Here is a 57671-nt window from a genome sequence, read left to right as displayed (position 1 = left end):
CCGCGACCGATCAGGGACTCGGTGTAGAGCTTGCGCACCGAGCGCTTCTTGTCGATCAGGTCGTACATCAGCGGCTGGGTGAAGGCCGGGTTGTCCGACTCGTTGTGACCGCGGCGGCGGTAGCAGATGAGGTCGATCACCACGTCCTTGTTGAACGCCTGACGGAACTCGAAGGCGAGGCGCGCGACGCGCACCACGGCCTCCGGGTCGTCGCCGTTCACGTGGAAGATCGGGGCCTCGATCATCCGGGCCACGTCCGTCGCGTACATGGAGGAGCGCGAGGACTCGGGGGCCGCGGTGAAGCCGACCTGGTTGTTGATGACGATGTGGACCGTGCCGCCGGTGCGGTAGCCGCGCAGCTGCGACATGTTCAGGGTCTCGGCCACCACGCCCTGGCCCGCGAAGGCCGCGTCGCCGTGGATCGCCACCGGCAGCACCGTGAAGTCCGTGCCGCCCTTGTTGATGACGTCCTGCTTGGCGCGGGCGATGCCCTCGATGATCGGGTCGACCGTCTCCAGGTGGGACGGGTTGGCGGCCAGCGAGACCTTGATCTGCTCGCCGTCCAGGCCGGTGAAGGTGCCGTTGGCGCCCAGGTGGTACTTCACGTCGCCGGAGCCGTGCATCGACTTCGGGTCGAGGTTGCCCTCGAACTCGCGGAAGATCTGCGCGTACGACTTGCCGACGATGTTGGCGAGCACGTTCAGCCGGCCGCGGTGGGCCATGCCGATGATGATCTCGTCCAGGCGGGACTCGGCGGCCGAGTCCAGCACCGCGTCGAGCAGCGGGATGACGGACTCGCCGCCCTCCAGGGAGAAGCGCTTCTGGCCGACGTACTTCGTCTGCAGGAAGGTCTCGAAGGCCTCCGCGGCGTTCAGGCGGCGCAGGATCCGCAGCTGCTCCTCGCGCTCCATCTTGGAGTGCGGGCGCTCCACGCGGTCCTGGATCCACTTGCGCTGCTTGGGGTCCTGGATGTGCATGAACTCGATGCCGGTGGTGCGGCAGTACGAGTCACGCAGCACGCCGAGGATGTCGCGCAGCTTCATCATCGACTTGCCGGCGAAGCCGCCGACGGCGAAGTCGCGCTCCAGGTCCCACAGGGTGAGGCCGTGCTCGACGATGTCCAGGTCGGGGTGCTTGCGCTGCTTGTACTCCAGCGGGTCGGTGTCGGCCATGACGTGGCCGCGGACCCGGTAGGAGTGGATCAGCTCGAAGACCCGGGCGGCCTTGGTGACGTCGTCGTCGTGCGAGGCGTCGATGTCCTTGAGCCAGCGGACCGGCTCGTAGGGGATGCGCAGCGCCTCGAAGATGTCGTCGTAGAAGCCGTTCTCGCCGAGGAGGTAGTTGGCGACGACGCGCAGGAACTCGCCGGAGGCGGCGCCCTGGATGACCCGGTGGTCGTAGGTCGACGTGAGCGTCATGACCTTCGAGATGCCGAGCTTGTTCAGGGTGTCCTGGGAGGTGCCCTGGAACTCCGCCGGGTAGTCCATGGAGCCGACGCCCATGATGACCGACTGGCCGGGCATCAGACGCGGTACCGAGTGGACCGTGCCGAGGCCGCCGGGGTTGGTCAGGGAGACCGTGACACCGGAGAAGTCGTCCATCGTCAGCTTGCCGTCGCGGGCGCGGCGGACGATGTCCTCGTAGGCCTGCCAGAACTCGAAGAAGTTCAGCGTCTCGGCCTTCTTGATGCCGGCCACGACGAGCTGGCGGTCGCCGTTGGGCTTCACCAGGTCGATGGCCAGGCCGAAGTTGACGTGCGCGGGCTTGACGAGGGTGGGCTTCCCGTCCTTCTCCGCGTAGTGCCAGTTCATCGACGGCATGGCCTTGATGGCCTGCACCATCGCGAAGCCGATCAAGTGCGTGAAGGAGATCTTCCCGCCCCGGGCGCGCTTCAGGTGGTTGTTGATGACGATCCGGTTGTCGAAGAGCAGCTTCACCGGGACCGCGCGGACCGAGGTGGCCGTCGGCAGCTCCAGCGAGGCGTTCATGTTCTTCGCGACGGCCGCGGCGGGACCACGCAGGGTGACCAGCTCGGGACCATCGGGCGCCCCGGCGGCGGGCGCTGCCTTCGCGGCGGCGTCCGGCTTCGCGGCGGCCGGGGCCGGAGCGGCGGCGGGCTTCGCGGGCGCCGGAGCGGGCGCTGCGGCCTGGGGAGCGGCCGGGGCGGCCGGGGCAGGCGCCACGGGCGCCTGAACGGCGGGCGCGGGCGTGGTGGGCGCCGGTGCGGCCGGGGCCGCGGCCTGCTGCGCCTGCGGTTGCGCGGGCGTCGTGGTGCCCGCGGCCCCCGCGGCCGCGGTACCTGCCGGAGCCGAGGCGGCGGGCGCTCCCGGCTTGTAGTCGGCGAAGAAGTCCCACCAGGCACGGTCTACCGAATTCGGGTCCTGGAGGTACTGCTGATAGATCTCGTCGACGAGCCACTCGTTCGGTCCGAACGCGGCTGCGGGATTCTTGCCCGCTTGGTCTGCGTCGGTCGAGATGCTCGAGTTACTGGGGGACTGTGGCGACACGGCGGCAACCGCCCTCTTCCGCTTCACAAGGTGATGGACAGCGGGAATTAAGGCTACGCCTCCAAGAGCGTGAAGGTCAGCTCGGGCCGGTTCATCGTCGTGTAAGTCACATCGGAAACCGTGTTTCGGGGCTTGAAATGGCGGGAAACAAGCGTAGTTCCGCTGTGCGAGGACTGAATCGGGCATGGCTCCGCCACGCCGGTGATCACCTCGCTCCAGGCCCCGCCGCGACGTGCGCGGAGGCCGCACCTGATCACACGTGTCCGGCTGCGCGGTCGTCCGCGGGACCACCGGTGGATCTTGAGGCTCCGGACCGAACTTTACGTCAACTTGGCACGGATCAAAGCCCCGGGAGGGTGACGATAATCCTGCAGCCCCGGTCGGATTCGGCCACGCCGATCCGGCCGCCGTGCAGATCAACCGCCCACCGGGCGATCGCCAGCCCCAGCCCCGTACCGCCGTCGCTGCCGGGCCCGTGCGGCCGTCGTACGGCTCCCCGGTTGAAGCGCTCGAAGACGCGGTGCCACTCCGAGCGCGGAATGCCGGGGCCCTCGTCGAGGACCTCCAGCTCCAGCGACTCCGGCTGCAGGCCGCGCCGGGCCTTCAGGGTCACCCGGCCGTGCGGCGGGCTGTGCTTGACCGCGTTGTCGATGAGGTTCGCCACCACCTGGTGGATGCGCTCCGGGTCGGCGTGCGCGGTCAGCTCCGGCGGGGAGACGTCCAGGTGCAGATGGACGTCCGTACGGGTGTGACTGCCGGAGTTCGAGGCCAGACCGCGCGCCCCGGCGACCATGTTGGCCTCCTTGAGCACGCCCGAGAGGTACGGCCACACCTCGAAGCGGCGCTGCCGCAGCGGTACGACGCCGTTGTCCAGGCGGGAGAGGTCCAGCAGGGTCTCCACCAGCCGTCCGAGGCGCTCGGTCTGCTTCAGGGCCGTGCGCATGGTCTCGGTGTCCGGCTCGGCGATCCCGTCGACGACGTTCTCCAGGACGGCCCGCAGGCCCGCGATGGGCGTGCGCAGCTCGTGCGAGACGTTCGCCACCAGTTCCTTGCGCTGGCGGTCCTGGGCCTCCAGCTCGTCGGCCATGACGTTGATCGTCTCGGCCAGGTCGCCCAGCTCGTCCCGGCGGTTCTCCCGCACCCGGCGTGTGTAGTCACCCTGCGAGATGGACCGGGCCACCGCGTTCATGTCGTCCAGCGGCGCGGTGAGCGAATGGGCCACGAACTGCGTTATCAGCAGTGTGGCGATCATCGAGAAGACCGTGATGAAGCGGAGCTCCGTCTTGGTGTGCACCGCGATCATCGACAGACCCGTGGTGATCAGGACCGAGACGACGACGAGCGCGCCGAGCTTGGTCTTGATCGAGAACGGGCGCACGGTGCCCCAGGGCTCGTCCCCGGGGCCTCTCGGTCCGGCCGGCCCGGCGGTCATGGCGTCGGTGTCTCCAGCGCGTAGCCCACACCGTGCACGGTGCGGATCCGCTCGGCGCCGATCTTCCGGCGCAGTGCCTTGATGTGGCTGTCGACCGTGCGGGTGCCGGAGGCGTCCGCCCAGTCCCACACCTCGGCGAGCAGCTGCTCACGGGAGAGCACCGCGCGCGGGGTGTTGGCCAGGCACACCAGCAGGTCGAACTCGGTCGGCGTGAGGTGTACGTCCTCGCTGCGCACCCGCACCCGGCGCTGCGCGTGGTCGATCTCCAGCTCGCCCAGGCGCAGGATGCCGGACCGGGGGGTGGAGGCCGCGACGGCCGCCCGCTCCACCCGGCGCAGCAGGACGTGCACCCGGGCCGCCAGCTCCCGCATGGAGAACGGCTTGGTCATGTAGTCGTCGGCGCCGACCCCGAGGCCGACCAGCATGTCGGTCTCGTCGTCGCGCGCGGTGAGCATCAGCACCGGCACCGGCCGCTGGGCCTGCACGCGACGGCAGACCTCCAGACCGTCGAAGCCGGGCAGCATGATGTCGAGGATCAGCAGGTCGGGCTGCCAGGCCTCGGCGGTGTCGACGGCCGCCGGCCCGTCGCCCGCGGTTTGCACGAGAAATCCCTCGGCGCGCAGGCGGGCCGCGATGGCGTCCACGATCGTGGGGTCGTCCTCGACGACCAGAACCCGGCGCTGGGCGCCCGGAGTAGCCGTCGCCGCGCTGTTGTGGGAGGTGTGTGTCTGCTCCATCGCCCGCCCCTGTGTGCTTTCCGGAACCAGTGGGGTGATCCCATGACTGCGATTGACGCTTGAATGATCCGCGTCAGGGATGCACATTACGGGGACAGGCGGCGCACTCGCTATCCAGGGCGGACGGCAAGGTGAACGACGTCCGGAACGCCCCGGGCAACCGGGATCTCTTCGGTACGCACCTGTTTGAACCCGGCATTCCACAAGGTTTCCTCGAATTCGGCAGAGGGCTGCGCGGACCACACGGCGAGTACCCCGCCCAGTCTCAACACCCTTGCGCAGCTTGCGAGTCCGGCCGGTGAGTAGAGGCCCTCGTTGTCCTCGTCGACGGTCCAGCCGGGCCCGTTGTCGATGTCCAGGCACAGCGCGTCGAATGTGTCGGAAGTCTCATTGACGTACGTGACGAGATCGTCTTCCACGATCACCGTGCGCGGATCGGCGAACGCGCCTGAGGACAGCGGCGACAGCGGGCCGTCCCGGTGCCAGTCCACGACCGCCGGCTCCCGCTCCACGACCGTGATCCGCCCCCAGCGGGGGTCCCGCGCGGCGTGCGCGAGCGAGAACCCGACGCCCAGCCCGCCGATCAGCACGGCCGGCTCCGCCCGTCCGTCCAGGGCATCCCGGGCGGCGTCCACGAGCAGCCGCTCCGAGCGGCCGTCGGAGGTGTCCATCAGGAAGCAGCCGTTGGCGATGATCTGCAGCAGCCCGCCGTGTCTGCGCAGGACCACCTCGCCGTACGGCCCCTCGCGCCGGTCCAGGACCACGGGAGGACCGTCGTCCACGGACGTCGTGCCCATGATGTTCGCCATGTCGGCCATCCTGCCCCAACAGGGCTTTGCGGCCACGCGAATTACGGGTGTCGGACGGTCCCCCGGGCGTCACTCGTTCGAGGGGCCGCCCGGCGCTTCGCGCCCGCGGGTGGCCGCAGGTGACTCATATGGTTCCTCCCGACCCCTCACGGTTCTTCAGAAAATCCTGTGAATCGCTCCCCGCGTGGCCTCGGTCATAGACAGCGACTCGTGGGACGACGAAGGCTGGTGAGGTGAAACGGAAGGAGCGCCTCACCGTGGAACGGACCGTTGGGGCCGCAACGACGCCCACGCCGGAGCTTGTTCCGGCGGCTTCGCCGGGGGCTCTGGCGGCGGGGCCGTTCCCCGCGGCGGAGGTGGCCGTCCTGCTGGACGGTGTGCCCCGCCAGCGCGGCTCGGGTGCGCTCCCCGCCCCGACGGCTCCCCGTCCCGCCCTCCGGGTGCGGCCCTGGCGTCTGCTCCCCACCCCCACCGGCGCCCCGGTCACCTTCACCTACGCGGCGGTCCTGGCCCTGACCTCGCTCTTTGCCGTCTGCGCCGGCCCCGGCCTGCTGCACGCCGTCTACCAGGACTCCAGTACCGACGTCGCCCACCTCCTGCGCACACCGGTCTTCGTCCTGCTGGCCAGTGCGCTGTGGGTCGCCGGCGGTCTCCTCTCCCCGTACGCCCTCGCCTTCGTGCTGGTCCTGACCGCGCTGGAGCGGCGGATAGGGGGCGCCCGGACGATCCTCGTCTTCCTGGCGGGCCATGTCCTGGCCACCCTCGCCACCGAGGTCCCGGTCGGCCTCGCGGTCCTGGTCGGGCACCTCCCCGACACCTCCCTGCACCGCCTCGACTACGGCATCAGCTTCGGCGTGGCCGCCAGCATCGGCGCCCTCTCCGGCCTGCTCGCCCCCTGGCTGCGCTGGCCCCTGCTCGCCCTGGTCGGCTACAGCCTCGTCACCGACCTCATCGCCTTCGAGGACCCGATGACCAACTGGGGCCATCTGATCTCACTGGGCATCGGGACCGCACTCTGGCCGGTGGTCCGGCGCTGGTACCGGGAACAGGTCCGGGCGGGCGCGAGCGGTACGACCACGACCGCTCCGTGACCCAGGGGCTCAGTCCCGGCGCGGCGCCGCGGGCCCCTTGGCCGACTCCGGGATTCCCGGAGCCGCTGCCCGCCGCCGTGTCGCACCGTGCAGGCGCTCGGGTCGTCGACCGCTGATTCGGCGGTCGGCGCAGGGGGCCGGGGTGCCGCTCGACGAGAAGTACCGGACGAGCCCGCTCCAGCGGCAGGCCGAGACCGCCGTCACCCGGCACGGCGGTGCGTCGGTGGCGATCGGACGGTGTGGGCCGGGGCACGGGATCCGGCGTCGGCCGGCTTCCGTGGGGACGGTGCGGCAGTACTCCGTGGACCGCGTCAGTGAGCCGGGGTCCAGACGTACGGGGTTGTCGTCGTCACCGCCCTGAAGCCCAGCCGCTTCAGGATCGGGGCGCTGTCGGCCGAGGCCTCCACGAGGAGGTAGGGCGCGTTCCGGGCGGCCGCCCGGGCCGCCCGCAGGGCCACCAGCGCGCGGTAGATGCCCTTGCCCCGCCACTCGGCGAGCGTGGAGCCGCCCAGCAGCATGGCGAAGTCCGTGCCGGGCCGGAAGGCCACCCAGGCCGCCGACACGACCTCCCCGGCCGCCTCGGCCACGTACACCTCGTTGTCGTCGGGTGCGACCGTGAGCCGGCCCCTCAGGTACCCGGCGATCCACGCCATGTCCTCGCCCCACACCGCCGTCTCCAGCGCGGCGATGCGGTCCAGGTCCGCGTCGGCGGTGACCCGGCGCAGGGCCACCTCCGGGGGAAGCACCGGGGACCGTACGGCCAGGTCCTCGACCAGGGCGATCACGACCGTCTCCCGCGGCTCGGGCACGAAGGCCGCCGCGCGCAGCCGGCCGGGGAGGTCCGCCGGGTCGTCGTGCCCGCGCGTCTTCCACTCCACCGCCTCGCCGCGCGCCGCGAAGAAGTCCCGCTGCCGGGCGATCAGCGCGTCCAGCTCGGGGCCGCGCACCCCGCCCCAGTCGCGCGGCCCGGTCACGAAGCCGCGGTGCTGGCCCACGACCCGGAGGGCGGGGCCGTCGTGCTCGTAGGTGATTCCGGGCGCGGGGACGGGCTGGACGGCGCGCATCTGGGCGTCGTAGGCGGCCAGCAGGGTCGCCGTGAGGTCGGTGTCGGTCACCGGCCGACCGTAGGGGGAATGCACCCGCGCCGGTCCACTGTTTTTCCTTCACAGGTGCCATACCGCCAGGTCACCACCCGATCGCTCAGAGCGAACGCAGCCCGGGGAACATTCCCAGGCTCATGTGCATTGAGTCGGCATAGCTCAAGTTCAATGCCGAAGGGGAGATCATGGCTTCGACGTCCGCATCACTCACCCTCCCTGTGCTGCCGCTCGACGGCGAGGTCGTGCTGCCCGGGATGGTGGTCCCGCTGGACCTCAAGGACCCCGATGTACGTGCCGCCGTGGAGGCCGCCCAGGCCGCCGCCCGTACCGAGCCCGGCAAGCCCAAGGTGCTGCTGGTGCCGCGTATCGACGGGACCTACCCGAGCACCGGCGTGCTCGGCACCGTGGAGCAGGTCGGCCGGCTGGCCGACGGTGACCCCGGCGCGCTGATCCGCGGCCGTTACCGTGTCCGCATCGGCGCCGGTACCACCGGCCCGGGTGCCGCCCTGTGGGTGGAGGGCACCCGTATCGAGGAGAACGTCCCGGAACCGGTGCCCGGTCATGTCACCGAACTGGTCAAGGAGTACAAGGCCCTCGCCACCGCCTGGCTGCGCAAGCGCGGCGCCTGGCAGGTCGTGGACCGGGTGCAGGCCATCGACGAGGTGTCCCAGCTCGCCGACAACTCCGGTTACTCGCCCTTCCTGACCGTCGAGCAGAAGGTCGAGCTCCTGGAGACCGTCGACCCGGTCGCCCGTCTCAAGCTCGCCACCCAGCAGCTCCGCGACCACCTCGCCGAGCAGGACGTCGCCGAGACGATCGCCAAGGACGTCCAGGAGGGCGTCGACAAGCAGCAGCGCGAGTTCCTGCTCCGCCGCCAGCTCGAAGCCGTCCGCAAGGAGCTGCGCGAGCTGAACGGCGACTCCGCGAAGGACGGCGAGGAGTCCGACGACTACCGCGCCCGCGTGGAGGCCGCCGACCTGCCGGAGAAGGTCCGCGAGGCCGCCCTCAAGGAGGTCGACAAGCTGGAGCGGTCCAGCGACCAGTCCCCCGAGGGCTCGTGGATCCGCACCTGGCTGGACACGGTGCTGGAACTGCCGTGGAACGAGCGCACCGAGGACGAGTACGACATCCAGGGCGCCAAGGCGGTCCTGGACGCCGAGCACGCCGGCCTGGAGGACGTGAAGGAGCGGATCACCGAGTACCTGGCGGTGCGCAAGCGCCGCAGCGACCGGGGGCTCGGGGTCATCGGCGGGCGCCGTGGCGGTGCCGTGCTGGCGCTGGTCGGTCCGCCCGGTGTCGGCAAGACCTCGCTCGGTGAGTCCGTGGCCCATGCCATGGGACGGAAGTTCGTCCGGGTCGCCCTCGGCGGCGTCCGGGACGAGGCCGAGATCCGTGGTCACCGGCGTACGTACGTCGGTGCGCTGCCCGGCCGGATCGTGCGCGCGATCAAGGAGGCCGGCTCGATGAACCCGGTCGTCCTGCTCGACGAGATCGACAAGGTGGGGTCCGACTTCCGGGGCGACCCGGCGGCCGCCCTGCTCGAGGTCCTCGACCCGGCGCAGAACCACACCTTCCGCGACCACTACCTGGAAGTCGAACTCGACCTGTCCGACGTCGTCTTCCTGGCCACCGCCAACGTCCTGGAGGCCATCCCGGAGGCCCTGCTCGACCGCATGGAGCTGGTCCGCCTGGACGGCTACACCGAGGACGAGAAGGTCGTCATCGCCCGTGACCACCTGCTCCCGCGCCAGCTGGAGCGGGCGGGCATCGACAAGGACGAGGTCGTCCTGGAGGAGAGCGCGCTGCGCAAGCTCGCCGGCGAGTACACCCGGGAGGCGGGCGTCCGCACCCTGGAGCGGTCGATCGCCCGGCTGCTGCGCAAGGTCGCGGCCCAGCACGAACTGGGGCAGCGGGAGCTGCCGTTCACGGTCAGGGACGAGGACCTGCGCGACCTGATCGGCCGGCCGCACCACGTGCCCGAGTCCGCCCAGGACCCGGCCGAGCGCCGTACCGCGGTCCCGGGTGTGGCGACCGGGCTCGCGGTCACCGGAGCGGGCGGCGACGTCCTCTTCGTGGAGGCGTCCCTGGCCGACCCGGAGACGGGCGCGGCGGGTCTGACCCTGACCGGTCAGCTGGGTGACGTGATGAAGGAGAGCGCGCAGATCGCCCTGTCCTTCCTCCGCTCGCACGGCGCCGAACTGGAACTCCCGGTCGGCGACCTGAAGGAGCGGGGCGTGCACATCCACTTCCCGGCGGGCGCGGTCCCGAAGGACGGCCCGAGCGCCGGCGTCACCATGACGACGGCCCTCGCGTCCCTCCTGTCCGGGCGGCTGGTCCGCACGGACGTGGCGATGACCGGTGAGGTCTCGCTGACCGGGCGGGTGCTGCCCATCGGTGGCGTGAAGCAGAAGCTGCTCGCCGCCCAGCGCGCCGGGGTGAGCACCGTCATCATCCCCAAGCGCAACGAGGCCGACCTGGACGACGTCCCGGCGGAGGTGCTGGACAAGCTCGACGTCCACGCCGTCACCGACGTCCGCCAGGTCCTGGAGCTGGCGCTCGCGCCCGCCACGAACGGCGCGACGCCGGAGGTTCCGGTAGCGGCGTGACGGACGCTGCCGGATGAAGAAGGCCCGGGTCCCCGCGAGGAGGCCCGGGCCTTCGCGCTGTGCGGTGTCAGCCGTTGGCGAGTGCGATCACCCGGTCAATGGCCCCGTTGAACTTGTCGTGGTCTCCGACGGTCGGACCGGACGACGTGTACTGCCACGCCGTGTAGTACGACCAGCCGGCCGGCAGCGTCCCCACGTCCGAGGCGTACCGGGCGACCCACAGCGGGTTGGCGGCGGCGAAGCCGCTGTAGTTGCCGGTGCAGTCGGTCCACCAGCTGGTCGCCGTGTAGATCACGGCGTCCCGGCCGGTGCGTGCCTTGTAGGTGGTGAGGAAGTCGGCGATCCAGCTGACCATCGCGCTCGCGGACTTGCCGTAGCACGCGGCGCCGTACGGGTTCCACTCGATGTCGAGAACGCCGGGGAGGGTCCGGCCGTCCTTGGACCAGCCGCCGCCGTGGTCGACGAAGTAGTTGGCCTGGGTGGCGCCGCTCGTGGTGTCCGGGGTCGCGAAGTGGTACGCGCCGCGGATCATGCCCACGTCGTAGGAGCCGTTGTACTGCTGGGTGAAGTAGGGGTTCGTGTAGTAGGTGCCTTCGGTCGCCTTGGTGTACGCCCATTTGACCCCGCTGCCCAGCAGGGTCGACCAGGCGACGTTGCCCTGGTAGCCGGCGACGTCGACGCCCTCGGTCTGGGTGGCGTCGCCGCTCTTGGGCGTACCGCTCTGGCCGTCGTGGGCCAGCACGCCCATGCCCATGTACGCCGAACCGCGGGCGGGGGCGCCCGTGTCGGCGTGGGCCGGGGTCAGGGAGACCGTCGCGAGCAGCAGCGCGAGCAGTCCGGTGAGGAGGGTGGGGGCGGGTCTGTGCACGGGCATGACGTGCCTCCGTGGGGTGAGGTGGGGTCCCAGATATGCCAGAGACGGTCGGCGCGAGAGGCGCGACACGACGCGGGGTCACACGGCGCGACGCGTACCGCTGGCGTGGGCATGCCATCGATTGCCTGGCAGAGACGCTACGCACGTAGAAGACGCCGGGGAAGGGGATCCGGGCGCTGCCGTTGGTCTACGCCTGCGGAATACTTGGCGAGCTGCGGCGATGACGGGGTTTGACGGAAACTTTCAGGACTGCGAAACCGATCAGGGGTGCTGACGTGCACGAGGACGAAAAGGGCGACGAACAGCCCGCCGCCACCGGGCTGACGCCCGGTGGTGCCGACCAGGAATTCCTCACCCTGGAACGCGAGTTGACGGTGCTGCTGCGGCGCGCCCGGGCCAGCCAGGGGGAGATGGCCCGCGAGGTCCACCCCGATCTGGAGTCCGCCGCCTACGGCCTGCTGGTCCGGCTCGACGAGTGCGGTGGGCAGCGCGCCACCGAACTGGCCGCCTACATCGGCGTCGGCAAGGCCACCATGTCCCGCCAGCTGCGGGCCCTGGAGGAGCTCGGGCTGATCGCCCGCGAGCCCGACCCGGCCGACGGACGGGCCTGGCTGGTCGCCCTCACCGACGAGGGCCGGCGCCGGGTCGGCACGGTCCGCGAGGCCCGCCGCGGCCGTTACGTCAGCCAGCTCGCCCACTGGCCGCGCCAGGAAGTCGCCGAACTGGCCCGACTGCTGCACCAGCTGAACGGCGTGATGGAGAAGTAGCCGCCGGGGGCTTCAGGGCGCACAGGGGGCTTCGGCGCGCCGGGGGCTTCAGAACTCGACGTACACCACCGTCGCGTCGTCGTGCGTCTTGCTCCGCCGCAGGAACGTCCGCCTCTCCCGGTCGGCCGCCTCCAGCTCCCGTACCCGGCCGACCAGCGCCCGCGCGCCCTCTTTGCGTACGACGTCGAAGAGGGCCGCCCAGTCGCCCTCGTGGAACTTCTCCGTCCAGCGGGTCACCCCGTCGGTGAGGGCGGCGAGCGCGCCGACCCGGTCCCGGGGCACGCTCCCGGCCACCGCGCGGGCCGCGACGGAGGGGTCGGCGGCGGCCGTGAAGAAGCCGCCCTCCTTGTTGCGGACCGTGGCGTCGGCGATCGCGTCCGAGGCCAGCGAGGAGCGGGGGACGCGGTCGAGCCGGTCGTCCAGGACCGGGGTGACCGCGCCGTCGGGGGAGCGCAGGAGCAGCGCGGAGTCGGACAGGACGAGGTACTCCAGGGTCTCCTCGGACCAGCGGGCCACGACGACCGTCGCCTGGGGCGTGCGCGGGTGAGAAAGGTCACAGGTGTCACCATGTGCGTCGGCTGTGCGCCGGATCGCCTGTTCGAGGATCTCCCGCAGCGTCAGATCTCGTGCCGAAACGGTCAGTTCGGTCAGCGCGCCGCCGAGCCGCGCGGTGAACCAGGGGACGGAATGCAGACACCCGGTTCCGTCCTCGGGTGGAGTGACCCCGTCCAGGACGATCACACAACCCCCCTGCCCCGAGGCGGGAAGCCCGACACCGGCGAAGTCCTCGTTGGGGCGGTCGGGGGCACCGGGTTCCGAAACGAGTTCAGTACGCATCCGGCCAGTCTGCACGACCCCTTCACGATCTTCGCCAAAGGCTGGCAACCGCCCGGGAATTCACGCGGTCTCGCAGGTCAGCCGCCTGCTTTGGGGTGGAATGGCGCACTCCGGGAAGGCGTGGTGGCGCATCCTGTCAAAGCCTGTCGTCCGCGTCCAACCGGCCCGCCGGAAAGGGGCTCCGCGCACTCCGCCGGAACTTGCCCGCCAACTCCCCTCCGATGTTCACTCCTTCGGGTGGCGGGTCAGGCGATGCGAGACCATCGCCCACCGGCGCTGGGAGGGTCGGGGACCTACATAACGGGTGCACGTACCGGGTACACGCACCACTTGGCACCGAAATGCCGGGGATTATGACGGGGTGCCACCCGGCTCCTTGGGTACACGAGTTCAGGAATGCGAGCACCGGTGCAGAAGACGCGGCCTCGGCGCACAGGCAAGAAGACGGCCTCCGAAACGGGGGCCGCCGCTCCCGTCGGCACCGGCCGCCGCAAGCATGTCCGCACGCGGCTGATCGTGGCCGTGGCGGTGGTCGCCGCGGCGATCGCGGGGGCCGGCGCGCCCGCCCTGCTGACCGCCTCCGGTCAGCTGAGCGACTCCCAGGACCTGGTGACCCTCGCCGGGCACACCCAGGACGCGCTGGCGCTGGCCAACTCGCTCGCCGACGAGCGCGACGAGGTCACCTCCTACGTCGCCGCGGGCCGCCCCAAGTCCAAGGCGCCCTCGCAGGACCGCGGCGCCCGGGTCGACCGCCAGGTCGAGGACCTGCGCGCGGCCACCGACATCCCGGGCTGGCTGCGCACCGACCTCGACGGCATCGCGGCCGTCCGCCGGTCAGCGCTCACCAGCCGGAGCACGGCCCTGCAGGCGCACGAGGCGTACTCCCGGACCATCACCGAACTCCACCGGCTCGCCGAGGAACTGGCCGAGCAGACGCCCCCGAGGGCCGGCTCCGGCGCCTACGCGCTGGCCGAGCTGGACTCCGCCGTCCAGCAGTCCGCGGCCGCCCGGGGTCTCCTCCTCGCCGCCCTGGACATCCCCAGCACCACCCGGACCACGATCGACCCGCTCACCGGTCTGCCCACCACGAGCACCACCACCTCCGACGCCGACCGCAAGCAGCGCGACGCGCTCACCGCCGCCGCCCAGCAGGCCAGGCTGCGCGCCGACGCGGCCCTCGCCGCATTCCGCGACACCGCGCCCGAGGCGGCGGTCGAGTCGTACGACTCCACGGTCACCGGCAACGACGTCAACGACGCCGACAAGTACCTGGCCACCCTCACCGACCAGCCGACCCTCTCCGACGACGACCTCGCCACCGGCACCAAGAAGCTGGACACGGCGCTGTCCGCCCGGGTCGACCTGATGCGGGGCGCCGAGTCCGCCCTCTACGACCACCGCACCAAGGACCTCGCCGGGCTCCGCGACGACGACGTCACCGCGCTGGAGATCCGGGTCGCGGTGCTGGGCGCCCTGATGCTGGTGGCGGTCGGCATCGCCACGGCCATGGCCCGCACCCTCACCCGCCCCCTCTCGGTGCTCCGCCGGGGCTCGGCGCGGCTGGCCGAGGCCGAGGACCCGCGCACCGCGGAACCGATCACGTTCACGGGCCGCGACGACGAGTTCGCCCAGGTCGTCCGCTCGGTCAATGCCCTGCACACACACGCCACCGAGCTGTACGACCGCATCGCCACCCTGGAGACCGACCGCAAGCACCTGGTCGGCCAGCGCCAGAAGATGGCCGACGCCCGCGAGGAACTGCGCGCCGAACTGGCCGACGCCGGCAATCAGCTGGAGCGGCTGCGCACCAGCATCGGCGGCACCTTCGTCAACCTCGCGCTGCGCACCCTCGGCCTCGTCGAGCGGCAGCTCGCCGTCATCGAGGGCCTGGAGGAGCGCGAGCAGGACCCGGACCGCCTGGCCACCCTCTTCAAGCTCGACCACTTCGCCACGGTCATGCGCCGGCACAGCGAGAACCTCCTGGTCCTCGCCGGTACCGAGCACGTCCAGCAGCACGCGGGCGCGATCCCGCTGGTGGACGTCGTCCGGGCGGCGGTCAGCGAGATCGAGCGCTACGAGCGGGTCCGTATCTCGGCCCTGCCCCCGCACGCACACGTGGCGGGCTTCGCCGCCGACGACCTCAGTCACCTGCTCGCCGAACTCATGGAGAACGCCACCTCGTTCTCGCCGCCCGATGTGCCGGTGGAGATCTCCGGCTGGCTGCTGGAGAGCGGCGAGGTCATGCTCTCCGTGCAGGACGAGGGCATCGGCATGACCGCCGACCGCATGGTCCGCCTCAACGGCCGCCTCGCCGACTTCGACCCCGAGGCGCCGTACGACCAGGAGGGCGAGGGCGGTCTCGGCCTCGGTCTGTACGTCGTGGCCCGCCTGGCCCACCGGCACGGCGTGCGGGTGCAGCTGCGCGAGCAGAAGCAGGGCGGGGTGGCGGCGGTCGTGGTCCTGCCCCGGGCCCTGCTGGCCGCGGCCCCCGCGACGGCGGTCCCCTCCGCCACCACGGCTGCCGGCGGCACCCACGGCTTCTCCCTCCCCGGCGCGGACGCGGAGGTCAACTCCAACGTCCTCTACGGCCGGTCGAAGTCCGGCGACCTCCTGGTCACGCTGGCGGAGCAGGCCGTACGGAGGGCCGACGAACAGCCCGCCCACGAACAGGCGGCCCCGCCGAGGGCGACGGCCCCCGAAGCGACGGCCCGCCCGAAGGCCCCGGCGGAGACCTTCGCCGAGACGACGATGGAACTCCTGCTCCCGGACCTGACGGACCCACCGACCGCGACACCCGGACAGCCGCCCCGAGCCACCACCGAGGAGCCGGCGTACCCCGCTGCTGCTGCCGAGCAGGCGTACCCCGCTGCCGGCACCGGAGAGCGGACGCACCCCGCCGACGCGGAGGGGCATACGCGGCCGCGGTCCGCAGGTGCCGACGGTGAGCGGGCCCCGCTGGGGCCACCCGCAGTCGACTACGAAAGCCGCACCGGCGGTGCCGGTGGGAACGACGGCTTCGGCGAAGCCCGCACGGGCGGTGCCGTCGGGGACGACCGCGTCGACGACGAGGACCCGGTCACCAGCAAGGGCCTCCCCAAGCGCACCCCCAAGATCACCGCCCAAGCCCCGGCCCCCCGCCAGCGCGGCACCGGCGTCGACGCCGACGCCCTGCGCCGCAGGCTCGGCGGCTTCCGCAGCGGCGCCGACGCCGGCCGCCGTGACGTCGCGGCGGAGATCGCCGAGCAGACCGGCCAGAACCAGGTGCCGAGCACCACATCAGCGGTACCCGGATCAGCCGCATCCGGTGAAGCCACGGGGGGCACAGTCGAGGAGGCAAGCAGTTGACCGCGCCCAGTACCTTCGGACTGAGCAGTGAGGCCCGTAACCTGCACTGGCTGCTGAGCAACCTCGTGGAGGAGGTGTCCGGCATCCAGTCGGTCGCCGTGGTCTCCTCGGACGGCCTGCTCCTGCTCTCCTCGGACCCAGGCCGCAACGAGGAGGCCCGGGAGGCCCGCACGGCCACCCGGGCCGGCCCGCGCGGCTCATCCGCCGACCTCGCCACCATCGTCTCCGGCATCGGCAGCCTGACCGTCGGCGCCGCCCGGCTGATGGACTTCGGCGGGGTCAAGCACACGATGGTCGCGATGGACGAGGGCAGCCTCTTCGTGATGTCGATCAGCGACGGCTCGCTGCTCGGCGTACACGGCTCCGCGGAGTGCGACATGAGTGTCGTGGCGTACCACATGGCGCTGTTCGTCGGCCGCGCCGGTCACGTCCTGAACCCCGAGCTCCGCAGTGAGCTGAGGAAATCCCTGGAGGCAGACGCGACGAGGAGCGGCCAGTGAGCAACGCGCCGAAGAACCGCAGCCAGAACCTCCCGGTGCGCGGCGGCGACCGCAAACCCGCCCGCGTCCGCCCCTACTCGCTCACCGGCGGCCGTACCCGCTTCGGTCACGTCCTGCTGGTGGAGACCTTCGTGGCCGCCCTTGAGGCCCCGGAGGAGCGCAAGGAACTGACGAATGGTTCCCTCAACACCCGGGTGATGCCGGAGATGCGGGCCATCGTCGAACTCTGCCGCCGCATGCGTACGGTGGCCGAGATCGCCGCGCTGCTGAAGATGCCGCTCGGTGTGGTCCGGGTCCTGCTCAGTGACCTCGCGGACCAGGGAAAGATCCGTGTGTACGGAACGGGGACCGGTCACGGCGTGGGCCGCCCGGACCGCGCTCTGCTGGAAAGGGTGCTGAGTGGACTACGCCGTCTCTGACGCCTCCGGCGTCGCCCCGCTCCTCGACGGGGAGGAGCAAGTGCGGTCCTGGCAGACGGACCGCGGCCGGGCCCCCATCGCCACGAAGATAGTCGTGGCGGGCGGTTTCGGTGTCGGCAAGACCACGCTGGTCACCGCCGTCTCGGAGATCACGCCTCTGCAGACCGAGGCGCTGATGACCGAGGCGAGCGAGGAGACCGACGACCTCACCGCCACGCCCGGCAAGCTCACCACCACCGTGGCCATGGACTTCGGCCGCATCACCCTCGACGACGACCTGGTGCTCTATCTGTTCGGCACGCCGGGCCAGCAGCGGTTCTGGTTCATGTGGGACGACCTGGTGCGGGGCGCGATCGGGGCCGTCGTGCTCGCGGACACCCGGCGCCTGAAGGACTGCTTCCCGGCGCTGGACTACTTCGAGAGCTGCGGGCTGCCGTACATCGTCGCGGTCAACCACTTCGACGGCAGCGAGCGCTTCGAACCCGAGGACGTGCGGGAGGCATTGACGATCCCGCCGCGCATACCTGTAATGATCATGGACGCCCGCCGTCGTGTCCCGGTGATCGAGACGCTGTTGTCCCTGGTCGCCCACGCGCTGGACGAAACCCCCGAGTAGCTCTCGAGTACCCCCGAGTAGCCCTCGAGTACCCCCGAGTAGATCTTCGTTAGGAGCCACCACCCGCATGCGGAAGATACTCGTCGTGGGGGCCGGCCAGTCCGGTCTCCAGCTCGCCCTCGGCCTCCAGTCGCACGGCTACGAGGTCACCCTGATGTCGAACCGGACCGCGGACGAGATCCGCTCCGGCCGGGTCATGTCGACGCAGTGCATGTTCCACACGGCACTGCAGCACGAGCGCGATCTCCAGCTGAACTTCTGGGAGTCCCAGGCCCCGAAGATCGAAGGACTCGGCGTCTCGGTCGCCGCCCCCGGCTCCTGGGGCGAGGGCCCCGCGGCCCGCGCGATCGACTGGGTGGGCAGGCTCGACGGGTACGCGCAGTCGGTCGACCAGCGGGTGAAGATGGCCGGCTGGATGGAGACCTTCGCGCAGCGCGGTGGCCAGCTGGTCATCCACGGCGCGGCGGTCGGCGACCTCGACTACTTCGCCCGCGCCTACGACCTGGTGCTGGTCTCGGCGGGCAAGGGCGAGCTGGTCCAGATGTTCGGCCGGGACGCGGAGCGGTCCCCCTACACCGAGCCGCAGCGTGCCCTCGCCGTCGCCTACGTCCACGGCCTCGGCCCCCGCCCCGAGCACCCGGACTTCTACGCGGTCCGCTGCAACCTGGTCCCCGGCGTCGGCGAACTCTTCGTCATGCCGACCCTGACCACTTCGGGACCGGCCGACATCCTCTTCTGGGAGGGCATACCCGGCGGCCCGCTGGACGTCTTCAACGGCGTCAAGGACCCGGCGGAGCACCTCTCCCTGACCCTGGAACTCATGGAGCGGTACACGCCCTGGGAGTACGCGCGGGCCACCAAGGTCGAACTGACCGACGCGGGCGGCACACTGGCCGGCCGCTACGCACCCACCGTCCGCAACCCCATCGGCCGCCTCCCCGGCGGCGGCCTGGTCCTGGGCGTCGCGGACGTCGTCGTCGCCAACGACCCGATCACCGGGCAGGGCTCCAACTCGGCCGCCAAGTGCGCCGCCGCCTATCTCGCCTCGATCCTGGAACACGGCGAGAAGGAGTTCGACGAGACCTGGATGCTGCAGACCTTCGACCGCTACTGGGACACCGCCCAGCACGTCACCAAGTGGACGAACGCGATGCTCGCCCCGCCGCCGGAGCACGTCCTCAACCTGATCGGCGCGGCCGGCCAGCTCCAGCCGGCCGCCGACCGCTTCGCCAACGCCTTCAACGACCCCTCGGACTTCGAGAACTTCTTCTACGAGCCCGAGAAGACGGAGGCCTACCTGGCCTCGGTGGCCGGCGCCGCCTGATCCGGCCGGTTTCCGGCCGCGGGTGCGTGGTGGCTGGTCGCGCAGTTCCCCGCGCCCCTTAGGTAGGTGCACTGGTCCCACCTGAAGGGGCGCGAGGCTGTATTCGACATCCGGCTCTGCCGCGTGGGCGCGACCGGCCATGACGGCGCCGCACCCGATCGGCGGCCCGTCGCGGCGCGGCGGCCCGTCGCGGCACGGCGGCCCGTCGCGGCACGACGCCCATCGCGGCGCCCCCGGCGGAGCGCATACGCTGCACCCATGACCCCGCAGGCCGCCACCCCCGCCTACCGCAGGCTGTCCGTCGAGGAGCGGCGCAGCCAGCTCCTCGAAGCGGCCCTCTCCCTCTTCGCGCACCGCGTCCCCGAGGACGTCTCCCTCGATGACGTGGCGGAGGCGGCCGGGGTCTCCCGCCCCCTGGTGTACCGGTACTTCCCGGGCGGCAAGCAGCAGCTCTACGAGGCCGCCCTCAGGTCGGCCGCCGAGGAGCTGGAGCACTGCTTCGACGAACCCCGCGAGGGCCCCCTGCTGCCCCGCCTCTCCCGTGCCCTCGACCGCTATCTCGCCTTCGTCGACCAGCACGATGCCGGCTTCAGCGCCCTGCTCCAGGGCGGCAGCGTGGTCGAGACCTCACGGACGACGGCGACCGTGGACGGCGTACGACGGGCCGCCGCGCGGCACATTCTCAGCCACCTCGACATCGCCGACCCCGGGCCCCGGCTGCGGATGACCGTCCGCATGTGGATCACCGCCGTCGAGGCGGCTTCCCTCATCTGGCTCGACGAGGACAAACAGCCGCCCGTCGAGGAGCTGCGGGACTGGCTGGTGGACCAGTTCGTCGCCGTACTGAGCGTCACCGCGCGCCGCGACCCGCAGACGGCCGCCCTCGTCGACGCCCTCGCGGCGGATGGCTGAAACTGGTGCCGTGAAGAGTCAGGACACTCCCTTCGAGGGCGGCCCCATGGACGGGCGCGTGCTCCCGGTGCTGCTCGGTATGACCGGCCACCCCCCGAAGACGTACCGCATCCCGGTCCCGGACCCGGCCGGCGGCCCGCCCACCGTCCTGGTCTACCGGCGCGTCCCCCGCGGACAGAGCAAGCGCCTGGGCCTGACCCAGGGCTGGAAGTACGAGTACGACCCCACGGGCAAGGGCGGCGGCGGAGGTCCGAAGTGGCCGTGGTCGAAGCCGGATCCGGTCCCGGACCAGGCCCCCGCACCGGACACCACGTCGCTCCGCAAGCCGGATGACACGGACGGGTGAAAGGGCTGGGCCGATAAGCCCACAATCGTTGCGCGGATCAAACCTGCATGTCTGATTATCACGATGCGGAACGGAGAGGCCGTCCCGCATCGGAGGTGATGACGTGTCAGGAAGGTTCCTGCGCCTGGCCTGTACGGCCGCGGTGGCGGCCCAGGCCGTCCTCGCGCCCGTGCCCGCGGTCGCCGCGCCCCCCGCGCCCGGCCCCGAGCGGCCGGTGGCCGAGCTGCTGACCGACCTTCAGCAGCGGTATCGGCAGGCGGAACAGGCCACCGAGACCTACAACGCGACCGAGGAACGGCTCGAGCGGCAGCGCGCCGAGGTGGACCGGCTGGACGGCGAGCTGGCCAGGTCCCGGCTCTCCCTGCACTCCAGCAGGGCCGAGGCGGGCCGGCTGGCCCGGCAGCAGTACCAGAGCGTCACCGGGATCTCCCCGTACGTGCGGCTGCTCCTGGCCCGTGACCCGCAGCACGCGCTCGACGAGGGCCATGTCATCGGGCAGTTGGCGCGCGAGCGGGCCGAGACGGTGGGACGTCTCGCGGACGACGAGAAGCGGCAGACCGATCTGGCCCGCAAGGCCCGCAAGGCGCTGGACACCCGACTCGCCCTCGCCGACAGCCAGAAGAAGCTGCGCGACGAGGTCCAGGGCCGGCTGTCCGAGGTGGAGCGCGTGCTGGCCTCCCTCACCCCCGCCCAGCTGACCGCCCTGGCCGACCTGGAGCGGACCAGCACGGCCGACGCGCAGCGCGCACTCACCACGTCCGGTGCCCTCAGCGCCACCACACCGCCCCCGTCCCAGGAGGGCGACCGCGCGGTGCGCTACGCGGTACGGCAACTGGGGAAGCCGTACCAGTGGGGCGCGCAGGGCCCGACGTCGTACGACTGCTCGGGTCTGACCTCGCAGGCCTGGGGTCACGCCGGCACCCCCATCCCCCGCACCAGCCAGCAGCAGTGGGCCGACCTGCCCCATGTCCCGCTGAACCAGCTGCGCCCGGGTGACCTGGTCGTCTACTTCCCCGAGGCCACTCACGTGGCCCTCTACCTGGGCGACGGCAAGGTGGTCCAGGCACCCCGCCCCGGTGCGAAGATCAAGGTCTCCCCGATCGCGGCCAACCCCATCCTGGGCGCGGTACGCCCGGACCCGAGATCCCGGCCCCTGGGCCGCTACACACCCCCGACGATCCCGAAGACGGCGACAGAGGGCCCGGACGAGAGCTTCGGCACGCCACAACCGACGGCTCCTACTCCTACCTGAGAACGCGCGGGGGGCTCAGGCCAGCAGCCCCGAGCTCTTCCACAGCCGCCGCCCGGCGCCTCGGAGAACACCGATGTCGTCCAGGAAGTCCGTCAGTTTCTTCGCGCCGTTCTGCATGACCTCCCGCCGGTGGCCGCTCGCCCGTACCTGGGCCACCGCCTCCCGCCGGTCCAGGCCCACGTTCGTGTAGACCTCGGGGTTGACGAAGGCCACCGAGAACACCCGTGCGAACTCGCCGGAGGTGACCCGGGTGAACTCCTGGGACCAGCGAGGTGCCGTCATCATCTGGCGGCGCAGCTCCTCGCGGGCGTACCGGACGTGCCGGGCCTCCTCGACCACGTGGATGCGCGTGACCCCACGGACCAGTGTCTGCACCCGCTCGTCGGGGAACGTCAGCCGCTGCATCCAGTCCAGGACCTCCTCGCCGAGCAGCGTGGCCGTGAAGGAACCGGGCGTGGTCGAGATCGTCTTGAACAGGCGGCCCAGGTTGAGGTGGGCCCGGCTCACCGGGTACCAGGGCGCGTCACCGCGGGCTATCAGGCGGGCGAACATCTTCGAGTGCCGGCACTCGTCCTCGATCTCGGTCAGCGCGTAGCGCACATGCGCACTCGTCGCCGCCTTGTCGTAGATGTGCCGCACCAGCAGCTGCATCAGGATCAGCTCGAACCAGATGCCGAGCGAGGCGAGGGCCGCGGCCTCGTGCTGGGAGAGCAGGATCCGCTGTTCCTCGGACATCCGCTTCCACATCGGGGTGCCGTAGAGCGACACCAGCTCCGGCGGCCAGAACCACTTGCCGTCCTCGAAGGGCGCGTCCCAGTCCAGCTCCTTGTCCGGGTCGAAGGAGTGCTTCGCGGAGGAGACGAGCAGCCGTTCGGCCACCTGCTCGCGGTCCTTGAGCAGGCCGAGCGCGTCGCGCAGTCCGTCGACCGCGTCCGCTTCCGTCAGGGTCGTCATGGCTCCCTCACCTCGTTACCCGGGGGTATGTTGCCGTCGGATCTTATGAGACCGCTTGTCAGCAAGACGGTCAATCCCCCGCGCGCGACTTGTTGACTCCGCGTCTACCCCGACCCCGTCCAGCCGGCCCGGTTCGGCCGGCCCAGTTCAGTCGGTCCCGTCCACCCGCCCCCGGTTCAGAGCCCCAGCACCGCCCGCATCACCGCCCTGGCGATCGGCGCCGCGTCCCCGCCCCCGCTGATGTCGCCCCGGTGGGCCGCCGCGTCCTCCACCACCACGGCCACCGCGACCTTCGGCTCCAGGTCGTTGTCCGCCTGCGCCCAGGACACGAACCAGGCGTACGGCACGCCGGAGTTGCCGATGCCGTGCTGCGCGGTGCCGGTCTTGCCGCCGACCGTGGCGCCGCGGATCGCGGCGTTGGAGCCGGTGCCCTCCTGGACCACGTCCGTCATCAGCTCCTTCATCAGGACGGCCGTGGAGGGGCTCATCACCTGCCGGACCGGCCCGGCGCCGCCCGTGCCGACCGTCTCGCCGGTCCGCCGCACGGTCCGCTCCACCAGATACGGCGGCCGGGCCATCCCGCCGTTGGCCACCGCCGCCGCGACCATCGCCATCTGCAGCGGGGTGGCGCGGGTGTTGTACTGCCCGATCGACGACAGTGCCAGCTGCGCCTTGTCCACGCTCGTGTCGAAGGTGCTCGGCACGGCGGAGAAGGGGATGCGCAGGTGTCTGTCGTTGAAGCCGAACGCCTGGGCCGTCGCCGTCATGTTCGCGACCCCCACGTCCACGCCCAGCTTGGCGAAGACCGTGTTGCAGGACCACTCGAAGGCGGCCCGCAGCGAGGCGTTCGCGCAGCCGTCCCCCTCGTTGGTCAGCCGGGTCGTGGTGCCCGGCAGCCGGAAGGGGTCGGGGGAGTCGGTCGGCGCGTCCAGGTCGGTGACCACGCCCGCGTCAAGGGCGGCGGCCGCCGTCACGACCTTGAAGGTCGACCCCGGCGGATACGTCTGCCGTACCGCGCGGTTGAGCATCGGCTTCTCCGGGTCGCCGTTGAGACGGGCCCAGGCCGAGGACACCGGTTCGCCGTTGCCGGACAGCTCGGAGGGGTCGTACGACGGGGTGGAGACCAGGGCGAGGATCCGGCCGGTCGACGGCTCGATCGCAGCCACCGCGCCCTTGCGGGTGCCCAGTCCCCGGAAGGCGGCCTCCTGGGCGTACCGGTCCAGGGTGGTGACGACGTTCCCGCCCGGGTTCTGCGACCGGCTGGTGTCGTTCCACAGCGGGAACGGCGTCAGCATCGGGTCGGTGCCGGAGAGCAGCGCGTCCTCGGCGTGCTCCAGGAACGTGGTGCCGTACAGCTGGGAGGCGAAGCCGGTGACCGGGGCGTACAACGGGCCCTGCGGGTACGTGCGTTCGTAGCGGAGCTGCTCCCTGCTGTCCCGGGAGCCGGTGACCGGCTCGCCGCCGACCAGGATGTCGCCGCGCGGCAGGCCGTAACGGGCGATGCTGGCGCGGCGGTTGGCGGGGTTGTCGTCGTAGGCATGGGCCCGGACCACCTGGACGCGGGCCGCGTTGACGAGCAGGGCGAAGAGCAGCAGGGCGCAGAAGGCGCGGGCCCGTCGGATGTACCGGGCCAGGCCGGCGCCCTGGCGGTCGTGGCGGCTCATGGGGCCACCTGTCCGTCGTAGTGGCGGCGGGCCGAGTCGCTCACCCGGATCAGCAGGGCCACGATCGCCCAGTTGGTGACCACCGAGGAGCCGCCCTGGGCGAGGAACGGCATCGCCATGCCGGTCAGCGGGATCAGCCCGGTCACCCCGCCCGCGATGACGAACACCTGGAGCGCGACGATCGAGGCCAGCCCGACCGCGAGCAGCCGGCCGAAGGGCTCGCGCAGGGCGAGGCCGGCCCGGTAGCCGCGCTCGACGAGCAGGCCGTAGAGGATGAAGATCGCGGACAGTCCGGTCAGGCCGAGCTCCTCGCCCGCGGTGGCCAGGATGAAGTCCGACTTGGTGGCGAAGCCGATCAGGATCGAGTGGCCCAGGCCGAGTCCGGTGCCGAGGACCCCGCCGGCGGCGAACGCGAAGAGGGACTGGGCGAGTTGGTTCGGTCCCTGCCCGGCGTCGATCGAGGCGAAGGGGTCCAGCCAGTCCTCGATCCGGCCGTGGACATGCGGTTCCAGATGGCCGACGGCGACCGCGCCGAGCACCGCGAGCAGCAGGCCCACGGCGATCCAGCCGGTGCGCCCGGTGGCGACGTAGAGCATGACGACGAAGAGGCCGAAGAAGAGCAGCGACGTGCCCAGGTCGCGTTCGAGGATCAGGACTCCGACGCTCACCAGCCAGATGGTGACGATCGGCCCGAGCACCCGCCCGGTCGGGAACTGCATGAACCACAGCCGGCGGCCGGCGTAGGCGAGGGCGTTGCGGTTGGCGGCCAGGTACGCGGCGAAGAACACCGCGAGCAGCACCTTCGCGAACTCGCTGGGCTGGATGGAGAATCCGGCGATCCGGATCCAGATCCGGGCGCCGTTGACGGCCGGGAAGAAGATCGGGAGCAGCAGCAGGACGAGCGCGGCGGCGACACAGACGTAGGAGTAGCGCTGTAGGAGACGGTGGTCGCGCAGCATCAGCACGACCATGATGAACAGGCCGACGCCCAGGGTGGACCAGACGAGTTGGGCGGGGGCCGCCCGGTCGCCGGGGGTCTGCAGGTCCAGCCGGTAGATCAGGACCAGGCCGAGTCCGTTGAGGAGCACGCCGATCGGCAGCGGCAGCGGGTCGGCGTACGGCGCGCGGAAGCGTACGGCGAGATGGGCGACGAGCGCGAGGACGCCGAGGCCGGCGCCGTAACCGGCGGCACCGGGCGGGACGGTGCCGGTCCGGGCCAGGCCGACCGCGCAGTAGCCGTACACGGAGAGCAGGACGGCCAGCACGATCAGGGCGAGTTCGATGCCACGGCGCCGGGGGAGACGTTCGGGGGCGGCCGGGGCCGCGGACGCCGTGAGGGTGGTTCCGGCCTTGGTCATGTCCGGAACTTACCCACATAGTCCTAGTTGCGTGCTTTGTTGGCTTGCGCCAGCGTGGCGTGAGGCCCGGGGTCGCTTTGGGTGGGCCCCGCCGCGCCCCTGAGGCAGGTGTACTGGTCCCACCTGAAGGGGCGCGGGGAACTGCGCGACAAGCCACGACGCACCCGCAGTTGCGATCGCACCCTCGCCACCCCTAAGGGAGCGTCAGAACCGCCACGGCCCCGCCATCGATCGCGTTCCCGAACGACAGCCGCGCGCCCAGCACCTCCGCCTGCCCCGCCGCGATCGTCAGCCCCAGCCCGTGCCCCTTGGTCCCGCCCTCCGTCCGGAACCGCTGGGGCCCGTGGGCCACCAAGTACTCGGGAAACCCGTCCCCGTGATCCCGGACGGTGACCTCCTTGCCCTCCACCGTCAGCACCACCGGCGCCCGTCCGTGGCGGTGCGCGTTGGCGACCAGGTTCCCCAGCACCCGTTCCAGCCGCCGCCGGTCCGTCTCCACCCACACGTCCCGTACGACCTTCACCTCGGTCTCCGTCCCGGACGCCCGCACCACCCGCTCGGCCAGTGCGCCCAGCGCCTCCGCGTCGGTCTCGAGCCGCTCCCGGCCGGTGTCCAGGCGGGAGATCTCCAGCAGGTCCTCGGTGAGCGTGCGCAGCGCGGCGACCCGGTCCTGCACCAGTTCCGTCGGCCGTCCCGGAGGCAGCAGTTCCGCTGCCGCGTGCAGCCCGGTCAGCGGCGTCCGCAGCTCATGCGCCACGTCGGCGGTGAACCGCTGCTCGCTCAGCAGCTTGCTCTGCAGCGACGCGGCCATGCGGTCCAGCGCCGCGGCGACCGCGGCCACCTCGTCCTGCGGCCGGGTCGGATCCTTCGTCCGGGGGTCGTGCACCCGCGCGTCCAGGTCCCCGGCGCTGATCCGCCGGGCCACCTGCGCGGTGCCGTGCAGCCGCCGGGTCACCCGGGTCACCGCGAACGCGCCGACCAGCAGCGTCGCCCCGATGGCGAGGGCCGACGACCAGAGGATGGAGCGGTCGAGGCCGGCGATCGTACGGGCCTGCTGGGAGTAGTCGACGGCCACCGCGAGCGCCCGGCCGTGGTCGGCAGGCCCCGCCGCCCACATCGTGGGGCGACCGTCCGCCCTGGAGACCATCGTGCCGCGCTCCCCGGCCGCCGCCAGCACCCGCAGCCGCGGCGGCAGCCCCGCCGGATCGATCGCGGAGCCCGGCAGCAGCGCGTCGCCCGCCTCGTACGCGGTCGTCGCGTCCGCCAGCCGGGACAGTGCCTGGTCCCGGGCCTGTGCGACGGTCTGGTCGGTGACCGACACATGCACGAGCACGCCGAGCAGCGCGGCCAGCGCACAGCACATCACCGTGATGAACGCTGCCGACTTCGCCGCGAGCGTCCCGGCCCAGCGGGGAAGCCTCATCGCGCACTCGCAGAGGAGGAGGCCGAAACCGGGGGAGCGGCGGAGGCCGAAGCCGGGGGAGCGGTGGGGGCGGAGGGCGCCGGCGTGCGGCTGTGCCGAGCCTTGCCGGTACGCAGGAACTCGTCCCGGGAGAACACCATCGCCTTCTGTTCCGGGTCCCACGCCCAGGTCGTCCGGTACTCGTACCCGGTGATCCCGGCCGGCGACCGCACGATGACCGCCCGCCCGGCCAGCTCGACCCCGATGATCGCGTCGTCGTCCTCCAGGACCTGCACCAGCCGGTGGTTCTCGACGGTGTACACGCGCAGCGCGGTCTGGTTGGTCGGATACAGCCGGAAGCCGAGCGTCAGCTCGTCCCGCCCGTCCCCGGTCAGATCCCGGTAGTACGGCTTGAGCAGCGGACACCGCGCACCGCCGCCCCCGGCCGCGCACTCCTTCATCCGGTTCGTGGTCTCGTGGTACGCGCCCTTGGACCCGTAGTCCGCCGAGTCCGAGGCGATCTCCGCCCGTACGACGGCCACCGGATCGACCCTGCGGAGGTCGTCGCCGGGGACCGTGACGCCCTTGACGGTCTGCGCGCTGCCCTCGTCGTACGGCCAGGCCGGGCTGGACGCCGGCCGCAGGTCGGGCCAGAGCTTCACGGGGCTGACCGCGGTCGGGGTGGCTCCGGCCTCCTGGAGCCCGCCGGAGTCGCCACAGCCGGCCACCGCCGTCGCCAGCAGGGCGACGGCGGTGGCGGCGAGGGCGGTACGGAGGGGACGACGGGTCGGCACGCTGCTCCTGGGCGGTTCGGGGAGGTGTGGGTCTCGGGGCCCCGTACACCTTATTCGCAGATTTGTAGGGAAGTCCTTTTTGTGCCCGGGGGTGGCCGGTGCAGGGGGGAGAGCACGGGAGAGGCTACTCGGCGAGTTCCTCGAGCAGCCGGGCGGTGGTCAGACCGGCCCGCAGATAGGCGACGAACAGCTCGTTGTGCAGCGCCCAGGGCGAGCGCCGGGCCCGCACCAGCCGTATCGCCTCCTCGGCCGTACCCCCTCGGTGCACCAGCGCCTGGGCGACCACCAGCCCCGACCGGTTGTACCCGCTGTAGCAGCGCACCAGCACCGACCGCCCGGCGTCCAGGGCCTCACTGGCCGCACGGGCGAGCCGGATCACCCCCGCCAGCTGGGTACCGTCCAGTGGTCCGTCGGGAATCGGCCACACCTGATGCTCGACCCCGGTGTCCGGGCCGTGCCCGGGCAGCCGCAGCAGACTCTGCACCAGATCGAACTCGTCCCGTACGACAACGGACTCCAGCTGCCCCGCACGCCCCCGGAACTCGTGGCCGCCCATCCACAGCCCGGGCAGCACCTCGCTCCACGGGCTGTCCGGAGCCGGAACGTCGTACTGCTCTCCACGGATCCGCACCGGCGCCTCCCCGCTGCGCGCGCCAACCCCTGTCCGTCCAACCCTGTCCGTCAACCCCTGTCAAAGGTAGCGGGGTTCTTGCCCGCGGAGCACCCCGCCTGTTCCCATGGTCGAGGGGTGATGTCGCAATGAGCGGACTGCGCGTCGTGCCGACCTGGCGCCACGGCCAGGAACGGCTGTACGTCTGCCTCACGGACGGACGGAACATCGCCTGGTACGACCGTGAGGCGGGCCGGGTCAATCTCCTCAGCGAGGAACGCCGGGACGACGTGCTCGAAACCCTGCGGCCGTTCCTGACCGGTTCGGTCACGGTCGGCCCGCCACCGGTACCCACGCCCGCCGAACTCGCCCGGCTGACCCTGCACCCCGACGACGACCTCGCGCCCAACCGCCCCGGCGAGGCGCTGCTGATCGCTCTCGACCGGGACCCCGGTCCGGCCCACCGCCTGCGCCCCGACCCGCGCCGCCGCGCCCTGACCGCCGAGCAGACCGTCGGCGACGCCCTGGACCGGCTGGACGGCGCGGGCTGGCACGCCCTGCACTCCGTCCCGCTGCCCGGCGGCGACCGCCTCCACCATCTGGTGATCGGGCCCGGCGGCCTCTTCTGCGTGCACGCGCTCTATGCCCGCAAGCAGAAGGTCCTGGTCGCCGACCCGATGGTCTCCCTGGGCCGCCGCGAGTCCCGGCCGCTGCTGCGCCGCCTGCGCGCGGACGCCGACCGGGCCTCCTACGCCCTGACGGCCGAGGTGCACCCGGTCCTGGCGCTGACCGACCCGGCGGACGTCACGCTGACGGCCCCGCCCCGTGAGGTGCGCGTCCTCCGCGACCGGGAGCTGGAGGGCCTGTCCCGCCTGGGCGGAGTCCTCAAGCCGGCGGACGTCGAGGCACTGCACGCGATGGCGCGGGACCGCAACACGTGGGGAAGGGTCTGACCGCTCGGCCCCCCGCCCCCGGCCCCCGGTCCCCGCACGGCAGCGGCGCCGCGTCGGCCCCCGGTCCCGCTCACGGCAGCGTCGCCGCCCGCTCCGGTTCCAGCAGCGGCGCCAGCAGGTCCCCGTACTCCTGGACCCGCCCCGCGACATCCCCGGCCCGGAACTCCAGCTCCTCCGCCCGCCGGCACTCGGTGATCTCCTCCCAGGTCACCGGTGCGGACACCATCGGCTCCCGCCGCGCCCGCGCCGTGTACGGGGTCGCCGTGGTCTTCCGCCCCGCGTTCTGACTCCAGTCCACGAACACCTTCCCCGGCCGCAGACTCCGCGTCATCCGGTGTACCACCAGCCGCGGCATCGCCCGCTCCGCCGCCACGGCCAGCCCCTTCGCGTACTCGCTCACCCGCTCGCTGGACGCCCCCCGCACCCCCGCCAGCAGATGCAGCCCCTTCGACCCGGCCGTCTTGGCGTACGCCTCGATCCCGTCCGCGGCCAGCCGCTCCCGCAGCCACAGCGCGACCTCGCAGCACTCCACCACCGTCGCCGGAGCCCCGGGGTCCAGGTCGAAGACGATCCGGTCGGCCTCCTCCGGCGTCCGCACCAGCCACTGGTGCGTATGGAACTCGGTGACCAGGTTCGCCGCCCACATCAGGCTCGCCAGGTCCTGCACCAGCACCATCCGGGCCAAGCCCTCCGACCGGCGCACCTCGGCGGTGGTGACCCACTCGGGCGTACCCGGCGGCACGTTCTTGGTGAAGAACACCTGGCCGTCCGGCCCGTCCGGATAGCGCAGGAAGGACACCGGCCGGTCGCGCAGATGCGGCAGCAGGACCTCGGCGGTCGTCGCGTAGTAGTGCAGCAGCTCGCCCTTGGTGAACCCGGTCGCGGGATACAGCACCTTCTCCAGATTGCTGAGCGCGACCTTCCGTCCGTCCACCTCTGTGATCGGCGTCATACGATGACAATCTCATACAAAATTCTCATGCAGGCGATGGATGTCCGGACGGAAGGAAGCCCCAGGTGCGATCCATATGGAACGGCGCGATCTCCTTCGGGCTCGTCAGCATCCCGATCAAGCTGGTGAACGCCACGGAGAGCCACTCGATCTCCTTCCGTCAGGTCCACACCGAGGACAACGGCCGGATCCGCTACCGCAAGTTCTGCGAGCTGGAGGACCGCGAGGTCACCCAGTCGGAGATCGGCAAGGGGTACGAGGACGCCGACGGCTCGATCATCCCGATCACCGACGACGACCTGTCCCACCTGCCCATCCCCACCGCCCGCACCATCGAGATCGTGGCCTTCGTCCCGGCCGACCGGATCGACCCGCTCCAGATGGACGCGGCGTACTACCTGGCGGCGAGCGGCGCCCCGGCGGCGAAGCCGTACACCCTCCTGCGTGAGGCCCTGAAACGCAGCCACAAGGTGGCCATCGCGAAATACGCGCTGCGCGGCCGGGAACGCCTCGGCATGCTCCGCGTGGTCGGCGACGCCATCGCCATGCACGGTCTGCTCTGGCCGGACGAGGTCCGCGCCCCGGAGGGCGTCGCCCCCGACGTCGACGTCAGCGTCCGCGACAAGGAACTCGACCTCGCCGACGCCCTGATGGACACCCTCGGCGAGGTCGACCTGGAGGATCTGCACGACGAGTACCGGACGGCCCTGGAGGAGGTCATCGCCGCGAAGGCGGCCGGCGAGGCCCCACCGGAGACCCCCGAACCGGCCAAGGGCGGCAAGGTCCTGGACCTGATGGCGGCCCTGGAGAAGAGCGTCCGCGCGGCGAAGGAGTCGAGGGGCGAGGAGGCGCGGGGTGAGGAGGCGGAGGTCACGCCGATGCCGAGCAAGAGGCCGAGGGCGGCGGCGAAGAAGACGGCGGCGAAGAAGCCGACGGCCGCGAAGACGTCGGCCCGGAAGACGGCGGCCGAGAAGTCGACGGCGAAGAAGACGACGGCGAAGAAGACGACGGCGAAGAAGTCGGCGGCCGAGAAGTCGACGGCCAAGAAGACGGTCTCACCGCGCAAGCGCTCCGCGTGAAACCACCCCCGTCAGATGTCGCGGCGCCGCGTCGGACGCGCGCCTCGGCTTCTCTGGCGACCCGTCACCGCGCGCTTCTCCGACGCCGCCCCGACCCCGTCGCGCACCGCGCCCAAGAGTCGCCGAGTCAGGCCATGCCCGTTATCAACGAGCGAAATAATGCATATTTCAACATATTGGTGGATGTGCTGAGGTAATGGCGCAATGCTGGGTGAAGGGGAGAGTCCGCCACGCAGCGGGCAAACCGGCTCGTTCCCACCTGTGAAGGCATCGTCATGCGTGCTCTGCATCTCCACCCCTTCGGTAGAACTCATGTCCTGTCACTGACCCAGGCACGCGCCCCCGCGGGCCCCGTCGCGGAGGTCCGCAGGCCCGCCGATCCGGCCAGGGTCGCCTCGGGCCCGCCGGGCGGGACGCCCGCCGCCGGCGCGGGTCCCCGGCTGACCGCCGGTGAGTGCGGGCTGCTGCTGATCAGGCTGACCTTCGGACTGCTGATGGCCGGCCACGGTGCGCAGAAGCTGTTCGGCATCTTCGGGGGGCCGGGCCTGGCGGCCACCGGCAGAGGCTTCGACGCCCTCGGTTACCACCCGGGCAAGGTGTTCGCCGTGATCGGAGGTCTCTCCGAACTCGCCGGGGGTCTCGGTCTGGCTGTCGGACTGTTCACTCCGCTGGCGGCCGCCGCCATCATCGGCGTGATGATCAACGCCATGGCGACCGTGAGCGGTGCCCACGGCCTGTGGAGCCAGAACGGCGGAGTCGAGTACAGCGTCTCCATCTGCATCGTCGCCCTCGCCCTCGCCGCCATCGGCCCGGGTCGGCTGTCCGTCGACCGGTTCTTCCCCTGGCGCTCGGGCGGCTGGGCCGCTGCCGCCGTCGCGCTCGGTCTGGGCGGCATCGGTGCCGCGATCGCACTGAGCATCTGAACGCCGGGACGATGCTCAGCACGCATGTCCCCGACCTGGCCGCCCTGGAACTGCTGCTCGGTGTAGCCCGGGAAGGCAGCCTGAACAGCGTCGCCCGCAAGGCCGGGGTGAGTCAGCAGGCCGTATCGGCGCGGATCCGTGCGATGGAGGCACAGACCGGGGTCACCCTCGTGCACCGGACTCCACGCGGGTCCAGTCTGACCGTCGAAGGCGTCATGATCGCGGAGTGGGCCGCCCGGCTGCTGGACGTCGCGGCCGAAATGGACGCCGGGATCACGGCACTGCGGGCCGGCCAGCGGGCCCGGCTCCGGGTCAGCGCCAGCTCGACCATCTCCGAGATGCTCCTGCCCGGCTGGCTGGCGTCCTTCCGCGCGGAGACCCCGCAGGGCAGGCACGCCCCGGAGATCTTCCTGACCTACGCCAACACCGCCATGGTCGTCACCCATGTCACCGAGGGCATCGCCGACATCGGCTTCACCGAGGGCCCGCACGAGCCCGCCGGGCTGCACGGCAGGGCCGTCGGCCACGACCGGCTCACGGTTGTCGTCGCTCCAGGTCACCCTTGGGCAGGCCCTCGGCCCGTCAGCGCCGCCGAGCTGGCCGGCACCCCGCTGGTGAGCCGGGAGAGCGGCTCCGGTACCCGGGACACCTTCGCCGCCGCGCTGAGCGCCGTACTCGGCCCCGGTGCCCCGCAGGCCCCCGCGGCACTGTCGCTGTCCACCACCGCGGCGATCCGCTCGGCCGCGCTGGCCGGTGCCGCACCCGCGGTCATCAGCGAACTCGCCGTCGCCGACGACCTGGCCAGCGGCCGGCTCGTCGCGGTACAGACACCGGAACTCGACCTGCGCCGAACCCTGCGCGCCGTCTGGGACGGCGCCGCCACCCCACCCAGCGGCGCGGCCCGCGACCTGATCGCCCACATCCTGACCCGCCAGAACCAGGAGCGTCACAGCGGCCGAACCCACTGACGGGTCGACGGCGAGTCGCAGCGCGGTGCCGGTGAGGCCGGTAGGGCCGTCATGGCCGCCATGCGTGGTGGCCGCGCGCAGTCGGCGTGGACGACGGGGTGCGTGGTCGACGGGGCCTGTGGACGACGGGCGTGTGGATGGCGGACGTACGTGGGCGACCCCGCCGATCGCGTTCGTGGGCACGGGGCGGATGGGCGGCCCGATGGCCGCCAACCTGGCCCGCGCCGGTTTCGACGTACGGGTGTGGAACCGGACCGCCGACCGCGCCGCACTCCTCACCGGCGTGGGCACCGTCGTGGCGCCCAGCCCGGCGGCGGCCGTCCGGGGCGCGGGGATCCTCGTCACCATGCTGGCCGACGGTCCCGCCACCGAACAGGCGACCACCGGGCCCGACGGATTCCTGGCCGATGCACCCGGGCTGGTCTGGGTGCAGATGGCGACCGTCGGAGCCGACTGGACGGCCCGGCTCGACCGCACCGCCACCCGCCACGGGGTGACGTTCGTGGACGCCCCGGTCTCCGGTAGCGAGGGCCCGGCCCGGGCCGGGCAGCTCATCGTCCTGGCCAGTGGCCCGGACCGGATGCGGAAGGTCCTCGCCCCGGTGTTCGGCGCGCTCGGCAGGGCCGCCGTCTGGCTGGGCCCGGCCGGCGCCGGCACCAGCGCCAAGCTGGTGCTCAACAACTGGCTCGTCGACCTCGCCGAGACCACCGCGGAGTCTCTCTCCTTCGCCCGCCGGCTCGGTCTGGACCCGACTGCGATCGTGGACCTGCTGCAGTCGACGCCGCTCGGGTCGCCGTACGCCATGCAGAAGGCCACCACCATGCTGACCGGTGACTTCACCCCCGCGTTCGCGCTCAAGCATGCGCTCAAGGACGCCGAGCTGGCGGTGCAGGCCGCGCAGGCCAGCGGTACCGAACTCGCGCTCACCCAGGCGCTGCTGCCCCGCTGGCGGGCCGCCGCGGCAAGGCACGCCGACGACGATCTGGCCGCGGTGTACACCGCCGCCTGACCAGCCCTGCACCAGCCCTGCGCGGTCCCTGAGCAAGGGCCGCGCTGGGACCCACAAGAGAGGACCCCGGTGATGACCGCAGCAGCTGGGCCGGCCACCCGAAGTGGCCCGGAGAACGGCCTGACACGGACTCCCGGGGACCCGGGCCCGACGGCAGGCACGCCGGCCCCCACCCCTGCCTCCGGGCACCAACGGCTGGGACTCGCGCTGATCCTCGTCGCGTCCTTCATGGTGGTGCTCGACTTCAGCATCGTGAACGTCGCGCTGTCGTCCATCCAGCACGAGCTCGGCATCTCGGCCACCTCCGTGCAGTGGGTGGTCACGGCCTACGCGATCACCTTCGGCGGGCTGCTGATCCTCGGCGGCCGCGCCGGGGATCTCTACGGGCGGCGGCGCCTGTTCATGGCCGGGATCGGCGTCTTCACCGCCGCGTCGCTGTCCGGCGGGCTCGCGCACGATCCGCTGCTCCTGATCGTGTCCCGCACGGTGCAGGGCTGTGGCGCCGCGATGGTCGCGCCCGCCGCGCTCTCTCTGATCACCACGGGCTTCCCCGAAGGCCCCCGGCGCACCCGCGCGTTGGGCCTCTACGGGGCGACGGCGTCGGTCGGCTTCGTCGCCGGACAGGTGCTCGGCGGTGTCCTGGTGGAGTTCTTCAGCTGGCGCTCGGTCTTCCTGGTGAACGTTCCGGTGGGGCTGGCCGCCCTGCTGCTGGCCCCCCGTCTCCTGCACGAGTCGAGGCTGCGCCGGGCCGGGCGGCACCTGGACACCGTCGGCGCGACGCTCATCACAGGAGCCGTCGCCGCGCTGGTCTTCGCGGTCTCCCAGGCCGGGATCACCGGCGTGGGATCCGCCGGCGTGCTGGTTCCGCTCGGGCTGTCGGCCCTGGCGACCGTGGCGTTCTTCGCCGTCGAGCAACGGCATGCCGATCCGCTCGTGCGGCTCGCGCTGCTGCGCACCCGGGGGCTGCGCAGTGCCGGCACCCTGATGATGCTGCTCGGCCTGTGGAACGGCGGGGAGATGCTGGTGCTCTCCGTGTACCTCCAGGAAGTCCTGCACATGTCCCCGCTGGTGGCCGGCCTGGTGGTCGCCCCGCAGGGCATCGTCGGCCTGGCGACCGGGTTGCTGGGCGCCCGGCTGGCGCGACGTGTAGGGATCCAGCGTGTCCTGGTGCTGACCGCCCTGGCCGCCACCGCCGGCTTCCTGATCCTGGCTCAGCTCCCGATGGGCGGCGGCTACCGTGCGCCGCTCGCGGCAGTGGTCCTGGTCGGGTTCGGTACCGCCGGTACGGCGTTCGGAAGCATGGTGACCGCCAGCACCGGCGTAGCCGATCGCGACCAGGGTCTGGTGGGCGGCGTGGTCAACATGAGCCGCCAGCTGGGCGCCGCGCTGGGAGCGGCGCTGCTTCCCGCCATCGCCGACGCGGTGGACCGAACGGGCCACAGCAGCATGGCGGTCGGCGACCGCGCCGCGATGCTCGCCCGAGCGGCGGCGGCCGGCCTCGCCACACTGGTGGCCCTTCGGAATCGGCAGAAGACCCCCCACACCCCGTCCACCTCCAAGGCCCCGAACCCGGCCTGACGGACAGTCCCCTCTCCAGGCACCCATGGGACCACTTCGCGGTCCGGGCGGGGCGAGATCTCCGACGAGCTTCCTCTCCGCTGATAGCCCCTTCCTTCCAGCACAGGTCAGCGGCCTGCCCGGTGGAAATGGCCGTCGGCTCGCGGGTGGAAGGTAGTGGACCGGTCGGCTAGCTTCGGTGGTGTGGCGCGGATGGGCGGCTGCTTCTGGTTCCGGTTCCTCACGGAGGTGCCGCGGGAGTGCCTCCAGCCAGGGAGTCCTGCGGTCCGGGTGGGGCTGTCACGCCCACGCAGCTGTATCCCTCCGGCCGTCCTCGCCGGTGGAGCCATGTTCTCTTCAAACACGGAGTACAGCGATGAACGACAACAGTCGTCAGGACGGCATCCACCCCTTCCCGGCCGGTATGCGGTCGCGTCAGATCGAAACCAACGGCGCCGAGATCCACGTACGCGTCGGCGGGCATGGTCCCGCGGTCGTCATGCTGCACGGCTTCGGCACAACGGGCGACATGTGGGGTCACCTGGCGAACGCACTCATCGAGGACCACACGGTCATCGCGCCCGACCTGCGCGGGCTGGGCCTCTCGTCGAAGCCTGACGGCGGCTACGACAAGAAGAACCAGGCGGCGGACGTGTGGGGCGTCCTGGACGCCCTGGGTGTGCGTACGGTCGAACTGGTGACGCACGACATCGGCATCATGGTCGGCTTCGCGGTTGCCGCCACCCACCCCGAGCGCGTGAGCCGATGGGTGGCGATCGATGCGCCGCTGCCCGGCATCGGACCCTGGGACCAGATCACACGGGATCCGGCCATGTGGCACTTCGGCTTCGGTGGTCACGACATGGAGCGCCTGGTCGCCGGCCGCGAGCGCATCTACCTCGACCGCTTCTGGAACGAGCTTTCCGTGGTCCCGAAGCGGTTCGACGAAGCGAAGCGCCAGCATTATGCGGCGCTCTACGCGCAACCCGGCGCAATGCGGGCGAGCTTTGCCCAGTTCCTGGCTTTCGCCCAGGACGCGGCCGACAACAGGGCGTTCCTGGCGCAGGGCAAGCTGCGGATGCCGGTCCTGGCCTTCGGTGGCGAAGCCACCTTCGGCCCTGGGATCGGCGAGGTGCTGCGGTGTGTCGCCGACAACGTCGAAGATGCGGTCATCCCCGATTGCGGGCACTGGATCACGGAAGAGCAGCCGCAGGCGACGACAGACCTGGTCGTCGACTTCCTGGGCCGGGCGCGTTGAAGGGCAGTCCCTGTCTCCGGCGCACCCTGACGGAGTGACTGAGACAGGGACTGTTCGGCCGAACTGTTCGGTCCCGGACCTCATGTCCGGGGCCGATTGCGTGGGCGGACGGGGATGTCATCTCCCGAACATCCCGCCTGGACCCGGTCACGGGCTCCCGATGCGCAGGTACACCGTCACCCTGCGACCGCGGACCTGCTCGTCCGCCACCGGCGTGAAGTACCTCTTCAGCACTGAGATCTTCGTCTGGTCCCGCTGCGCCGACACCGGCGTCGCGACCTCCGCCTCGTCCGTCACCAGCAGGATCCGTCGCTGGGCCAGCATCACGGTCCGGATCCGGGCCGGGCCGGCCTCCACGCCCTTCAGCGTCCCGGACCTCTCCGGACTCTCGGTCAGGGCTATGTCCCGCAGACCGGTGAAGGCGCGAGGGGAGACCAGCTTGGTGTCGCGTCGCGCCGCCGGTACGAAGAGCACCGCGTCTCCGGGCTTCTTGAGTCGCTGTACGTCCGTCGCCACGGCGAAGACGTCGTCCACCCGGCTGGCCGGGGAGCGCTTGGCCAGTGACTGAGGGAGCAGCGCCGCCGTCGCCACGGCGATCACCACGGGGAGGATCCATGGCGATGCCTTCGGGAAGCGCGGCGTGGCCGCCCGTACCGCCGTGCCCAGCGCTGCCCCGATCAGCAGCGCCAGACCCAGCTGGCTGAACAGGACGTACCGGTCCAGGAACAGCGGCTGGACCAGGGAGAGGCCGATCAGGATGAGTTGCGGCACCGCAAGCAGCGGCAGCCCCACGGCTGCCGACGACAGCCGGCCCGCCTGCGGCCGGTCCAGCAGTGCGCCGAGGCCACCGATCGCCAGGAGGACCGCCGGGCCGATCATCATGTGCCAGGTCAGCGGCGGTATCCAGGAAACCTGTTCGGACTGGCTCCGGGTGAAGAGGATCAGGGGCAGCACGCCCGCCACGGCCGCCGCCGAGGCCGCCGTCCATCGGGTCCACACCTCGCGCCGGGCCCATGTCCAGATCAGGGTCGCCGCGTGCGCGGGCAGAATCATCAGCGCCAGCCAGTTCAGCAATCCGCACAGCAGGACGGCGCCGGCGTAGGCCGCCCACTGCGCTGTTCTGCCATGGCCCTCGAGCACGGTCACCAGCAGCAGTGTCGAGATCGCGGCTCCGGCCGTGACCAGTGCGTACGGGCGCCCCTCCTGGAGATAGAACTGCACTGCCGGAAGCAGGCCGAGTGACAGCCCCGCCCCCAGGCCCGCACAGGTCCCGGCCAGTCGCCGGCCGATGACGGTCACGCAGGCCGCGGCCACCGCCATGGCGAGCACGGAGGGCAGCCGCAGCGTCGTGGTGCCGGGCCCGAAGCATTCGAAGAGTCCGTGCATCAGCAGGTAGTAGAGCCCGTGTACGGCGTCGACCTGCCCCAGCATGTGCCAGATCTCGGGGGTGGGCCGCTCGGCCACCTGCCAGGTCGCCGCCTCGTCCCGCCACAGGCTGTGCTGCCGGGACAGTCCCCACACACCCAGGGCCAGGGTCCACAGCAGGGGAATCAGCCAGACGGGCAGGGATCGGCGGCCGGCGGTCAGGTGGGGAGTCATGAAGGTGGTCGGGCCCTCGGTAGCGGTGCGAACTGAAGTCAGCGGTTCGTCGACATGACTGAGGACCCGCCGGACCGGCTGTCCGTTCGCGCGGGAGCACCCCGAGAAAAGCGCGCATTCCAGACTGGCCGGCAAGGCAGGGGACATTGTCTGCGCCTCCCCGTAACCCGACGACAGTACATGTACATGAAAAAGACCGCCACGTCCCGGAGGTCATGGCTGAAAACTATCCCCTGAATTTGGCGATAATTAGTGCAACGCGGAAACGGTATTTTCCGTCTACTCGCGCGTTTCATGCCTCTCCCCGGCACGCGCGTCGTCCGGGTGAGTTGGCCAGAAATCGCGCACCCCGCCTGATGCATGCCACTGCTGATTTACCACTGTGATCTGGGTTACTCGAATATTCGGTTGCTCGCGGTCATATTTTTCGTTCAAGATCTGTCCCTGTTCCGACCAAAACAGGATGACGAGGAGTCAGTCTTGAGCATGCGCAACGGGGTAAAGGCTGCGCTGGCGGCCACTGCCATCATCATGGCCGCGGCCACGCCGGCCTTGGCCACCACTGTCGATGTGGGCGGTGGCACGTGGAGCTACGACCATGGCGCCAACACGGCGTGGTCGAACTACAAGCACCCGAACAACCAGCACGCGTCTTCGGTGAAGACGGGCGGCACGGTATTCGGCAGCGGCTGCACCGCGAAGGGGAAGTGGTCCCTCGCCTCGGCGGGGCTGAACGGCTCGGTGTCGTACTACTACAACCCGAACTGCTGAGCCTCCCGGTCGAAACTCGACGAGTCTAGGCAGCCACGAGTGGCGCCGCTCTCGGTTGCCTGACTGAGCTCTGTTGGCTGTGGAGGCGAGCATTCCTCGCCTCCACAGCCTTTCTGCTCGGACCTTGAATTCCCGGACGGGTGCTCCCGAGCGCCCTCGACCTAGGTATCCCATGCTGCATCGAGGTATACGATTCGTCCACGCCGCCGTCCTGGCCTTCTCCGCAGTCCTGGCCTTTCTGTTCCTGCGCGGCCTGGACGAGAGCGGGGTCCTGGGAAACTCGGCCCTGGTCGACGTGGCGGATTCGGACAATTCTGTCAGCGGTGCTCAAGTCGTCCGGGAAATCAAGTCTTTCTCGGCCGAGCACGAAGTCGGGGTGGCCCGCGAGGTGGCCGATCTGAAGAACCCGGACGGGATTCGGCATCTTTACCTGGCCCCGGGCGGCCCCCATTCCGTGACTGCGGACTGGTTGGACAAGGGCTATCCGGCGTTCAGCAGGAACTACGAGACGCGCGTGCATCCGATCTCCGAGATCGGACAACAGGACCCTCGCGGTTCCTACTACGTGTTCGGATCAGCCGCGGCCGCCGATGCCTTGAAAACGAAGCTCGACGACCTCGGCATGACCGTAGCCGTCACCCACCCCTTGTCGTACACCGAACTGGTCGACCGATACTCGGACGATCCCCTGTACTGGGCCTTCTGCGTGGTCGCCCTCGCGGCGCTGACGATGACCGGCGCGAGCGTGCTGCTCAACGCGAAGTCGTACGGAGTCCTGCGGATGCAGGGCATGTCCTTCGCCGGCATCCTTCTTCGCGAGCTACGGCAGTTGGCGGTGTTCTGGCTGATCGCGGTCGCCACCGTGACGGTCGCGGCGCTCGCCTTCCTCGGCTTCTACAACGGCCTCGCCTGGCTGGGGCTGTTCGCTTCGCTGGCCGCGGGCATCGCCGCCCTGCTCGTCTCCCTGGCGCTGGCCACTCACGCGGGCGCGCTGGCTCTGACCTACAAGGTCGACGTACTGCACGCCCTCAAGGGCGAACTGCCTTCACGGGCGGCGTCCGTCAGCGTCTACCTCGTACGCATCCCCGCGCTGCTGCTCGCTCTTGGTATCGCCACGAACGTCACGCTCGCGAGCCGGGACGTACTGACCCGCCAGGAGAACCGGGACATCTACGGCACCGTGGGTGATGCGGTCTCGATCCGCCTCAACGGCGCCTTCGCCATGCACATGGACCAACTGAACGACCATGTCGGTCCGTGGCTGCGCCAGGCCGACAAGCGGGGTGAGGTCATTGTCGCCGGGCGCAGGGACCTCCAGGTCTCCGCGCCGGACGCGCGGCTGCCGGCCGGAGAGATTCTCATCGTCAACGACACATATCTCGGCAAGCAGCCGGTTTTCGACCCGGCGGGACAGCGTTACATGTCTGAGGCCCGGAGTGACAAGGCGCCCGACTCCCGCTCGGTACGGGTCATCATTCCCGATTCCCTCTCCTCGCACACGGCGACGATCGCCAAGGCGGCCTCCGAGATCATCGATCCGGATCTCAGTAGGCACATCCCGATGGAAACACTCAGCAGTAGAAACGGACAGCGCCTCTTCGGCTACAGCACCGGCACGTACGTCTATAATTCCGCGCACAGTGCGGACGAGGACAGGTCCCTGGTGCGCGACCCGATCATTGTCGCCGTCCCCAATGGTTCACATTTCCTCACGGATGACGCCTATACCTCGTTCGCCACTCAGGCGGGAGTGGTCTTCCCCGACCCTGCTGACGTGCTGAACGCCATCGAGGCGAAGAAAGTCCAGAACTACGTGAACTCGGTGAGCCCGGTCGGGCAGAAAACCGCTCTGGACCTACGGAGTTCGGTCACCAAGCTCCGGCTTCAAATATTCGACCTCGTTGTTGCCGTGATAGTGCTCCTCATCGCCGGGGTCGGTGTCTGTCTCATCTACTCGCGAAAGAACGCACAGAGCATATTCGTACGACACATCGGCGGCTGGAGATATGTCGCCAACCACCGCTTCGTGCTCGCCGTGGAGGTGGCTATCGCGCTTGTCTTCGCGACGCGGGTCCCCTTCCAGGCCTGGCAGCAGAACCAGGAACTGGAGAGGTTTGCCGCGGCCGGTGCGCCTGCCCCCTTCGAGCCGATTCACATCGGCGCACTGGATCTCACCGTCATCACCGGTCTTGTTGTTTTCGAATTGGGAGCCGTGCTGCTCGCTCTCGCGTTCTTCCATCGCCGCATCGTGAAGGAAGGGGCGACGGAGTCGTGAGCCCCGCCCGTGCGGAAAACCCTCCACTCAGCCGGAGTATGTTGTGATCGAAATCGAGAATCTTTCGAAGGTCTTCGGCGCCCGGACTTTGTGGCGCGATGTCAACCTCACGGTCAATCGTGGTGAGATGCTTGCCCTTGTAGGTCCGAGTGGATCGGGTAAGTCGACCCTCCTGAACTGTCTCGGGCTGCTCGACAGGCCGAGTACCGGGACGATCCGGCACGAGGGGAAGGACATCACCCGATTCGGCCGAAGTGATGTCCGTCGGTTCCGCCGTGACACCCTCGGCTATCTGTTTCAGCACTATGCGCTGATCGAGAACGCGACGGTCGTCGAGAACCTGGAAGTGGTGGCCAAGCCACGGCGGTTGGCTCAGAGCGAGGGCAAGGGTACGGGTACGGGTAAGAGCAAGAACAAGGGCAGTACCGCTGTCGCTGAAGCCCTTGACCGTGTCGGTCTGGCGGGGCGGGAGAAGGAGAAGATCTACCACCTCAGTGGTGGCGAACAGCAGCGCGTGGCTCTGGCCCGTCTCATGGTCCAGCGGCCGGCCCTCGTGCTCGCGGACGAGCCGACGGGTGCACTCGACGAAGACAACAGCACGGTCGTCATCGACATCCTTCGTGAGATGAGCGAGGCCGGATGCGCCGTGGTCATCGCCACCCACGATGCCGGTGTCCGTGGTCGTTGCGACGCCGTATTCGCTGTGCACGAGTCCTCCCTCGTCCGTTCCCCGGCAGCGGCCGGTGCGATCGGGTGACTGGGCCGAACAGGGCGCCTCTCAGGGGGAAGAAACCCCGGTTCAGCGGCTTACCGCATGGTGCCTCCGGCAGGACTCGAACCTGCGACACCGGCTTTGGGAGCCCGATCAGCGGAGCGCGCCTCGGGGAAGCGGCCCTTCACCAGGGGACGGGCAGGTCTCTCGCACCGCTCGTGCATGAATCTGTGAGCTGCGGGCGCCTGGCAGCAGTGGAACGGTCTGATGTCCGCCGGCGTCGTCCCTCTCCGGGGCACGATGGCCGTGTCCGGGAGAGGGGAGACCGGATGCGTACGGGCGGCTTCGCCAAGTGGACAAGACGGTTCGAGGACGAGCGGGAGCGCAGCCGCGCCCTGGGCGACCCGGACTGGAGGCATGGCGCGACGCTGCATCCGGCGGTGTGGGCCAGCACCCTGCGGTTCGTGGCCGATGTCATGGCCTCGTCCCACGCGGTGGTCTCCGCAGTGCTGGTGCCCCGCCCGGATGCATGGACGAACGCGGGCTGACGACAGACAGCCGTTCATCGTCCTGGAGAGGCGGCCTGTGTTCCGCCGCTGTTTTCCGTTCGGTGGGTCATGAGGGGAGCGAACTCTTTGCCGCCCGTCACCGCGGGTCGACACCCCATATCTTGATGGGCTCGTACGTTCCGTCGTGGAAGTCGAAGACGGCCACTTCGGTGTCGGACATGTGGCGGAAGTGGCCCCCGTAGCCGGGCTGCGCGATGTGTGGGGCCAGCAGGTCCAACAGGCCCCGGAGGTAATGCATGGAGTCGTCGATCCAGCCGTTGCGTGCGAAAAGTTCCCATTCGTACCGCTCCCCGGATTCCGTGAACTCCTGCACCTCGCGACGCAGGGACACGACGTCTCCACCGGGCACCCGGCGGTTGGCGTGGTCATCGGGGACGAGTAGGGGGTACAGGTATCCGTCCTGGTCGTCGAGACCTTCGGGGAACTCGGTGTCCATGCCCAAGTGCCACCGCAGGGCGGCCATGACCCGTTCGGGGGTGTCGTCGCGCAAGTAGCAGGAAAAGACGACCTCGTAGCGCTCACTCATGGACGGCATTGTGCACGGCAGGACTGACACCGCTTGCGTCCAGCGATGCCGTCGCACGAACAACTAGACCCCGCGCTCCGTGAGTGCCCTGACGCTGTCAGCGCTTGAAGGATTCCTTGGTCCTCTCTTTCGCACCCCGCATCCTGCCCCGCGCTTCCAGGGCGGCACCCTTTGCTGCGAGGCCTTCCTTGTGCACCGCGTGGGCCGCCTTTCGCACGGTCTTTCCGACAACCTGTTCGGCCTTTGCCTTGGTTTTCTCTCCGACACTCATCTCGGTACCTCCGCGCTCACTGACCGAGTGCCCTTGAGGCAGGGGTACAACCTTCAGCAGGCGATGTGCCATGCGCCCGCGTCCTACGGAGCGACCGCTTTGTCCCGAAGCGACTTGGGCGGCCTGCCGGCCAAGGGTTGGTGTGCTTTTCGGAAACCGACTGCCCTCGGCTGCCCCGTCAACCGTGACCCTGCTCGATGTCCAGATGGATCGGACCCCGAAGAACGGCACTGGGCCGGTACGGCGGCGGGTCGGCGACCAGCCTGGGTCGGTCGAGGCGGCGTACCAGCTCGGTCAGCGCGATCTGGGTTTCCCGCCGGGCCAGCGGGCCGCCGAAACACAGGTGGATGCCGCTGCCGAACCCCAGGTGCTGGTTGTCACGCCGATCCGGGTCGAAGCGGTCCGGATCGTGGAAGCGCTTCGGATCGCGGCTGCCCGAGGCCAGCATGAGCATGATCTGCGAGCCCTGGGGGATGACGGTGTCGGCGACCGTGATGTCGCTGTACGCCACCCGCCAGGGAATGATCTGCACGGGGGGCTCGTAGCGCAGTAGTTCCTCGACCAGCGGCACGACGAGGTCCGGTTCGTCGCGCAGTCGCTGCAGCACCTGCGGATGGCGCAGCAGCGTCAGCATGCCGTTGGTGATGAGGTTGACGAGGGTCTCATGGCCGGCGACGAGGAGCAGTTTGGCGGTGGCGACGATCTCCTCGTCGGCCATCCGACCGTCGGGCCCGTCGTCGTTGGCCAGCCGTGAGAGCAAGCCGTCTCCCGTCCGGCCGTGGCGCTGTTCCACCAGCTCGCCGAGGCACTGCCGCAAGTCATTGCGGGCCTGTACGCCCTTGTCCAGTTTCTCCTTCGGGTCGGTCTCGGGGTCGTAGTCGACCGAGTTCATGATGTCGTTCACCCAGAGGTGGAACCTCGGCTCGTCCTCGCGCGGCACGCCGAGCAAGTGACAGGTCACGGTCACGGGGAACGGGAAGGCGAAATCGTCGACGACGTCGATCCGCTCCTTGCCCGCCAAATCGTCGATCAGGCTGCCGACGGTGGCGGTCAGGAAGCCTTCGAGGCCAGTCACCAGCCCAGGGGTGTGCGGGGGGCCGAAGCCACGCATCGCCATACGCCGCAGGCGATCGTGCTCGGGCGAGTCCATGTGGATGAACGACGACGGGGCCCCGCCCTCGACCGAGGGCATCGGACACGACAGATTGCGCACGTCGGAACTCAGATGCGGGTCATTCAGTATGTCCGTGATCTCGCGATGGGCGCTGACGACGTAGCTGCCGTCCTCCTGCCGGGCCACCGGCGTCCTGCGCAACTCGGCATACAGCGGGTAGGGGTCGGCCCGGGCGGAGTAGTCGAAGATCCGTTGTAGCGTGCCGGGCGTCCCGGTCGTGGTCGTCCGGCCTTCTTGCTGCCGATGCCGGCGCACGGCCGTGACACGGTGCTCACCCGGGTCATGGCCTGTGACGACCACCGTGGCGCCCTGCGTGAGCAGGGCGGGGCCGGGGAAGTCGACGGGCACCGGTTTCATGTCGGCCGGCTGGTCCGGCGTGGGGCAGGGGGGCGGGAAAGGTGCGGCCGTCTCGATCAACCGCCGGTAGTGTCCCAGCGACTTGCCGTTGTTGAAGCTCACGGCAGCCGTGACGCGGCCCCGATAGCCATATGCGGTGACGAAACGGTGGTCGTCCAGCGATCCCTGGGTGACGACCACCTCGTCGGCGAAGGTCGGCACGCCGACGGACTTGATGTTGACGCCGAACTGGATCGACCAGAACAGCGGGACGGACAGGTGGGGCCGGCGGTCCGCCGGGGCGCTGACCATGTTGTGGGCCGCGACCTCGGCCTGCTCCACGGCGTTGGCCCAGTGCTCCAGTGCGATGAGCCGGTGGTCGTAGACGGGGTTCGGGCAACGTGCCACGTCTCCCGCGGCGAAGACGTCGTCGGTGACGCGTCCACTGATGTCGAGGGCGCGGCAACCCGTGTCACAGGTGATTCCCCACACGCCCGCCGCCAGTCCCGACTCCCGCAGCCACTCGGTGTTGCGGATGCTCCCGAGCGCCACCACCGCCACATCGGCGTCGACCGTACTGCCGTCGTCGAAGTGAGCACGGCGAAACCGTCCCTGCGCGTCGCCCTCCAGCCGGGCGACCTTGACACCGCACCGCAGGTCGACACCATGAGCGCGCTGCATGCCGGCCGCGACCTCGCCGATCATGGCGCCGAGAGCCCCGACCAGCGGGGCCGGAGCGAGTTCGGCGACGGTCACCGGGATGTCCCGCTCGCGGCAGACGGAGGCGATCTCGGAGCCGGTGAATCCCGCACCGATGACCAGCACCCGGGAGGGCCCGGCGGCGAGGGCCCGCTGCAGGCTCTCGGCGTGCTCGCGCGTACGTACCACGAACACTCCGTCCAGGGCCGCCTCGGACTCGACGAACCAGGGCCGGGCCCGTACCCCGGTGGAGATCAGCACCCGGTCGAAGGGAACCTCGCGTCCGTCGGCGAGACGCACCTGGTTCGTCGCGAGGTCCAGCCCGCTGGCGGGCACGCCCAGCAGCCACTCCGCGTCGATGCCACGACGGCGGGGCAAAGTGGTGCCCCCGGCCGGCACCCACCCGGTCAGTACTTGCTTGGACAGGGGCGGCCGGTCGTAGGGCTCGCCCAACTCGTCACCGATCATGGTCAACGATCCGGTGAAACCCTCGTCTCGCAGAGCCTCCGCGGCCCGCAGCCCGGCCAGCGATGCCCCGACGACCACGATGCGGCCGTCGCGCTTGAACGCACGCAGGTTGTCGGCACCGGTCATGACGGCGACGTCTCCGCCGGTGCGTGCCGCGCATCCAGCCGGTCGACCAGGATCGCCTGGACCGGACAGGCCGCCGCGGCGCGTAGCACCTGGTCGCGCCGGGCGTCGTCGGGGTTCGGGTCGTACATGAGCGCTTCCTCACCGTGCATCCGGAACGCCTCCGGAGCCAGGAACGCGCACTGCGCATACCCCTCACAACGGGAAAGATCAACGACAACTTTCACCCCGACCTCCACAGGGAGTGGGAGCTGCAGACCCTCAAGCCGGCGCCACCCCGGTGCACAACGAGGGAGGATCCGGCCGCTGCCCCCCTGCGCAGTGCGAGGGGGTGCACCGTGCTCGTCGGGTCTTCATGGAAAGAACTGATCATCGCGGCCAAGGCGATCGGCGCCGGACGGGGGACGTATCCCTGGTTGCGGCTGCATTTTGGTGACGTGAGAGGCGCTCTTCTGGATTGCCGTTTCGACGGAAACCGTGTGGCAAGGTGCGCCGAAATACCGTCAGAGAATCAGCGTAGACAACGGCACCGATACCAGGCGAGTCCAGTGTTGATCGATCAGATGGCCGCAGGCCGGAGAGCCGGCCCTGCACTTCTTCGGCCGCCGGGGCACTCGCCGAGGATCAGCAGAGATCAAGCGCCGGCCAGGGCGGATGCCGACAGAAGAAGGCGGGAGTCGGTCTCGCCCCGGTGTGCCTCTCGGCCTCGCCCGCACAGCAGCGTGATCAAATAAGGCATGGCATCGTCCTGGACTGGTGATCGGGTCCGCCTACGCGCTGTCGAGCCCGACGACTGGACGGCGTTCATGCGCTTCGCCGACGATGACGGGCGGCGAGGGAGCCGGCTGGATCTGCCGCGGTCCGCCGAGAGCTACCGTGCCTGGGCGAAGGAGCAAGCCGTTGCCGAGTGCGATGACGACCGCTTCCGGTTGGCGGTCGAAGCGACGGCCACGGGAGAGCTGGTCGGCACAGTCGGCTCGCATCGCACCGGCCCTCGTTCAGGCTGGTTCGAGTGTGATATCACCATCGGCGCTGACCACCGGCGCAGGGGCTACGCGGCAGAAGCCCTTGTGCTGCTGCTGCGCTTCATGTTCGCCGAGCGGCGCTATCACAAATGCCTGGCAGCGATCTTCGCCCACAACGAGGCATCGCTGACACTTTTCCGTCGGCTCGGCTTCACCGAGGAGGGGCGCTTGCGGAAACACGTCTTCTTCGCCGGCCGGCACCACGACCTCGTCATGATGGGCATGCTCGCCGACGAGTTCGACCAGCGACACACGCTGAGCCAACCATGAGCTGGTCATCCAGGCGTGTGCGGAACGGCACTCGAACCTTGTCGACGTTCGCTGTTCGCTGGTGCAGGCGGCCTGCCACCGAAAGCAGGACTGCCCTCAGCCGCGCGAGGTGGCGCGCAGACGCAAGCCGACAGTTGCGAGACCTTCGAGGGTGGTGACCTGGTAGCTGGGTTCCGGTCCGGGCGGCTCGCTCAAGTGGTGGCAGCGGGCGGTCTGCGCAGTCAGGAGCGTCAGCATCGCCATGGCCAGAGCGGCTCCCTCGCAGCCGTGCGGCCCGGTACCGAAAGAGAGGAAGACCCCGGGTTTCGCCGGCGAACCCGAATCATCGAGCCAGCGCTCGGGCTGGAACCGGTCCGGCTCGGAGAATTCCCGTGCGTCGCGGTGGGCGGTGTAAGGGCAGACGAGAACGGTGGACCCGGCGTCGATGGTGTAGTCGGCGAGCTGAGTCTGACGCGGCGCGCGCCGGGTCAGTAGCCAGCTCGGGGGGTACAGCCGGAGCACCTCACTGACCAGTGCCTGGGTGTATTGCAGGCTGCCGAGGTGGGTGCTGGTCGTCGCGGCCGGGTCCGCGGGCAGCGAGGCGGCTTCGGCCGCGACGCGGTCCGCTGCCTGGGGGTGCCGGGCCAGGTGGAGCAGGATCCATCCGGCTGCCCGGGTAGGGGTCTCGAAGGTGGCGACGGTGATTCCGGGGAGGGTGTCGAGGATGGCCTCTTCCGGCACCGGGCCGTAGTGGGGGGAGGGCCGGAGCATCTGTCCCAGCATGTCGTCACCGAGCCGGCCCGATGAACGACGCCGGCGGACGATGGGCCGCAGAGCGTCGGTGAAGGCGACTTGCTGCCGTGTGCGGAACCGCCGTGCCGGTGTGGGGATCCAGCGCGGCCATACCCAACGCGAGGGGCGTACGAGCACCTCCCGGGCCAGGAAGAGCTGTGCGGCATAGGGCAGCAAGGTGGGAGCGTCTTCGGAGAAGAGGTAGCTCACGCCGATCTCTGCCAGGGTGTGCCGGACCGGGGGCAGGATCTCGACGTCCTGGCCCGTGGGCCACTGGTCGGCAAATAGAGCGGTCCGGGGCGCGATCTCACCGATCCGGGCTGCAACCGCCTGCGCACGTAGCCCGCGCATGCGGGCGGCGTGAGCGTGCGCACGCTCCTCGGGCGTCGGTGCTCCGCTCGACCGCTTCAACGGCGGGAAGAGAGGCGAGGGCGCCTTGGGGAAGTCCTGCGCGCGGCGCAGGACTGCTTCACACGGTCCGGCCGCGGTGGCTACGTAGACACCCGGCTCCAGCTGCCAGACGTCCCCACACTCTTCAGCGCCACGCCGCGCCAATGCCAGCCGGTCGCGGCTCCAGGCCGCGAAGCTGCCTTCGGGCAACCGCGGCGGCTCATTCCTTCGGCCCATGAAATCGTCCCTGGCTCTCGTACTGTCCAGGCCGATGTCGTCGGCAGAGTGGCGGGGAACTGGCGGGCTCCCGGGGGCGCCCGCCAGCAGTGCGGTCAGTCCTAGTCGTCGCCGGCGTACGCATCCCATTCGGAGGACCCGTACGCACCGTAGTGGCGGGTGAAGGACAGCTTGCCGAGCAGTTTGGCGATCATGACGCACTCCTCTCGCCTGTCTTCAGCACCAAAGGCCACATATCACATATTGCCACACAAGGCATATCTGCGATATGGCGCATATTCCGGTCATCGGTCGCGTGCGGTCACTACTGATCACCGCATTCGCGAACCGCGGTGGCGCCGCCGCGGAGGGCAGCAAGCGCGGAGGGCAGCAAGGGCGGCCGCGGACAGGTCGTCGTTGTCGCCGGCCGGCAGCTGCATACCGGCTGTGGGGCTGTCGGCCCCCGCGGAAAGGCCCGTCACCCATCGATGACGTGAGAGCGCGGGCCCGCCGCACCTGCCCTCCGCCCCGGCGGAGGGCATGCGCCAAGCCGCCGACCGGGATGCTCCGCAGGCCCGTTGCTCCGTCCCTCGACACGCCGAATTGATGGGGCGGTCCGCCGCCGTCCCCCGGACGCGCGGTGGCCGACGACCCCGTCTGCCCGCGGCGTAACTGTGCCATGGCACAAGAGCGACAGGTGCGACCCCTTGAACGGCGGTGGGGGAGGCCCGAGGATCCAGTGATCTTTCGCTCTTCGCCGCGTCTCAGGAGTCTTCCTTGCCCAAGGTTCCCATCCCCCGGCCCGGGCCGATCGCCCTCGCCGTGGCGGCCGCGCTAACACTCGGCGTCGTACCGGCGACTGCCGCTGTGTCCGCATACTCCGCCGGTGAGGTGTCGCACAACGACGCCGGACACCAAACCCCCGGCGATGCCGGCACGCACACCGTCACCCTGATCACGGGTGACAAGGTCACCATCGGGACCGCCGCCGACGGCACCGTCGTGCGCTCCTTCCAGGCCGCGAGCGGAGCCACCACCGGCTTCCACCGCGCTGTCGTGGACGGCGCCACCTATGTCTACCCCGACGCCGCCCTGCCGTACGTGAGCGCCGGCAAACTCGACAAGCAGCTCTTCAACGTGACGCGGCTGATCACCGAGGGCTACGACGACGCGCACAGCTCCCGGCTGCCGCTGATCGTGCGCTACACCGCAGCCGCCGCCAAGGCCCGCACCCGGACGAAGATGGCCGGCTCTACCGACGTCCGCCGCCTGGACAGCATCCAGGGCGCGGCCCTCGCGCAGAACCACAGGCAGGCACCGGAGTTCTGGTCCTCGCTCACCGGGGGTTCCGGCGCGGCGGCCCGGTCCGCGAAGCCGTCCTTCGCGGGCGGCGTCGCCAACGTGTGGCTCGACGGCAAGGTGAAGGCCGACCTGGCCGACTCCACCGCCCAGATCGGCGCGCAGAAGGTATGGGCGGAGGGCAACACCGGCCAGGGCGTGAAGGTCGCGATGCTCGACACCGGCGCGGACACCGAACACCCGGACCTGGTCGGGCAGGTGTCCGACAGCGCCAGCTTCGTCCCCGGCGAGGACGACATAGCCGACTACAACGGCCACGGCACGCACGTCGCCTCGACCATCGTCGGCACGGGCAGTGCCTCCGACGGCAAGGAGCGAGGTGTCGCCTCCGGCGCCCGGCTGGCCGTCGGCAAGGTGCTCAACTCCGAGGGCAGCGGCCAGGAATCCTGGATCATCGCGGGCATGGAGTGGGCCGCCCGCGACCAGAAGGCCAGGATCATCAGCATGAGCCTGGGCGGCGGCGGTGACAAGACCGACCCGATGAGCCAGGCCGTCGACGAACTCAGCCACGACACGGGCGCGTTGTTCGTGATCGCGGCGGGCAACGGCGGCCCGCACTCCATCAGCAGCCCCGGTGCCGCAGACTCCGCGCTGACCGTCGGCGCCGTCGACGCCACCGACACGCTCGCCGACTTCTCCAGCCAGGGCCCGCGTGACGGCGACGGCGGGCTGAAGCCGGAGATCACCGCGCCCGGCGTCGACATCGTCGCGGCGCGCTCGCACTACAAGCGCGGCTCCGGCTACTACACCACGATGAGCGGCACGTCGATGGCGACGCCGCACGTCGCCGGTGCCGCCGCGCTCCTCGCCTCCGAGCACCCCGACTGGACGGGCACCCAGCTCAAGGAGGCGCTGGTCAGCAGCGCCAAGGCAACCCCGGCGTACACCCCGTACCAGGCGGGCGCCGGCCGGCTCGACGCGCTCGCGGCCGTGCACACCACGGTCTTCGCCACCACGACCGCCTACTCCGGCTTCCACACGTGGCCCCCGAAGCCCGGGGAGACCGACGTCCAGACAGTGACGTACACCGACGTCGGCGACGCCCCGGTCAGCCTCGACCTGGCGGTCAACGGCACCGTCCCGGCCGGGTTGTTCAGCCTCTCCGAGGACCATGTCACCGTGCCCGCGCACGGCACCGCCACGGTCACGCTGACCGCGGCTCTGGACAAGCTGGCGGGCGACCAGTCGGTCAGCGCCGTGATCACCGGTACGGACGGCGCCGGGACGGTTCGCGCCCGGACCCTGATCGGCGCGGCCCGAGAGGGCCAGCGGCAGAATCTGACCGTCGTCGCGAAGGACCGTGCGGGCAAGCCGCTGGCGGGCCGGGTCGTCCTCAGCGCCGAGCACCTCTTCACGGTGATGGACCTCGACGCGTCCGGCACCGGCACCACGCGGCTGCCCGTCGGCAGCTACAGCGGCTGGCTCACCGGGGACGTGCAGGGTGCCGAAGGCCCGCACTCGCTCGGCATGGTGCTGCTCGCCTTCAACGACGTGAAGCTGGACCAGGACCGCACCGTCACGCTGGACGGCCGCAAGGCGCGCCGGATCCTGGCACGCGTGCCGCAGCAGACCACCGCCGTCGCGCCGCGCCTGGACGCCCACCGGTCCTTCACCGACAGCCTGGTGGAGACGTCGATGCTGCCCAACCCGTCGTACGACAGCGTCTGGGCGCTCCCGACCGGCAAGAAGGTCACCGACGGCGAGTTCGAGGCCGGCGCCCGCTTCCGCCTCGAGCAGCCGGCGCTGACCTTGAGCACGAAGTCGACGACCTTCGACGACCCGCTGGTCAAGCGCGCGGCCACGCCGCTGCCCGCCGGTAGCCGGAACCTGACGGCGGTCTTCGCCGGCGACGGCACGGCCGAGGAGCTCGCGCGGCAGAACGTGCGCGGCCAGGCCGTCGTGGTGCGGGGCTCCGGCACGGAAGGGATCAAGGCGCAGGCGGAGGCCGCCGCGGCGGCCGGCGCCCGGCTGCTGCTGGTCGTCAACGACGGCGTCGGCCGCCTGCAGCCCTGGGACGAGAACCCCTGGAGCCCGCAGAGCCCGGCCCCGGTGACGGTGGCGACGCTCACCGCCGACCAGGGCGCGGAGCTGATCGGCTCGCTCCGGCACGGCGCGGTGTCGCTGAAGGTCACCTCGCACCCCACGACGGACTACGTCTACGACGTCGTGCACCACTGGACCGGCGCCGTCCCGGCGGACCCGACCTGGCGTGAGGAGCCCAAGGACCTCGGCCGGGTGAACGTCTCCTTCCGGAACTACCGGCAGGGCAAGGCGATGGAGTTCCGTCCGGACGTCTGGCGGGGCTGGGCCGTCGGTAACCAGCTCACGGCGCCCGCCCAGGGCGAGCGCACCGACTGGGTCACCGCCGGCACCACGTGGCTGGACGACGCCTTCATCCAGGGCGAGACCGGACAGCACTCGATCGACCCGCTGCAGTACTCGGCGCGCAAGACCGGCAAGGTCAGCTGGTTCGGCCCGATCCAGCGGCCCCGCATGGGCCCGGTGAACTACCAGCCCGTGCGCTACCTCGACACGATGTACATCACCGCGCCCGGCTGGGGCGACTCGGGCTCCGGCCACGTCGGCGAGGCCGGCGCGAACTTCGACGTCAAGGACTGGATGTCGCTCTACCAGGGCGACCAGCAGCTCGACTGGGGCAACGCCGAGTATCTGCAGGTTCCCGGGCTCGGTGCGGAGCGTCTGCCCTACCGGCTGGTCCTCGACAACGACCGTGGCGCCTGGGCCAACCCGTACTCGACGCACACGCTGACCGAGTGGAACTTCACCTCCGCGGTCACCGGCAGCGAGTCGGCGGTGTCACTGCCGCTGATCCAGCTCGACTACGGCGTGGACACCGACAAGTCCGGCCGGGCCGACCGGCACGCCGGGCTGACGGTGACCGCCTCGCACCTGCCGGGCACCACCGCCGCCATCGGGAAACCGACCGTCGAGGTGTCGTACGACGACGGTGCGACCTGGCAGCGGACGGACCTGAGCCGGTGCGGTGACGGATGGCGGACGAACCTGCGCGCCCCGCGGTCGGCCGGCTTCGCCACCCTCCGGGTCGGCGCCCGGGACAGCGAGGGCAACACCGTCTCGCAGACGATCACCCGGGCCTTCGGCCTGCGCTGACGTCACACCCCGGGAGATCACCCGGGACAGCACCGCGTGGGCGGGACCGCAGCCGGCGGCCCCGCCCACGCGGCGTTCCCAGTTGTCGGAGGATCTGTTCGGAGGATCTGTTCAGAGGATCTATGAGGACATCTCGCCGAGGAACGCCAAGCGAGTGCTCGTGGACCACCTGTGGCCCCGCGGAATGAGCAAAGAACGCGCCCACCTGGACGAATGGCTCCGCGACGTGGCGCCGTCGACGGACCTGCGCCACTGGTACCACCACGATCAGGAGCGCTTCGCGGAGTTCCGGGACCGCCACATCGGCGAACTGCGGGACCGCCACATCGGCGAACTGGAGGACGCCGATCACCGGCCGGCCGTGCAGCACCTGCGTGATCTCGCCGCCCATGACAACGTCACTTGCTCACCGCCACCAAGGACCTCGGCCACAGTGAGGCCGCCATGCTCGCCCGGTGGCTCGGCGCCGCCGGCACAGCGAGCCGCCAGATCCGTTGCTCCGTCGTCCGGCGGTCCTGGCGGACTGCGCGGCAGCAGGTTCTTCGCCCCGAGGACTTTGCTTCACCGCTCGGCAAAACGGTCTACGACCTGTGGCACACCTGCCTGACGAACTGGCTCGATGACGGCGTGCCGCCGGTGCAGGTCGCGGAGTGGGCGGCCAACGGAGTCCCGGTCCTTCCGGCTCATGCCGGGCGACTGTCTCATCACCATCAACGTCTGGCGCCTGACCCGAACCCTGCACGGCCTGACCCGTCTCGCCCGCGAACGCGGCGCCACCGTCAGCGTCCTGACCGACCTGCGCTCCTCACCCCTGGCCGAGGACACGGACCACCTGATCGTCACCCCCATCGAAGGTCTCCACGCCGGCCCGTCTCTCACCGCTGTCGTCGCCGCCGTCCAAGCCGTCCTGAGCGAGCTCGCCGACGACGACGCCTTGCGCGCGTCCGGCGAGATCCAGCAGATGTGGCAGGACCTCGACCTGATGGACGACCAGCCCTGAACCGCCCTGCGGGAGTCGGCGGGATGACAGGGGGAGGCGTCATGCCGGCCGCCGCCGCACCGGGAATTCCCTGAGGAGCGATCAGCGGGGAGACCAGCCTCCCGACTGGCACAACCGGCTGACGCGACCACCGCACTGGGGCCCAACGCGAGAGCCTGCGGAATTACGTGAACGTCCACGGCTGCCGAGGGGCCCCGGAGAGATCTGGGGCCCTCGGCGTTACTGCACGTCCGATGAGGCAAGCTTGACGAACTGCTCCAGAACCTCTCGCGCCTGCGAGACGAGGGCACTCAGCTCCGTCTTGTCGGCTGCCTTGTGCAAGGTGGATGTCAGGGCGTAGGAGTCCTGCGCGATATCGATCAGTGCCCGCGCGCTTGCTATGAGCTGGACCCGGAACAACGCGTGGAGGGCGATCCCGCGGAGTCGGTAAGCCTCCGTGCGAGCTTCGATGAAAGCGGAGCCGTCTGGATCCTCGTTCCTGCGGTGCCAGCGATCCTGTTGCCCGCGCCGGAACTCTGTCAGCGCTCCGGCGAAATCGCCGTAGACGGTCATCCGGTCCGATCACCTTCCTCAAACAATGGAAGATTCGCCCGGGTGCGCCCATCATCGAGGGCCGGGTCGCGGAGCAGGGCATCGGCTAACCTGGCGGCGGAAAACAGACGTACGTATTGGACCCCGACAGGGACTTGCTGGAGCCATAGTGTCCGAATCAACCGCACAAAAAGCCCTCGCAGCGACCCGACAGGCCCTTTCGGGAATCGATGAGGAACTGCAACGGCACACCGCGGGTCACGGACGAGTGAGCAGCGCCCAGCAATTGACATCCCTCCGCGAGCAGTTGGAGCAGGTCGCCGTACAGCTCTCAACCTCCCCGCTCCCGCCCAAGCCGCAGCGGCTGCGTGGCATCGGATGTGTCATCACCGACTCCTGGCCCTACGACAATCCACTGGGAAGCCTCATCCTCGAAGCCGAGCAGCTCTACCTCAGGGCATAGCGTTCCGGGCGGCTTCGAGGCTGCCAGCGCCGCTCCCGCCACGCCATCAGGGAAACGCGCAGCGGGGTACTGGCCCGGTATCTTCAGTGAGCTTCTTCAGCGTTGCTGCTCCAGGGCGAGGATGGCTTTGGCGATTGACGTCATGCGGTTTGGGCTGCATCGGGATCTGCGGAAGATCCGCCAGGACTTCAGGCGGGCGACGCCGCGTTCGACGGGTGCCCGTGCCGCAGCCAGGGCCCGGTTGACGGTCTTCTCGGTGAGGGTGAGTTCCTGCAGGGGGCTGCGTTTGAAGCCCGTGGTCACCCAGGGGCCGCCGCCCTGGTGCTGTGGCCGCGGCACCGCTGATGCGGACTCCCCGGGCCGAATCTAGACTGACAAAGGCATGGAAAGTTCCGTTTTAGGGAGATGTGTGCCATGGCAAAGCGAGGGAACAAGCGACGCGGCCGTAAGAAGAAGAAGGCCAATCACGGCAAGCGCCCCAACGCCTGAATCATTAGGCCCCTATTGCGTAGGCAGCCTGCCGGGCGCTGGGTCCGGCCCGTATGTTCGAGGCATGATCTCGGGCAGCAGCGGGGGACCGGACGGCGGCGGCGCGGAGTTCACGGCGGAGGGCTTGGAGCCCGTGCTCCAAGAGGCCTGCGCGACGGCTGGGCTCGAGTTCCGCGGCGCCAAGCCGCCTCGGTTCGAATGCGGTCTACCGCCTCACCTCGTTACCCGTCATAGTCCGCATCGCGCGTGATCCATCGGTCCGCGCGGAGATGGAACGGGCTGTGGGCGTGGCCCGGTGGCTGGAGACACAGGACTTTCCGGCCATGCGTGTGCCGGCCTCGACAGCTCAGCCGCTTGTCATCGCCGGCCGTGCGGTCACCTTCTGGGAGAGCGTCCAGGAGCACGAGGAGTACGCCACGGTCGCCGAGTTGGCCGACTTGCTCCGCCGTCTGCACTGGTTCGAAGAACCGGAATCCCTCGGCCTGCCGTACTTCGATCCGCTGGCCAAGGTGGCGGCGTCCCTCGAAGGGCTGGACGGTATCTCGGATGAGGACCGAACGTTCCTGGAGGAGCGAGCGGCAAGGCTCGCCAAGGATTACGACCGGCTCGACTTCGTCCTCTCCTTCGGCATGATCCACGATGACGCCAGCATCGGGAACATCCTCCGGCATTGGGACGGGCACGCGGTGCTCATCGACCTGGACGGCTTCGCTCTCGCGCCGCGTGAGTGGGATCTGAAAGGGCATACCGCTGACTGTCGCGGTGTCCGGCGAACGTGCACGACAGCCGGGCCTTCAAGCCGCTGCTCCTGGGCATCCCTGCCATACGCTCCCGGCGAGGGCCGCGACGACGGCGTCCGGTCAAGATCCGCGCGGACAAAGCGTACTTCTCCAGGGAGCACCTCGGTTGGCTCCGCTCACGAGGACTCATCGCGCGCATCGCGCGCCCAGGGATCGAATCGGGCGAGCGGCTGGGCCGGCACCGCTGGAAGATCGAGCGGTCGATCGGCTGGCTCTACGGTTACCGTCCGCTCACCGTCCGATACGAACGCAAGGGCAGCCACTTCCTCGCATTCCTCGGCCTCGCCGCCGTACTGACCTGCTACAAAAAGCTCGCGAAACTGCGGCCGGGCAGCCGCTGACCACTGCGGCCACCGACTGCCCGGCCATGACGCTCGGAGCACGAGGGCGCTGTTCGGGACCGATGTCCGTGAGTGTCAGGGCTTGGCCACCGGCGCCTGCAGCTCAGTCACCCACTCGTCCCGGTTCGGCGGACACTCCAGGCTGATCTCCCGCGGGTATCCGCTCGACTGGTAGCCGTTGCCGTCGATCCAGCGGGCCAGGGCCTGGGCCGTGGGCAGCACCGTGTCCATCGAGCCGTGGTGCACGATCGTCGCCGCCTGGTCGACGGGCGGCAGGTCGAGCACCTGGAAGTCACCGTCCTGGAGGCGGCCCGCGACCTCGACCGCGGCGTGGATGCTGATCCGGCCGCCGCCCTCCGGGGCGTCCTCGTAGTAGGCGACCCCAGGGCCCACAGGCGTGACGCCC

Annotated in this window: 49 protein-coding genes and 5 pseudogenes (1 of these 54 running past the window's edge); 30 read left to right on the top strand and 24 right to left on the bottom strand. The window is 70.4% G+C overall.

Annotated features, from left to right (window positions below):
• The 4 genes from ACWGJB_RS13515 to ACWGJB_RS13500 all read right to left on the bottom strand — a co-directional run.
• Positions 1–2507 carry the 5' portion of a multifunctional oxoglutarate decarboxylase/oxoglutarate dehydrogenase thiamine pyrophosphate-binding subunit/dihydrolipoyllysine-residue succinyltransferase subunit gene (locus ACWGJB_RS13515; protein WP_453380333.1) on the bottom strand. Its footprint begins 1327 nt before the window's first position, so the window shows 2507 of its 3834 coding nt (coding positions 1–2507); its start codon is at positions 2505–2507; its stop codon lies beyond the left edge, outside the window.
• A gap of 340 nt (positions 2508–2847) precedes the next feature.
• Positions 2848–3939, bottom strand: a complete 1092-nt coding sequence (locus tag ACWGJB_RS13510; protein WP_360477107.1) for a HAMP domain-containing sensor histidine kinase — start codon at positions 3937–3939, stop codon at positions 2848–2850.
• A complete protein-coding gene (locus ACWGJB_RS13505; protein WP_453380332.1) occupies positions 3936–4676 on the bottom strand; it encodes a response regulator transcription factor in 741 nt (246 codons plus the stop codon). Before ACWGJB_RS13505 ends, ACWGJB_RS13510 begins: the two co-directional genes overlap by 4 nt.
• Before the next feature lie 110 nt (positions 4677–4786).
• Positions 4787–5485: a spermine/spermidine synthase domain-containing protein gene (locus ACWGJB_RS13500; RefSeq protein ID WP_453380331.1), complete on the bottom strand. Its 699-nt coding sequence runs from the start codon at positions 5483–5485 to the stop codon at positions 4787–4789.
• A gap of 257 nt (positions 5486–5742) precedes the next feature.
• On the opposite strand from ACWGJB_RS13500, the gene ACWGJB_RS13495 reads away from it, so the two are divergent.
• Positions 5743–6576, top strand: coding sequence for a rhomboid-like protein (locus ACWGJB_RS13495; RefSeq protein WP_453380330.1), 834 nt, complete (start codon positions 5743–5745; stop codon positions 6574–6576).
• A gap of 311 nt (positions 6577–6887) precedes the next feature.
• On the opposite strand, the gene ACWGJB_RS13490 is transcribed toward ACWGJB_RS13495, so the two are convergent.
• Positions 6888–7691 (bottom strand): GNAT family N-acetyltransferase, encoded by an 804-nt coding sequence (locus ACWGJB_RS13490; protein WP_453380329.1) that lies wholly within the window; start codon positions 7689–7691, stop codon positions 6888–6890.
• 170 nt (positions 7692–7861) lie between these two features.
• Here ACWGJB_RS13490 and lon point away from each other — a divergent pair, with 170 nt between their 5' ends.
• Positions 7862–10282 (top strand): endopeptidase La, encoded by a 2421-nt coding sequence (lon, locus tag ACWGJB_RS13485; RefSeq protein ID WP_453380328.1) that lies wholly within the window; start codon positions 7862–7864, stop codon positions 10280–10282.
• Between the two features lie 67 nt (positions 10283–10349).
• Here the strand turns inward: lon and ACWGJB_RS13480 are convergent, their stop codons facing one another.
• Positions 10350–11156: a lysozyme gene (locus tag ACWGJB_RS13480; protein ID WP_453380327.1), complete on the bottom strand. Its 807-nt coding sequence runs from the start codon at positions 11154–11156 to the stop codon at positions 10350–10352.
• Positions 11157–11431: 275 nt separating this feature from the next.
• Here ACWGJB_RS13480 and ACWGJB_RS13475 point away from each other — a divergent pair, with 275 nt between their 5' ends.
• Entirely contained in the window at positions 11432–11923 is a 492-nt protein-coding gene (locus ACWGJB_RS13475; RefSeq protein ID WP_453380326.1) for a MarR family winged helix-turn-helix transcriptional regulator, read from the top strand.
• Positions 11924–11971: 48 nt separating this feature from the next.
• Here the strand turns inward: ACWGJB_RS13475 and ACWGJB_RS13470 are convergent, their stop codons facing one another.
• Positions 11972–12760, bottom strand: coding sequence for a protein phosphatase 2C domain-containing protein (locus tag ACWGJB_RS13470; protein WP_453380325.1), 789 nt, complete (start codon positions 12758–12760; stop codon positions 11972–11974).
• Between the two features lie 408 nt (positions 12761–13168).
• Between ACWGJB_RS13470 and ACWGJB_RS13465 the strand changes: the two genes are divergently transcribed.
• The 8 genes from ACWGJB_RS13465 to ACWGJB_RS13430 all read left to right on the top strand — a co-directional run bounded on the left by ACWGJB_RS13465 (position 13169) and on the right by ACWGJB_RS13430 (position 21474).
• The gene (locus ACWGJB_RS13465; RefSeq protein ID WP_453380324.1) at positions 13169–16105 is read left to right on the top strand and encodes a sensor histidine kinase; all 2937 of its coding nucleotides are present in this window, start codon (positions 13169–13171) and stop codon (positions 16103–16105) included.
• Positions 16102–16605, top strand: coding sequence for a roadblock/LC7 domain-containing protein (locus tag ACWGJB_RS13460; RefSeq protein ID WP_453380323.1), 504 nt, complete (start codon positions 16102–16104; stop codon positions 16603–16605). Before ACWGJB_RS13465 ends, ACWGJB_RS13460 begins: the two co-directional genes overlap by 4 nt.
• Entirely contained in the window at positions 16602–17024 is a 423-nt protein-coding gene (locus ACWGJB_RS13455; protein ID WP_352226025.1) for a DUF742 domain-containing protein, read from the top strand. The genes ACWGJB_RS13460 and ACWGJB_RS13455 overlap by 4 nt, the downstream gene beginning before the upstream one ends.
• The gene (locus tag ACWGJB_RS13450) at positions 17005–17640 is read left to right on the top strand and encodes a GTP-binding protein (RefSeq protein WP_453380322.1); all 636 of its coding nucleotides are present in this window, start codon (positions 17005–17007) and stop codon (positions 17638–17640) included. Before ACWGJB_RS13455 ends, ACWGJB_RS13450 begins: the two co-directional genes overlap by 20 nt.
• A 67-nt stretch (positions 17641–17707) precedes the next feature.
• Positions 17708–18964 carry a styrene monooxygenase/indole monooxygenase family protein gene (locus ACWGJB_RS13445; RefSeq protein WP_453380321.1) on the top strand — a complete coding sequence of 419 codons (1257 nt, stop codon included), beginning with the start codon at positions 17708–17710 and terminating at the stop codon, positions 18962–18964.
• 258 nt (positions 18965–19222) lie between these two features.
• On the top strand, positions 19223–19876 hold the full coding sequence (locus ACWGJB_RS13440) for a TetR/AcrR family transcriptional regulator (protein ID WP_360477145.1): 654 nt from the start codon (positions 19223–19225) through the stop codon (positions 19874–19876).
• A gap of 10 nt (positions 19877–19886) precedes the next feature.
• Entirely contained in the window at positions 19887–20222 is a 336-nt protein-coding gene (locus tag ACWGJB_RS13435) for a hypothetical protein (protein WP_453380320.1), read from the top strand.
• A 103-nt stretch (positions 20223–20325) separates the two neighbouring features.
• Entirely contained in the window at positions 20326–21474 is a 1149-nt protein-coding gene (locus ACWGJB_RS13430; RefSeq protein WP_453380319.1) for an NlpC/P60 family protein, read from the top strand.
• Positions 21475–21489: 15 nt separating this feature from the next.
• Here the strand turns inward: ACWGJB_RS13430 and ACWGJB_RS13425 are convergent, their stop codons facing one another.
• The 6 genes from ACWGJB_RS13425 to ACWGJB_RS13400 form a co-directional block, all read right to left on the bottom strand.
• Complete coding sequence (locus tag ACWGJB_RS13425) at positions 21490–22428, bottom strand: AurF N-oxygenase family protein (RefSeq protein ID WP_453380318.1); 939 nt, start codon at positions 22426–22428, stop codon at positions 21490–21492.
• Positions 22429–22604: 176 nt separating this feature from the next.
• Positions 22605–24092: a penicillin-binding transpeptidase domain-containing protein gene (locus ACWGJB_RS13420; RefSeq protein ID WP_453380317.1), complete on the bottom strand. Its 1488-nt coding sequence runs from the start codon at positions 24090–24092 to the stop codon at positions 22605–22607.
• Positions 24089–25450, bottom strand: a complete 1362-nt coding sequence (locus tag ACWGJB_RS13415) for an FtsW/RodA/SpoVE family cell cycle protein (RefSeq protein WP_453380316.1) — start codon at positions 25448–25450, stop codon at positions 24089–24091. Before ACWGJB_RS13415 ends, ACWGJB_RS13420 begins: the two co-directional genes overlap by 4 nt.
• A 193-nt stretch (positions 25451–25643) precedes the next feature.
• The gene (locus tag ACWGJB_RS13410) at positions 25644–26873 is read right to left on the bottom strand and encodes an ATP-binding protein (RefSeq protein ID WP_453380315.1); all 1230 of its coding nucleotides are present in this window, start codon (positions 26871–26873) and stop codon (positions 25644–25646) included.
• Entirely contained in the window at positions 26870–27646 is a 777-nt protein-coding gene (locus ACWGJB_RS13405; RefSeq protein ID WP_453380314.1) for a hypothetical protein, read from the bottom strand. The genes ACWGJB_RS13410 and ACWGJB_RS13405 overlap by 4 nt, the downstream gene beginning before the upstream one ends.
• Positions 27647–27770: 124 nt before the next feature.
• Complete coding sequence (locus tag ACWGJB_RS13400; RefSeq protein WP_453380313.1) at positions 27771–28277, bottom strand: protein-tyrosine phosphatase family protein; 507 nt, start codon at positions 28275–28277, stop codon at positions 27771–27773.
• A 128-nt stretch (positions 28278–28405) separates the two neighbouring features.
• Between ACWGJB_RS13400 and ACWGJB_RS13395 the strand changes: the two genes are divergently transcribed.
• Positions 28406–29209 carry a nuclease-related domain-containing protein gene (locus tag ACWGJB_RS13395; RefSeq protein WP_453380312.1) on the top strand — a complete coding sequence of 268 codons (804 nt, stop codon included), beginning with the start codon at positions 28406–28408 and terminating at the stop codon, positions 29207–29209.
• A gap of 70 nt (positions 29210–29279) precedes the next feature.
• Here the strand turns inward: ACWGJB_RS13395 and ligD are convergent, their stop codons facing one another.
• On the bottom strand, positions 29280–30161 hold the full coding sequence (gene ligD / locus ACWGJB_RS13390; RefSeq protein ID WP_453380311.1) for a non-homologous end-joining DNA ligase: 882 nt from the start codon (positions 30159–30161) through the stop codon (positions 29280–29282).
• A 65-nt stretch (positions 30162–30226) separates the two neighbouring features.
• Between ligD and ku the strand changes: the two genes are divergently transcribed.
• The 6 genes from ku (at position 30227) to ACWGJB_RS13360 (ending at position 36955) form a co-directional block, all read left to right on the top strand.
• A complete protein-coding gene (gene ku, locus ACWGJB_RS13385; protein ID WP_453380310.1) occupies positions 30227–31240 on the top strand; it encodes a non-homologous end joining protein Ku in 1014 nt (337 codons plus the stop codon).
• Between the two features lie 440 nt (positions 31241–31680).
• Positions 31681–32163: a DoxX family protein gene (locus ACWGJB_RS13380; RefSeq protein WP_453380650.1), complete on the top strand. Its 483-nt coding sequence runs from the start codon at positions 31681–31683 to the stop codon at positions 32161–32163.
• Positions 32164–32174: 11 nt separating this feature from the next.
• Entirely contained in the window at positions 32175–33131 is a 957-nt protein-coding gene (locus tag ACWGJB_RS13375) for a LysR family transcriptional regulator (protein ID WP_453380309.1), read from the top strand.
• A 133-nt stretch (positions 33132–33264) separates the two neighbouring features.
• On the top strand, positions 33265–34140 hold the full coding sequence (locus ACWGJB_RS13370) for an NAD(P)-dependent oxidoreductase (protein ID WP_453380308.1): 876 nt from the start codon (positions 33265–33267) through the stop codon (positions 34138–34140).
• Between the two features lie 72 nt (positions 34141–34212).
• Positions 34213–35718: an MFS transporter gene (locus ACWGJB_RS13365; RefSeq protein WP_453380307.1), complete on the top strand. Its 1506-nt coding sequence runs from the start codon at positions 34213–34215 to the stop codon at positions 35716–35718.
• A 355-nt stretch (positions 35719–36073) separates the two neighbouring features.
• Positions 36074–36955: an alpha/beta fold hydrolase gene (locus ACWGJB_RS13360; protein WP_453380306.1), complete on the top strand. Its 882-nt coding sequence runs from the start codon at positions 36074–36076 to the stop codon at positions 36953–36955.
• Positions 36956–37102: 147 nt separating this feature from the next.
• On the opposite strand, the gene ACWGJB_RS13355 is transcribed toward ACWGJB_RS13360, so the two are convergent.
• Positions 37103–38554: a glycosyltransferase family 39 protein gene (locus ACWGJB_RS13355; RefSeq protein WP_453380305.1), complete on the bottom strand. Its 1452-nt coding sequence runs from the start codon at positions 38552–38554 to the stop codon at positions 37103–37105.
• Positions 38555–39040: 486 nt separating this feature from the next.
• Between ACWGJB_RS13355 and ACWGJB_RS13350 the strand changes: the two genes are divergently transcribed.
• The 4 genes and pseudogenes from ACWGJB_RS13350 to ACWGJB_RS13335 form a co-directional block, all read left to right on the top strand.
• Positions 39041–39325, top strand: a complete 285-nt coding sequence (locus ACWGJB_RS13350) for a lactococcin 972 family bacteriocin (protein WP_450755179.1) — start codon at positions 39041–39043, stop codon at positions 39323–39325.
• A gap of 172 nt (positions 39326–39497) precedes the next feature.
• Positions 39498–41600, top strand: a complete 2103-nt coding sequence (locus ACWGJB_RS13345; protein WP_453380304.1) for a hypothetical protein — start codon at positions 39498–39500, stop codon at positions 41598–41600.
• Between the two features lie 43 nt (positions 41601–41643).
• Positions 41644–42357, top strand: a complete 714-nt coding sequence (locus ACWGJB_RS13340; protein WP_453380303.1) for an ABC transporter ATP-binding protein — start codon at positions 41644–41646, stop codon at positions 42355–42357.
• A gap of 284 nt (positions 42358–42641) precedes the next feature.
• Positions 42642–42776 (top strand): annotated as a pseudogene (locus ACWGJB_RS13335) (ferritin-like domain-containing protein); the annotation flags it as partial.
• Positions 42777–42957: 181 nt separating this feature from the next.
• On the opposite strand, the gene ACWGJB_RS13330 reads toward ACWGJB_RS13335, so the two are convergent.
• The 5 genes and pseudogenes from ACWGJB_RS13330 to ACWGJB_RS13310 all read right to left on the bottom strand — a co-directional run bounded on the left by ACWGJB_RS13330 (position 42958) and on the right by ACWGJB_RS13310 (position 46705).
• Positions 42958–43407 carry a hypothetical protein gene (locus ACWGJB_RS13330; protein WP_453380302.1) on the bottom strand — a complete coding sequence of 150 codons (450 nt, stop codon included), beginning with the start codon at positions 43405–43407 and terminating at the stop codon, positions 42958–42960.
• A gap of 97 nt (positions 43408–43504) precedes the next feature.
• A complete protein-coding gene (locus ACWGJB_RS13325; protein WP_453380301.1) occupies positions 43505–43678 on the bottom strand; it encodes a hypothetical protein in 174 nt (57 codons plus the stop codon).
• A gap of 178 nt (positions 43679–43856) precedes the next feature.
• Positions 43857–44978 carry a cytochrome P450 gene (locus ACWGJB_RS13320; protein WP_453380649.1) on the bottom strand — a complete coding sequence of 374 codons (1122 nt, stop codon included), beginning with the start codon at positions 44976–44978 and terminating at the stop codon, positions 43857–43859.
• A 132-nt stretch (positions 44979–45110) separates the two neighbouring features.
• A pseudogene (locus tag ACWGJB_RS13315) lies at positions 45111–46481 on the bottom strand (NAD(P)/FAD-dependent oxidoreductase); the annotation flags it as partial.
• Entirely contained in the window at positions 46478–46705 is a 228-nt protein-coding gene (locus ACWGJB_RS13310; RefSeq protein WP_453380300.1) for a ferredoxin, read from the bottom strand. The gene ACWGJB_RS13310 and the pseudogene ACWGJB_RS13315, both read right to left, overlap by 4 nt.
• A 510-nt stretch (positions 46706–47215) precedes the next feature.
• Between ACWGJB_RS13310 and ACWGJB_RS13305 the strand changes: the two genes are divergently transcribed.
• Complete coding sequence (locus ACWGJB_RS13305; protein WP_453380299.1) at positions 47216–47773, top strand: GNAT family N-acetyltransferase; 558 nt, start codon at positions 47216–47218, stop codon at positions 47771–47773.
• A gap of 96 nt (positions 47774–47869) precedes the next feature.
• On the opposite strand, the gene ACWGJB_RS13300 is transcribed toward ACWGJB_RS13305, so the two are convergent.
• Entirely contained in the window at positions 47870–49144 is a 1275-nt protein-coding gene (locus ACWGJB_RS13300) for a cytochrome P450 (protein ID WP_453380298.1), read from the bottom strand.
• Between the two features lie 783 nt (positions 49145–49927).
• Between ACWGJB_RS13300 and ACWGJB_RS13295 the strand changes: the two genes are divergently transcribed.
• From ACWGJB_RS13295 to ACWGJB_RS13285, 3 genes and pseudogenes are all read left to right on the top strand, one after another.
• Positions 49928–53641 (top strand): S8 family serine peptidase, encoded by a 3714-nt coding sequence (locus ACWGJB_RS13295; protein WP_453380297.1) that lies wholly within the window; start codon positions 49928–49930, stop codon positions 53639–53641.
• 94 nt (positions 53642–53735) lie between these two features.
• Positions 53736–54103: pseudogene (locus ACWGJB_RS13290) on the top strand (DUF488 domain-containing protein); the annotation flags it as partial.
• Between the two features lie 223 nt (positions 54104–54326).
• Complete coding sequence (locus ACWGJB_RS13285; RefSeq protein ID WP_453380676.1) at positions 54327–54641, top strand: hypothetical protein; 315 nt, start codon at positions 54327–54329, stop codon at positions 54639–54641.
• 219 nt (positions 54642–54860) lie between these two features.
• On the opposite strand, the gene ACWGJB_RS13280 is transcribed toward ACWGJB_RS13285, so the two are convergent.
• Positions 54861–55193 (bottom strand): hypothetical protein, encoded by a 333-nt coding sequence (locus tag ACWGJB_RS13280; protein WP_453380296.1) that lies wholly within the window; start codon positions 55191–55193, stop codon positions 54861–54863.
• A 265-nt stretch (positions 55194–55458) separates the two neighbouring features.
• On the opposite strand from ACWGJB_RS13280, the gene ACWGJB_RS13275 reads away from it, so the two are divergent.
• Positions 55459–55635: a hypothetical protein gene (locus ACWGJB_RS13275; RefSeq protein WP_453380295.1), complete on the top strand. Its 177-nt coding sequence runs from the start codon at positions 55459–55461 to the stop codon at positions 55633–55635.
• Positions 55636–55731: 96 nt separating this feature from the next.
• Here ACWGJB_RS13275 and ACWGJB_RS13270 read toward each other — a convergent pair.
• A pseudogene (locus tag ACWGJB_RS13270) lies at positions 55732–55959 on the bottom strand (transposase family protein); the annotation flags it as partial.
• A 90-nt stretch (positions 55960–56049) separates the two neighbouring features.
• Between ACWGJB_RS13270 and ACWGJB_RS13265 the strand changes: the two are divergent.
• The 3 genes and pseudogenes from ACWGJB_RS13265 (at position 56050) to ACWGJB_RS13255 (ending at position 57265) form a co-directional block, all read left to right on the top strand.
• The gene (locus tag ACWGJB_RS13265) at positions 56050–56124 is read left to right on the top strand and encodes a 50S ribosomal protein bL37 (RefSeq protein ID WP_099504217.1); all 75 of its coding nucleotides are present in this window, start codon (positions 56050–56052) and stop codon (positions 56122–56124) included.
• Positions 56125–56282: 158 nt separating this feature from the next.
• Positions 56283–56801: pseudogene (locus ACWGJB_RS13260) on the top strand (phosphotransferase); the annotation flags it as partial.
• A gap of 98 nt (positions 56802–56899) precedes the next feature.
• On the top strand, positions 56900–57265 hold the full coding sequence (locus ACWGJB_RS13255) for a transposase (RefSeq protein WP_453380294.1): 366 nt from the start codon (positions 56900–56902) through the stop codon (positions 57263–57265).
• 75 nt (positions 57266–57340) lie between these two features.
• Here the strand turns inward: ACWGJB_RS13255 and ACWGJB_RS13250 are convergent.
• Positions 57341–57671, bottom strand: a 331-nt coding sequence (locus ACWGJB_RS13250; RefSeq protein WP_453380293.1) for a GyrI-like domain-containing protein, incomplete at its 5' end; no start/stop codon positions are given.

This window comes from Streptomyces sp. NPDC054813 (assembly GCF_053611365.1).
Note: the sequence above shows the minus strand (reverse complement) of the source record. Positions and strands in the feature narration are given on the sequence as shown.

Bases quoted from the DNA above. Each gene is read 5' to 3' on its own strand.
- ACWGJB_RS13510 (WP_360477107.1), bottom strand. From the start codon at position 3,939: ATGACCGCCGGGCCGGCCGGACCGAGAGGCCCCGGGGACGAGCCCTGG.
- ACWGJB_RS13505 (WP_453380332.1), bottom strand. From the start codon at position 4,676: ATGGAGCAGACACACACCTCCCACAACAGCGCGGCGACGGCTACTCCG.
- ACWGJB_RS13500 (WP_453380331.1), bottom strand. From the start codon at position 5,485: ATGGCGAACATCATGGGCACGACGTCCGTGGACGACGGTCCTCCCGTG.
- lon (WP_453380328.1), top strand. From the start codon at position 7,862: ATGGCTTCGACGTCCGCATCACTCACCCTCCCTGTGCTGCCGCTCGAC.
- ACWGJB_RS13480 (WP_453380327.1), bottom strand. From the start codon at position 11,156: ATGCCCGTGCACAGACCCGCCCCCACCCTCCTCACCGGACTGCTCGCG.
- ACWGJB_RS13470 (WP_453380325.1), bottom strand. From the start codon at position 12,760: ATGCGTACTGAACTCGTTTCGGAACCCGGTGCCCCCGACCGCCCCAAC.
- ACWGJB_RS13445 (WP_453380321.1), top strand. From the start codon at position 17,708: ATGCGGAAGATACTCGTCGTGGGGGCCGGCCAGTCCGGTCTCCAGCTC.
- ACWGJB_RS13440 (WP_360477145.1), top strand. From the start codon at position 19,223: ATGACCCCGCAGGCCGCCACCCCCGCCTACCGCAGGCTGTCCGTCGAG.
- ACWGJB_RS13425 (WP_453380318.1), bottom strand. From the start codon at position 22,428: ATGACGACCCTGACGGAAGCGGACGCGGTCGACGGACTGCGCGACGCG.
- ACWGJB_RS13420 (WP_453380317.1), bottom strand. From the start codon at position 24,092: ATGAGCCGCCACGACCGCCAGGGCGCCGGCCTGGCCCGGTACATCCGA.
- ACWGJB_RS13415 (WP_453380316.1), bottom strand. From the start codon at position 25,450: ATGACCAAGGCCGGAACCACCCTCACGGCGTCCGCGGCCCCGGCCGCC.
- ACWGJB_RS13410 (WP_453380315.1), bottom strand. From the start codon at position 26,873: ATGAGGCTTCCCCGCTGGGCCGGGACGCTCGCGGCGAAGTCGGCAGCG.
- ACWGJB_RS13395 (WP_453380312.1), top strand. From the start codon at position 28,406: ATGAGCGGACTGCGCGTCGTGCCGACCTGGCGCCACGGCCAGGAACGG.
- ligD (WP_453380311.1), bottom strand. From the start codon at position 30,161: ATGACGCCGATCACAGAGGTGGACGGACGGAAGGTCGCGCTCAGCAAT.
- ACWGJB_RS13375 (WP_453380309.1), top strand. From the start codon at position 32,175: ATGCTCAGCACGCATGTCCCCGACCTGGCCGCCCTGGAACTGCTGCTC.
- ACWGJB_RS13365 (WP_453380307.1), top strand. From the start codon at position 34,213: ATGACCGCAGCAGCTGGGCCGGCCACCCGAAGTGGCCCGGAGAACGGC.
- ACWGJB_RS13360 (WP_453380306.1), top strand. From the start codon at position 36,074: ATGAACGACAACAGTCGTCAGGACGGCATCCACCCCTTCCCGGCCGGT.
- ACWGJB_RS13355 (WP_453380305.1), bottom strand. From the start codon at position 38,554: ATGACTCCCCACCTGACCGCCGGCCGCCGATCCCTGCCCGTCTGGCTG.
- ACWGJB_RS13350 (WP_450755179.1), top strand. From the start codon at position 39,041: ATGCGCAACGGGGTAAAGGCTGCGCTGGCGGCCACTGCCATCATCATG.
- ACWGJB_RS13345 (WP_453380304.1), top strand. From the start codon at position 39,498: ATGCTGCATCGAGGTATACGATTCGTCCACGCCGCCGTCCTGGCCTTC.
- ACWGJB_RS13330 (WP_453380302.1), bottom strand. From the start codon at position 43,407: ATGAGTGAGCGCTACGAGGTCGTCTTTTCCTGCTACTTGCGCGACGAC.
- ACWGJB_RS13325 (WP_453380301.1), bottom strand. From the start codon at position 43,678: ATGAGTGTCGGAGAGAAAACCAAGGCAAAGGCCGAACAGGTTGTCGGA.
- ACWGJB_RS13305 (WP_453380299.1), top strand. From the start codon at position 47,216: ATGGCATCGTCCTGGACTGGTGATCGGGTCCGCCTACGCGCTGTCGAG.
- ACWGJB_RS13285 (WP_453380676.1), top strand. From the start codon at position 54,327: ATGCCGGGCGACTGTCTCATCACCATCAACGTCTGGCGCCTGACCCGA.
- ACWGJB_RS13280 (WP_453380296.1), bottom strand. From the start codon at position 55,193: ATGACCGTCTACGGCGATTTCGCCGGAGCGCTGACAGAGTTCCGGCGC.